General features: G+C 65.2%; 54 protein-coding genes, 1 tRNA gene and 2 pseudogenes (1 of these 57 running past the window's edge). 29 read left to right on the top strand and 28 right to left on the bottom strand.

Annotated features, from left to right (window positions below; translation table 11 throughout):
* Positions 1–65: 65 nt before the first annotated feature.
* Positions 66–698 carry an HdeD family acid-resistance protein gene (locus tag H7J73_RS12080; RefSeq protein ID WP_264067609.1) on the bottom strand — a complete coding sequence of 211 codons (633 nt, stop codon included), beginning with the start codon at positions 696–698 and terminating at the stop codon, positions 66–68.
* A gap of 210 nt (positions 699–908) precedes the next feature.
* Between H7J73_RS12080 and H7J73_RS12075 the strand changes: the two genes are divergently transcribed.
* From H7J73_RS12075 to H7J73_RS12065, 3 genes are read left to right on the top strand one after another with little or no spacing between them, the layout of a single operon-like run.
* Positions 909–1,832 (top strand): ABC transporter substrate-binding protein, encoded by a 924-nt coding sequence (locus H7J73_RS12075; protein ID WP_435405472.1) that lies wholly within the window; start codon positions 909–911, stop codon positions 1,830–1,832.
* A gap of 15 nt (positions 1,833–1,847) precedes the next feature.
* Positions 1,848–2,789: an amino acid ABC transporter permease gene (locus H7J73_RS12070; protein WP_264067607.1), complete on the top strand. Its 942-nt coding sequence runs from the start codon at positions 1,848–1,850 to the stop codon at positions 2,787–2,789.
* A 35-nt stretch (positions 2,790–2,824) separates the two neighbouring features.
* On the top strand, positions 2,825–3,577 hold the full coding sequence (locus H7J73_RS12065; RefSeq protein ID WP_264067909.1) for an amino acid ABC transporter ATP-binding protein: 753 nt from the start codon (positions 2,825–2,827) through the stop codon (positions 3,575–3,577).
* A 4-nt stretch (positions 3,578–3,581) separates the two neighbouring features.
* Here the strand turns inward: H7J73_RS12065 and H7J73_RS12060 are convergent, their stop codons facing one another.
* A complete protein-coding gene (locus tag H7J73_RS12060) occupies positions 3,582–4,844 on the bottom strand; it encodes an alpha/beta hydrolase fold domain-containing protein (RefSeq protein WP_435405471.1) in 1,263 nt (420 codons plus the stop codon).
* 17 nt (positions 4,845–4,861) lie between these two features.
* Between H7J73_RS12060 and macS the strand changes: the two genes are divergently transcribed.
* The gene (gene macS, locus H7J73_RS12055) at positions 4,862–6,031 is read left to right on the top strand and encodes a MacS family sensor histidine kinase (RefSeq protein ID WP_264067605.1); all 1,170 of its coding nucleotides are present in this window, start codon (positions 4,862–4,864) and stop codon (positions 6,029–6,031) included.
* A gap of 22 nt (positions 6,032–6,053) precedes the next feature.
* A complete protein-coding gene (locus tag H7J73_RS12050; protein ID WP_264067908.1) occupies positions 6,054–6,704 on the top strand; it encodes a response regulator in 651 nt (216 codons plus the stop codon).
* Between the two features lie 30 nt (positions 6,705–6,734).
* Here the strand turns inward: H7J73_RS12050 and H7J73_RS12045 are convergent, their stop codons facing one another.
* Genes H7J73_RS12045 through H7J73_RS11990 form a run of 12 tightly spaced genes read right to left on the bottom strand, consistent with a single transcriptional unit; the run spans position 6,735 to position 18,433 of the window.
* Positions 6,735–7,661, bottom strand: a complete 927-nt coding sequence (locus H7J73_RS12045) for an NAD(P)-dependent oxidoreductase (RefSeq protein ID WP_264067604.1) — start codon at positions 7,659–7,661, stop codon at positions 6,735–6,737.
* Positions 7,662–7,705: 44 nt separating this feature from the next.
* The gene (locus H7J73_RS12040; RefSeq protein ID WP_264067603.1) at positions 7,706–8,305 is read right to left on the bottom strand and encodes a glucose-6-phosphate isomerase; all 600 of its coding nucleotides are present in this window, start codon (positions 8,303–8,305) and stop codon (positions 7,706–7,708) included.
* Position 8,306: 1 nt separating this feature from the next.
* A complete protein-coding gene (locus H7J73_RS12035) occupies positions 8,307–9,266 on the bottom strand; it encodes a shikimate dehydrogenase family protein (protein ID WP_264067602.1) in 960 nt (319 codons plus the stop codon).
* 49 nt (positions 9,267–9,315) lie between these two features.
* Positions 9,316–10,815 carry a glycerol kinase GlpK gene (gene glpK / locus H7J73_RS12030; protein ID WP_264067601.1) on the bottom strand — a complete coding sequence of 500 codons (1,500 nt, stop codon included), beginning with the start codon at positions 10,813–10,815 and terminating at the stop codon, positions 9,316–9,318.
* Positions 10,808–11,902 (bottom strand): zinc-dependent dehydrogenase, encoded by a 1,095-nt coding sequence (locus tag H7J73_RS12025; protein ID WP_264067600.1) that lies wholly within the window; start codon positions 11,900–11,902, stop codon positions 10,808–10,810. Before H7J73_RS12025 ends, glpK begins: the two co-directional genes overlap by 8 nt.
* On the bottom strand, positions 11,899–12,990 hold the full coding sequence (locus H7J73_RS12020; protein ID WP_264067599.1) for a galactitol-1-phosphate 5-dehydrogenase: 1,092 nt from the start codon (positions 12,988–12,990) through the stop codon (positions 11,899–11,901). Before H7J73_RS12020 ends, H7J73_RS12025 begins: the two co-directional genes overlap by 4 nt.
* Before the next feature lie 4 nt (positions 12,991–12,994).
* A complete protein-coding gene (locus tag H7J73_RS12015; protein ID WP_264067598.1) occupies positions 12,995–13,846 on the bottom strand; it encodes an SDR family oxidoreductase in 852 nt (283 codons plus the stop codon).
* Between the two features lie 26 nt (positions 13,847–13,872).
* Positions 13,873–14,514 carry a bifunctional 4-hydroxy-2-oxoglutarate aldolase/2-dehydro-3-deoxy-phosphogluconate aldolase gene (eda, locus tag H7J73_RS12010; protein ID WP_264067596.1) on the bottom strand — a complete coding sequence of 214 codons (642 nt, stop codon included), beginning with the start codon at positions 14,512–14,514 and terminating at the stop codon, positions 13,873–13,875.
* On the bottom strand, positions 14,514–15,455 hold the full coding sequence (locus tag H7J73_RS12005; RefSeq protein ID WP_264067594.1) for an MBL fold metallo-hydrolase: 942 nt from the start codon (positions 15,453–15,455) through the stop codon (positions 14,514–14,516). Before H7J73_RS12005 ends, eda begins: the two co-directional genes overlap by 1 nt.
* Positions 15,452–16,282 carry an ATP-binding cassette domain-containing protein gene (locus H7J73_RS12000; protein ID WP_264067593.1) on the bottom strand — a complete coding sequence of 277 codons (831 nt, stop codon included), beginning with the start codon at positions 16,280–16,282 and terminating at the stop codon, positions 15,452–15,454. Before H7J73_RS12000 ends, H7J73_RS12005 begins: the two co-directional genes overlap by 4 nt.
* A complete protein-coding gene (locus tag H7J73_RS11995; protein ID WP_264067592.1) occupies positions 16,279–17,340 on the bottom strand; it encodes an ABC transporter permease in 1,062 nt (353 codons plus the stop codon). The genes H7J73_RS12000 and H7J73_RS11995 overlap by 4 nt, the downstream gene beginning before the upstream one ends.
* 31 nt (positions 17,341–17,371) lie before the next feature.
* Positions 17,372–18,433, bottom strand: a complete 1,062-nt coding sequence (locus tag H7J73_RS11990; RefSeq protein WP_264067591.1) for a substrate-binding domain-containing protein — start codon at positions 18,431–18,433, stop codon at positions 17,372–17,374.
* A 182-nt stretch (positions 18,434–18,615) separates the two neighbouring features.
* Between H7J73_RS11990 and H7J73_RS11985 the strand changes: the two genes are divergently transcribed.
* The 3 genes from H7J73_RS11985 to H7J73_RS11975 all read left to right on the top strand — a co-directional run bounded on the left by H7J73_RS11985 (position 18,616) and on the right by H7J73_RS11975 (position 22,109).
* The gene (locus H7J73_RS11985; protein ID WP_264067590.1) at positions 18,616–19,509 is read left to right on the top strand and encodes a MurR/RpiR family transcriptional regulator; all 894 of its coding nucleotides are present in this window, start codon (positions 18,616–18,618) and stop codon (positions 19,507–19,509) included.
* Positions 19,510–19,589: 80 nt separating this feature from the next.
* Positions 19,590–21,428: a DUF2339 domain-containing protein gene (locus tag H7J73_RS11980; protein WP_264067589.1), complete on the top strand. Its 1,839-nt coding sequence runs from the start codon at positions 19,590–19,592 to the stop codon at positions 21,426–21,428.
* A gap of 174 nt (positions 21,429–21,602) precedes the next feature.
* Positions 21,603–22,109 carry a Dps family protein gene (locus H7J73_RS11975; RefSeq protein WP_264067588.1) on the top strand — a complete coding sequence of 169 codons (507 nt, stop codon included), beginning with the start codon at positions 21,603–21,605 and terminating at the stop codon, positions 22,107–22,109.
* A 15-nt stretch (positions 22,110–22,124) separates the two neighbouring features.
* Here the strand turns inward: H7J73_RS11975 and H7J73_RS11970 are convergent.
* Both H7J73_RS11970 and H7J73_RS11965 read right to left on the bottom strand, forming a co-directional pair.
* A pseudogene (locus H7J73_RS11970) lies at positions 22,125–22,790 on the bottom strand (DUF222 domain-containing protein); the annotation flags it as partial.
* Complete coding sequence (locus tag H7J73_RS11965) at positions 22,769–23,026, bottom strand: hypothetical protein (protein ID WP_264067586.1); 258 nt, start codon at positions 23,024–23,026, stop codon at positions 22,769–22,771. The pseudogene H7J73_RS11970 and the gene H7J73_RS11965, both read right to left, overlap by 22 nt.
* Positions 23,027–23,226: 200 nt before the next feature.
* Between H7J73_RS11965 and H7J73_RS11960 the strand changes: the two genes are divergently transcribed.
* Both H7J73_RS11960 and H7J73_RS11955 read left to right on the top strand, forming a co-directional pair.
* On the top strand, positions 23,227–23,748 hold the full coding sequence (locus H7J73_RS11960) for a hypothetical protein (RefSeq protein WP_264067585.1): 522 nt from the start codon (positions 23,227–23,229) through the stop codon (positions 23,746–23,748).
* Positions 23,745–24,194, top strand: a complete 450-nt coding sequence (locus H7J73_RS11955; protein ID WP_264067584.1) for an RDD family protein — start codon at positions 23,745–23,747, stop codon at positions 24,192–24,194. The genes H7J73_RS11960 and H7J73_RS11955 overlap by 4 nt, the downstream gene beginning before the upstream one ends.
* Positions 24,195–24,200: 6 nt before the next feature.
* Here H7J73_RS11955 and speB read toward each other — a convergent pair whose 3' ends face one another.
* Together speB and H7J73_RS11945 are read right to left on the bottom strand one after the other, a co-directional pair.
* Positions 24,201–25,148 carry an agmatinase gene (gene speB / locus H7J73_RS11950; RefSeq protein WP_264067583.1) on the bottom strand — a complete coding sequence of 316 codons (948 nt, stop codon included), beginning with the start codon at positions 25,146–25,148 and terminating at the stop codon, positions 24,201–24,203.
* Positions 25,145–26,596: a purine-cytosine permease family protein gene (locus H7J73_RS11945; RefSeq protein ID WP_264067582.1), complete on the bottom strand. Its 1,452-nt coding sequence runs from the start codon at positions 26,594–26,596 to the stop codon at positions 25,145–25,147. The genes speB and H7J73_RS11945 overlap by 4 nt, the downstream gene beginning before the upstream one ends.
* Positions 26,597–26,741: 145 nt before the next feature.
* On the opposite strand from H7J73_RS11945, the gene H7J73_RS11940 reads away from it, so the two are divergent.
* Positions 26,742–28,217 (top strand): PucR family transcriptional regulator, encoded by a 1,476-nt coding sequence (locus H7J73_RS11940; protein ID WP_264067581.1) that lies wholly within the window; start codon positions 26,742–26,744, stop codon positions 28,215–28,217.
* Positions 28,218–28,232: 15 nt separating this feature from the next.
* On the top strand, positions 28,233–29,030 hold the full coding sequence (locus H7J73_RS11935; protein WP_264067580.1) for a nitrilase-related carbon-nitrogen hydrolase: 798 nt from the start codon (positions 28,233–28,235) through the stop codon (positions 29,028–29,030).
* On the opposite strand, the gene H7J73_RS11930 is transcribed toward H7J73_RS11935, so the two are convergent.
* Complete coding sequence (locus tag H7J73_RS11930) at positions 28,977–30,302, bottom strand: adenylate/guanylate cyclase domain-containing protein (protein ID WP_435405470.1); 1,326 nt, start codon at positions 30,300–30,302, stop codon at positions 28,977–28,979. The two genes, H7J73_RS11935 and H7J73_RS11930, sit on opposite strands and share 54 nt — an antisense overlap.
* Before the next feature lie 53 nt (positions 30,303–30,355).
* Positions 30,356–30,958: a TetR/AcrR family transcriptional regulator gene (locus H7J73_RS11925; protein WP_264067579.1), complete on the bottom strand. Its 603-nt coding sequence runs from the start codon at positions 30,956–30,958 to the stop codon at positions 30,356–30,358.
* A 90-nt stretch (positions 30,959–31,048) separates the two neighbouring features.
* Here H7J73_RS11925 and H7J73_RS11920 point away from each other — a divergent pair, with 90 nt between their 5' ends.
* The 4 genes from H7J73_RS11920 (at position 31,049) to H7J73_RS11905 (ending at position 34,930) form a co-directional block, all read left to right on the top strand.
* On the top strand, positions 31,049–32,053 hold the full coding sequence (locus H7J73_RS11920; protein WP_264067578.1) for an oxygenase MpaB family protein: 1,005 nt from the start codon (positions 31,049–31,051) through the stop codon (positions 32,051–32,053).
* Positions 32,054–32,139: 86 nt separating this feature from the next.
* Positions 32,140–33,939, top strand: coding sequence for a bifunctional serine/threonine-protein kinase/transporter substrate-binding domain-containing protein (locus tag H7J73_RS11915; RefSeq protein WP_264067577.1), 1,800 nt, complete (start codon positions 32,140–32,142; stop codon positions 33,937–33,939).
* Between the two features lie 256 nt (positions 33,940–34,195).
* Positions 34,196–34,510 carry a hypothetical protein gene (locus H7J73_RS11910; protein WP_264067576.1) on the top strand — a complete coding sequence of 105 codons (315 nt, stop codon included), beginning with the start codon at positions 34,196–34,198 and terminating at the stop codon, positions 34,508–34,510.
* A gap of 63 nt (positions 34,511–34,573) precedes the next feature.
* A complete protein-coding gene (locus H7J73_RS11905) occupies positions 34,574–34,930 on the top strand; it encodes a heme-binding protein (RefSeq protein ID WP_264067575.1) in 357 nt (118 codons plus the stop codon).
* Here the strand turns inward: H7J73_RS11905 and H7J73_RS11900 are convergent.
* Positions 34,931–35,007, bottom strand: a tRNA-Leu gene (locus H7J73_RS11900).
* 102 nt (positions 35,008–35,109) lie between these two features.
* On the opposite strand from H7J73_RS11900, the gene H7J73_RS11895 reads away from it, so the two are divergent.
* The 6 genes from H7J73_RS11895 to H7J73_RS11870 all read left to right on the top strand — a co-directional run bounded on the left by H7J73_RS11895 (position 35,110) and on the right by H7J73_RS11870 (position 41,137).
* Complete coding sequence (locus H7J73_RS11895) at positions 35,110–35,739, top strand: two-component system response regulator PdtaR (RefSeq protein WP_264067573.1); 630 nt, start codon at positions 35,110–35,112, stop codon at positions 35,737–35,739.
* Positions 35,740–35,967: 228 nt separating this feature from the next.
* Positions 35,968–37,179, top strand: coding sequence for a branched-chain amino acid ABC transporter substrate-binding protein (locus tag H7J73_RS11890; protein ID WP_264067572.1), 1,212 nt, complete (start codon positions 35,968–35,970; stop codon positions 37,177–37,179).
* An 83-nt stretch (positions 37,180–37,262) separates the two neighbouring features.
* A complete protein-coding gene (locus H7J73_RS11885; protein ID WP_264067569.1) occupies positions 37,263–38,300 on the top strand; it encodes a branched-chain amino acid ABC transporter permease in 1,038 nt (345 codons plus the stop codon).
* Entirely contained in the window at positions 38,297–39,514 is a 1,218-nt protein-coding gene (locus tag H7J73_RS11880; RefSeq protein ID WP_264067567.1) for a branched-chain amino acid ABC transporter permease, read from the top strand. Before H7J73_RS11885 ends, H7J73_RS11880 begins: the two co-directional genes overlap by 4 nt.
* Positions 39,511–40,383 carry an ABC transporter ATP-binding protein gene (locus tag H7J73_RS11875; protein WP_264067566.1) on the top strand — a complete coding sequence of 291 codons (873 nt, stop codon included), beginning with the start codon at positions 39,511–39,513 and terminating at the stop codon, positions 40,381–40,383. The genes H7J73_RS11880 and H7J73_RS11875 overlap by 4 nt, the downstream gene beginning before the upstream one ends.
* Positions 40,367–41,137: an ABC transporter ATP-binding protein gene (locus H7J73_RS11870; RefSeq protein WP_264067565.1), complete on the top strand. Its 771-nt coding sequence runs from the start codon at positions 40,367–40,369 to the stop codon at positions 41,135–41,137. Before H7J73_RS11875 ends, H7J73_RS11870 begins: the two co-directional genes overlap by 17 nt.
* A gap of 83 nt (positions 41,138–41,220) precedes the next feature.
* Here H7J73_RS11870 and H7J73_RS11865 read toward each other — a convergent pair whose 3' ends face one another.
* The 3 genes from H7J73_RS11865 to H7J73_RS11855 are packed head-to-tail and all read right to left on the bottom strand — an operon-like array spanning position 41,221 to position 43,137.
* A complete protein-coding gene (locus H7J73_RS11865) occupies positions 41,221–41,442 on the bottom strand; it encodes a DUF167 domain-containing protein (protein WP_264067906.1) in 222 nt (73 codons plus the stop codon).
* Positions 41,443–41,479: 37 nt separating this feature from the next.
* Entirely contained in the window at positions 41,480–42,688 is a 1,209-nt protein-coding gene (locus tag H7J73_RS11860; RefSeq protein ID WP_264067564.1) for a lipid-transfer protein, read from the bottom strand.
* A complete protein-coding gene (locus tag H7J73_RS11855; RefSeq protein ID WP_264067563.1) occupies positions 42,685–43,137 on the bottom strand; it encodes a Zn-ribbon domain-containing OB-fold protein in 453 nt (150 codons plus the stop codon). The genes H7J73_RS11860 and H7J73_RS11855 overlap by 4 nt, the downstream gene beginning before the upstream one ends.
* Positions 43,138–43,512: 375 nt before the next feature.
* On the opposite strand from H7J73_RS11855, the gene H7J73_RS11850 reads away from it, so the two are divergent.
* Entirely contained in the window at positions 43,513–43,935 is a 423-nt protein-coding gene (locus tag H7J73_RS11850; RefSeq protein WP_264067561.1) for a hypothetical protein, read from the top strand.
* A 98-nt stretch (positions 43,936–44,033) separates the two neighbouring features.
* Here the strand turns inward: H7J73_RS11850 and H7J73_RS11845 are convergent, their stop codons facing one another.
* Positions 44,034–45,200, bottom strand: a complete 1,167-nt coding sequence (locus tag H7J73_RS11845) for an FAD-dependent monooxygenase (protein WP_264067559.1) — start codon at positions 45,198–45,200, stop codon at positions 44,034–44,036.
* A 70-nt stretch (positions 45,201–45,270) separates the two neighbouring features.
* Here H7J73_RS11845 and H7J73_RS11840 point away from each other — a divergent pair, with 70 nt between their 5' ends.
* Positions 45,271–46,161 carry a LysR family transcriptional regulator gene (locus H7J73_RS11840; protein ID WP_264067558.1) on the top strand — a complete coding sequence of 297 codons (891 nt, stop codon included), beginning with the start codon at positions 45,271–45,273 and terminating at the stop codon, positions 46,159–46,161.
* Positions 46,162–46,170: 9 nt separating this feature from the next.
* A complete protein-coding gene (polA, locus tag H7J73_RS11835; protein WP_264067557.1) occupies positions 46,171–48,900 on the top strand; it encodes a DNA polymerase I in 2,730 nt (909 codons plus the stop codon).
* Here polA and H7J73_RS11830 read toward each other — a convergent pair.
* Positions 48,897–50,060 (bottom strand): PrsW family intramembrane metalloprotease, encoded by a 1,164-nt coding sequence (locus H7J73_RS11830; protein WP_264067905.1) that lies wholly within the window; start codon positions 50,058–50,060, stop codon positions 48,897–48,899. The genes polA and H7J73_RS11830 overlap by 4 nt on opposite strands.
* Before the next feature lie 199 nt (positions 50,061–50,259).
* Between H7J73_RS11830 and rpsA the strand changes: the two genes are divergently transcribed.
* Together rpsA and coaE are read left to right on the top strand one after the other, a co-directional pair.
* On the top strand, positions 50,260–51,705 hold the full coding sequence (gene rpsA / locus H7J73_RS11825; protein WP_264067556.1) for a 30S ribosomal protein S1: 1,446 nt from the start codon (positions 50,260–50,262) through the stop codon (positions 51,703–51,705).
* 92 nt (positions 51,706–51,797) lie between these two features.
* On the top strand, positions 51,798–53,024 hold the full coding sequence (coaE, locus tag H7J73_RS11820) for a dephospho-CoA kinase (RefSeq protein ID WP_264067554.1): 1,227 nt from the start codon (positions 51,798–51,800) through the stop codon (positions 53,022–53,024).
* On the opposite strand, the gene H7J73_RS11815 is transcribed toward coaE, so the two are convergent.
* Both H7J73_RS11815 and H7J73_RS11810 read right to left on the bottom strand, forming a co-directional pair.
* Positions 53,021–53,593: a hypothetical protein gene (locus tag H7J73_RS11815; protein ID WP_435405484.1), complete on the bottom strand. Its 573-nt coding sequence runs from the start codon at positions 53,591–53,593 to the stop codon at positions 53,021–53,023. The genes coaE and H7J73_RS11815 overlap by 4 nt on opposite strands.
* Positions 53,594–53,611: 18 nt before the next feature.
* Positions 53,612–54,112, bottom strand: coding sequence for a ribonuclease FAU-1 family protein (locus H7J73_RS11810; RefSeq protein ID WP_264067904.1), 501 nt, complete (start codon positions 54,110–54,112; stop codon positions 53,612–53,614).
* A 68-nt stretch (positions 54,113–54,180) separates the two neighbouring features.
* Here H7J73_RS11810 and uvrB point away from each other — a divergent pair, with 68 nt between their 5' ends.
* Positions 54,181–56,343, top strand: a complete 2,163-nt coding sequence (gene uvrB / locus H7J73_RS11805) for an excinuclease ABC subunit UvrB (protein WP_264067551.1) — start codon at positions 54,181–54,183, stop codon at positions 56,341–56,343.
* A gap of 53 nt (positions 56,344–56,396) precedes the next feature.
* A pseudogene (locus H7J73_RS11800) lies at positions 56,397–56,813 on the top strand (MFS transporter); it runs 998 nt beyond the window's last position.

The following is a 56,813-nucleotide window of genomic DNA, read 5'->3' as shown; positions in this document are numbered from 1 at the left end:
GTGTAGTAGGTCTGGCAGGCCCAGTCACTAGGGACTTTAGACCTCATCGGGATGACTTTTGGTCGCTACTCGATGGTGGTCGTCGGTGCGGAAGCCGCTGGCGCCGCGGGAGCAGGCTCCGCCGGATCCGGGGTGAGCGCCTCGGCGAGGTTCTTGCCGGCCTTTCGGATTCCGAACGATGCGACGACCTCGAAGACACCGATCACGACGAACCACGCGCCGACCACGATCGCCAGCGTCGTGACCGACTCGAACGGCGATGCCAGCATCACGATGCCGGCGGCCAGACTGATGACGCCGACGAAGATCTCCCACGCCCGGCCGGGCAGCGTCGGATCGCTGATCGCCGACACCGCCGTCGCGACACCGCGGAAGATGAAGCCGATACCGATCCAGATCGCCAGCAGCAGAATCGAGTCCGCCAGGCTCCGGAAGCACAGGACCGCAAGGATCAGCGATGCCGCACCGCTGATGAACAGCAACACGCGGCCGCCAGCCGAGACATGCAGTGCGAACGCGAAGAGCACCTGCGCGATCCCGGTGATGAGCAGATATGCGCCAAAGAAGATGGCACCGATGAGAATTGTCTTGCCGGGCCATGCCAGAACGGCAGCGCCGATAACGATGGCCAGTAGTCCCGACACCAGCGCCGACTTCCACAAGTGCGGCAACATGCTTGGAGTAGCAGTGGTTTCCATGCGCGCAGTGTGACACACCGCCGATGGGCATCGGGCGATTTGGCCGCCGGTGCGGTGGACGCGCGACCCACAGCCAGAACGCAGAATGTCCTGTGGTCCGCCGACGAGGTCGTTAATGTCTCGTTACCGGCAATGCGCGCTGGGTCCATGGTCGTTAACGTCAGCGCCTGAACAGACGGATGACGGCCCGATGCAGAAAGAAGAAACACCGTGGTAGCTGGAAGTCAAGACCGTCGAGTGGGGTCGCGCTGGTGGCGCGGCGCGGTAGTGGTCGCCGCCTGTAGCGCGCTCGCGCTGTCGGGCTGCACCAAGAACAGCGACACATCCGGTCCTACGACCTCGACGACGGCCGCGCAGGCCGCGAAGGTCGACGACATTGCGAACACCGTCCCTGAGGACATCAAGTCGTCGGGCAAGCTGATCGTCGGCGTCAACGTGCCTTACACGCCCAACGAGTTCAAGGATCCCAGCGGCAAGATCGTCGGCTTCGACGTGGATCTGATGAACGCGATCGCCTCCACCCTCGGCCTGACCGCCGATTACCGGGAAGCGGATTTCGCCAAGATCATCCCGGCGATAGAGGGCGGTACGTTCAACGTCGGCATGTCGTCGTTCACCGACACCAAAGAACGTGAGCAGACCGTCGACTTCGTCACCTACTTCTCGGCCGGTTCGCTGTGGGCCAGGCCGAAGGGTTCGGACATCGGCCCGGACAACGCCTGCGGCAAGAAGGTCGCGGTTCAGTCGACCACCACGCAGGAAGTCGACGAACTGCCGGCCAGGAGCAAGACGTGCACCGACGCCGGTAAGCCGGCCATCCAGATCCTGAAGTTCGACGGCCAGGATCAGGCCACCAACGCGGTCGTCCTGGGGCAGGCTGACGCGATGTCGGCGGATTCCCCGGTCACCCTGTATGCGATCAAGCAGAGTGACGGCAAGCTGGAGCAGGCCGGCGAGACCTTCGACTCGGCGCCCTACGGTTGGCCCGTGAAGAAGGGCTCGGCGTTGGCGGCATCGCTGCAGAAGGCGCTCGAGCATCTCATCGAGACCGGCGATTACAAGACGATCGCGAGCAACTGGGGCGTCGAGGCCGGCATGATCGACAAGCCGGTCATCAACGGCGCAACCAGCTGATCGCCGGATTGACCTATGAGTGTTGATGTTTCGCCGCCCCCCACCAGTCCAGCCGACGGTCCTGCCGCAATTGACGCGGTTCCACTGCGGCACCCATGGCGGTGGGTGGCGGCGATCGTCATCCTCATTCTGGCTGGGCTGTTCATCTACGGCGCCGCCACCAACGATGCCTACGGCTGGAAGTTCTTCGGCAAGTACATCCTCGACGAACGGATCGTCTCCGGCGTCTGGATCACGATCCAGCTGACTGTCTGGTCGATGATCCTGGCGATCGTGCTGGCCGTCATCCTCGCAGTCATGCGGTTGTCGCCGAATCCGGTCTTCCGGTCGGTGGCCTGGGTGTACCTCTGGGTCTTCCGCGGCACACCCGTGTTCGTCCAGCTGGTGTTCTGGGGCCTGATCCCGACGATCTACAAGAACATCCAGCTCGGCATCCCCTTTGGTCCCACGTTCTTTCACCTCGATATCCAGAACCTCTCGATGTACTTTCTGCTGGCGATCCTCGGCCTCGGTTTCAACGAGGCGGCCTACCTGGCCGAAATCATCAGGGCCGGCATCAGCTCGGTGCCCGAAGGGCAGTCCGAAGCCTCCACGGCGCTGGGTATGTCCTGGTTGCTGACGATGCGGCGCACCGTTTTGCCGCAGGCGATGCGGGTGATCATCCCGCCGACCGGCAACGAGTTCATCGGTCAGCTCAAGACCACGTCGCTGGCCGTCGCGGTGCCGTTCACGCTCGACCTGTTCGGCCGCCAGCGCGATATCGCCGCGGTGATCTTCCAGCCCATCCCGCTGCTGCTCGTTGCGGCCGCGTGGTACCTGCTGATCACCAGCATCCTGATGGTCGGCCAGTTCTACCTGGAGCGATACTTCTCCCGGGGTGCTTCGCGCAAGCTGACCGGTAAACAGCTCGAGGCGCTCGCCAAGGCGCAGGTACTGAGCGAAGGAGGAGGGGTATGACTCAGCTTCCCGACGCAACCGGTGCTGCCACGCCGATGGTCAAGGCCGAAAGCGTCTGCAAGAACTTCGGTGCGCTGCGGGTGCTCAAGGGTGTGACGCTGGAGATCGGCAAGGGCCAGGTGCTCGTTCTGGTCGGGCCGTCCGGCTCGGGAAAGTCCACGTTCCTGCGTTGCATCAACCACCTCGAGCAGGTCAACGCGGGACGGCTCTACGTCGACGGCGAGCTGATCGGCTACACCGAACGCGGCGGCAAGCTGCACGAGATGGCGCCGCGGGCGGCGGCCAAACAGCGCCGCGATATCGGGATGGTGTTCCAGCACTTCAACCTGTTCCCGCACCGCACCGCGCTGGCGAACATCATCGAAGCACCCATGCAGGTCAAGGGTGTCAAGAAGGCGGAAGCCGTCGAACGCGCGAAAGATCTACTCGAACAGGTCGGGCTCACCGACAAAGCGACCGCCTATCCCGCCCAGCTGTCCGGCGGTCAGCAGCAGCGGGTGGCGATCGCCCGGGCATTGGCGATGAACCCCAAACTGATGCTCTTCGACGAGCCCACCTCCGCATTGGATCCGGAACTCGTCGGCGAGGTGCTCGGCGTCATGAAGAAGCTCGCGAGCGAGGGCATGACGATGGTGGTGGTGACCCACGAGATGGGCTTCGCCCGTGAGGTCGCCGATCAGCTGGTTTTCATGGACGGCGGCGTCATCGTCGAGAGCGGTAATCCCCGTGAGGTGCTGGCCAACCCGCAGGAGGATCGCACCAAGCTGTTTCTGTCGAAGGTGATGTAGCTCCTCAGACAGCTGGTACCCGCGTTCGGGAGTACACCTGAGCGAGGAACTGTTCGACCGCGACGGCCGAGTGCGCCGCCCTCGGTGAGCCGAAGATGTCGAAAGCGTGCTGTGCGTAAGGCAATTCGGCGTACACCACGGGCTGGGTGCTCACCTCGCGCAACCGCCGCGCGAAACTGCGGCCCTGCTCGACGGGGATCAACGAATCGTTGGTGCCGTGCAAGATGAAGAACGGCGGGGCATCGGCGTTGACGTGGCTGATGCTCGACGCCGACTGGTAGGCATCAGGGAAGTCGCGACGCCGTTGTTTCAGGACGTATTTCGCGAGCATCGGCACCATCAGTGGGTGCATCGAGGTGTCTTTCCTGGTGAAGTCGTAGACGCCGTAGAACGGGACGGCCGCCTGCACGCTGGTGTCGACATCAGGGAAACCCGGCTGGAATTCGGCCATGTTCGGGGTCAACGCGGCCAGCGACGACAGGTGCCCGCCGGCCGAGCCGCCGGTGATGGCGATGAAGTCCGGGTCACCGCCGTACTCACTGATGTGTTCCTTGATCCAGGCGATCGCGCGTTTGACATCGACGATGTGATCAGGCCACGTCGCCCGCGGGCTGAGCCGGTAGTTGATCGACACGCACACCCAGCCGAGTTCGGCGAGATGACTCATCAACGGATGTGCCTGTCCACGTTTGCTTCCCAGCATCCAGGCGCCGCCGGGAACCTCGAGCAGCACGGGTGCGCGACCACCGCGGTCGAGATCGGGACGGCGCCAGATGTCGAGCAGGTTCTTCCTGCCGAACTCGCCGTAGGGGACATCACTGTCGTGGGCGTAATCGCGGTAGATCCGCAGCATGCGGACGACGCCGGGTCGCTTGGCCGTCGCACCCATCGGCGCGGGACGCTTCCAGAGGTCCCCACTGTCGGTGCGCCGGTCGGTGCCCAGCTCGGCGTCCAGGGCAGCAGTCAGCGGCTGATCGGCCTGCCGTCCTGCGCGGTAGAGTCCGAGCAGTCCCAGCCAGGACAGGGCCGATACCAGCCAGGCGATGCGACCCGTCCGGCGGCCCAGTCCGGGCGTCACCGCCGTGAGCGCCGCGGCCTCAGCCGCGATCATCTGCAAGGGCAGCTCCGAGGCGAACACCCCATAGGTGAAGGCGTACAACGACGGGTAACCCCGCTTTGACAGCGGCCGGTAGCCGTTGGCCGTGAGGGCAGCGCTGATCGCCGCGATGAACACGGCCGCGATGTGTTTCACACGCTTCACGCCCACCACCCTATGCTGAGCAGATGCCGGCTCGGCTCGATCCCACCTCGGATCCCAGCCAACCGTTGTGGCGCGCCGCGCAGGTGTTCCGCCTGCTCAGCTACCTCTACTCGATGGGTTTCCAGATCGTCAGCAATGACGAGCTGACCCGCCCGGCGCTGGGCTGGCTGCAGTTCGGGGTGCTGTCGGTGTGGACCCTGGTATGCGCCGCCGCGTATCTGCAGGGTTTCGGCCGCCGGGCGACCTGGGTGGTGGCCGAGCTGGTCGTGGTCGTGGCGCTGATGCTGTCGACGGCGCTCATCGCCTCCCCGCAATGGATCGCGGACAACCAGTCGCTGCCGACCACATTGTGGGCCACCAACGTCACCATCTCGGCGGCGATCCTGCGCGGTCCGGTGGCGGGCATGCTCGCCGGGGCGGCGGTGGTGGCCGCGTCGGCGGCGTTGAAGGGTTACGTCACTATCGATCTGGCCCGCAACGCGACCATCGTCATCGAGCTCGCCGTCGGGCTGGCGATCGGATTGGCGGCTCAGACCGCGCGTCGCGCGCACGCCGAATTGCAGCGTGCGGCACTGCTGACGGCCTCGGTGGCCGAGCGGGAACGCCTGGCGCGGCAGGTCCATGACGGCGTCATCCAAGTGCTCGCGCTGGTCTCCAAACGTGGCAGGGAAATCGGTGGTCCCACAACCGAATTGGCCGAGCTGGCCCGCGAACAGGAAAGCGCGTTGCGCCGGCTGGTCAGCGACAGCGGTGATGGCGGTGATGGCCGGGATGCGCATCCGGCGCTTGTCGATATCCGCTCCGGTCTGAGCAGGCAGGCCGGTGAGCGGGTGGTCGTCAGCGTCCCCGGTACCCCGGTGCTGCTGGACTTCGCGGTCGCCGCCGAACTGGAGGCGGCCGCCGTCAACGCCCTGGACAACGCACGGACCCATGCCGGCCCCGGCGCGACAGCGTATGTGCTGGTCGAAGATCTCGGCGAGGTGGTTACGGTCAGCATCCGCGACAACGGCGTAGGGATCGCGCCGGGACGTCTCGAACAGGCGCAGGCCGAGGGCCGGGTCGGGATCTCGAAGTCGATCGTCGGACGCTTGCAGGCACTGTCCGGCACCGCAACGCTGAGCACCGATCCCGACGGCGGCACCGAGTGGGAACTGACCGTACCCAGAGGCAGGAAGGGGAAGGCTCGTGGCTGAAGCCGGGCAGACGTGGAACGTGATGGTGGTCGACGATCACCCGATCTGGCGCGATGCGGTGGCCCGCGATCTCGCCGAGGACGGTTTCACGGTGGTGGCGACGGCCGACGGTGTCGCCTCGGCCCGCCGCCGGGCGGCGGTCGTCCAGCCCGATGTGGTCTTGATGGACATGCGACTCGGCGACGGCGACGGTGCGCAGGCCACCGCCGAAGTGCTGGCGGTGTCGCCGTCGAGTCGGGTGCTGGTGCTGTCGGCCTCTGGTGAGCGCGACGACGTGCTCGAAGCCGTTAAGGCAGGTGCCACCGGATACCTCGTCAAGAGCGCATCGCGAGCCGAACTCGCCGACGCTGTCCGTGCGACCGCGGCCGGGCGGGCGGTGTTCACCCCGGGCCTGGCAGGTTTGGTGCTTGGGGAGTATCGCCGCATCGCGCAGCGGCCGGAATCCGAGGCCGCCGCGCAGGTAGGACCGACGCCGACGCTGACCGACCGCGAGACCGAAGTGTTGCGTCACGTCGCCAAGGGACTGACCGCCAAACAGATCGCCGCGAAGCTGTCGGTCAGCCACCGCACCGTCGAAAACCATGTTCAGGCCACATTCCGCAAGCTGCAGGTGGCTAATCGCGTCGAATTGGCGCGCTACGCCATCGAACACGGTCTGGACCAGGAACCGTAGGCGCCCCGGCTGGCCGTGACGTCGGCGCTGTTACCTGCCGGCCGCTGCGGGTGCACACTGCAGCACCGACAGGATGGCATCGACCGCGCTTTCGCTCGCCCGCCCGACACTCTCCTGCGTGAAACCGCCGACGTGCGGAGTGGCGATCACCTTCTCGTGGCCTACCAGGCGCAGATCATTAGGTGGCTCAGTCGAGAATGCATCGACCGCATAGGCAGTCAGGTGGTCCTCGTTCAGCGCCGCCAGCACCGCATCCTCGTCGACGAGTTCGGCGCGTGCGGTGTTGATCAGGAGTGCCGCCTTCGGCATCCGGGCAAGACGCGCCGAGTCCAGTAGCGGCTTGTCGCCGGGTGGTGCATGCAGGGACAGCACATCCGCGGCGGCCAGAACCTGGTCGATGGTGGACCACCGGAATCGCGCGGGTGGAGTCCACCTCGGGTCGGGAAAGGCGTCATAACCGATGACGTTCATCCCGATACCTGCTGCCATCGTCGCCAGCCGCCGGCCGACCTGTCCCACCCCGATGATTCCCATCGTGCGCCCGGACAGCTCCACACCGGCTGAGCGTGACCAGTCGCCGGCTTTGAGTCGCGCGTCCGACCACGGGATACGTCGCACCCCGGCGAAGGCGAGGGCCAGCGCCAGTTCGGCCACCCCCTGCGAGTTGGCGCCGACGGCCGGCAGCACCTCGACTCCGAGCTCCCGTGCAGCAACCAGATCGATGTTGTTGACGCCGACTCCGTTTCGTGCGATCACCCGCAACTGCGGAGCGCTCCGTAGCACTTCGCCCGAAATCGGTTCCACGCCTGCCAGATACGCCACGCACGTCGGCAGTTCGGTGAGCAGCTCTTGGGTGGTCGGTGTACGAGCAGGGGCGGGAAACACCAACTCGAAGCCGTGCTGTTGGAGTCGTTCCAACGCCGGATGCCGACCCGTTGACAGTGAGCGCGGCGTCACCGCCACTCTCCCGGGAGGGAGCGTCGGTGCCGTCGCGCCGGGGGTCAGCCCGCCCATTTCGGGTTGTCCACGAACGTCGGCCGGCCCTCCACGTCGATGCAGAGCTTGCGAAAACCCTTCTGCTCGATGGTTCCGTAGTCGTGGCCCGCATGGCCGGGGAAGCCGAAGAAGGTGATCAGTGGTTCGGAGCTGCTCGTGTTGATACTGCGGTGCGCGTAGCGCCGCGGCACGTAGACGGCTTGGCCCGGCACGAACTGTGCCCACTGGACGTCGCCTTCCGGGTTCTCCATCAGCATGTAGCCCTCACCGGAAAGGCAGAAGTAGATCTCACCGGTGTCGAGCACCGTATGGAAGTGCCCCTTGGTCATGAAGTACTCGTCGCCGACCTTGCCGGGATAGACGATGCTCGTACCGTAGGCGACGTCACCCGAGGTCTGCGGGACGCCCATATCGTAGAACTCGTAGACCAGGACGTCTTCGCGTTCGATCCAGTCCTGCGCGGCCTGGGCGTCGGCGTACATGCTCGTCATCGCCGACAGTGTCCTGCGCAGCGGTTCACGTGCCGCGGACAGCCCGGTGCTCAGATCGAACGGAGTCACCGTGGCAGCAACTGTCGTGGCGGCGGCGGATGTGGTGGTGGTCATGTCAACCCTTCTCTGTGGTGGTGGTGGTGCGTGCAATATCGGCAAATGCATCGAATTCCGGTCCAGCCATGGGTATTTCGACGTCAAAGACGTCGCTGATGACCCGGGTCCAGCCGTGCAAGAAGTAAACCCAGCCGTCCTCGGCCCGTACTCCACGCGTGTCGCTTTGGGCGCGCGCCTGATCCAGGAACAGCAGATCGCCGCGATAATTGAAATCCCACGCGATGCTCTGCTGTGGGAAGACAGCGGCAGCGCCGAGCGGCGAGCCAGGGCGGTCCTTACCCAGGCCGGTGGCGTTCACGACGATCGAGCCGGGGGCCAGATCGGCGAGTTGGCGATCGTTGTCGGTAGCTGAGGCGGCGTGCACATAGTCGAACTTGAGCTCGGTGGCCAGCCGGTCGTGGATGGCACGCATCTCTTCCAGGCGCCCCGGGCGGCGGTTGGTCACCACGATCCGCGAAGGCGTGTCGTCACCGCGCTGCTGACGCCGGTGCAGGTACAGCGTCAGCGCCAATGCCGATCCGCCTGCGCCGAGCAGTAGAAGTTCGGCACCGTCGCGCCAGTAGTTTTCGGCGACGATGGCTTCCAGGGAAAGGCCGCTGGTGAGGGGATCCATCGCCTGGGCACGCAGTGTGGTGCCTCGCTTGGAGATGCTGCTCACCTCGCCGAGCAGCGCAGTGGCATCGCCCGCCTCATCGAACAGGTCGCGGGCAGCCTGGTAGAGGTTGAGCTTGTGAGTGGTGACCAGAGCACCTAGCGACAGCGGGTCGTTCTTGATGAACGACACCACCTTTCGGTAGGCCTCGGGTTCGGCGTCCAGTGGCAGATCGATTCCGGTGATGTGGGCGTCGATACCCAGATGTCGGGCCCAGGCGGGGAAGACTTTCATAATCGACGATGCGCCGGTGGTGACACCGACGAAGTACATCGTCGGTTTTTGGGCAGGAGGGGGTAGGGACATGTGGCTACTCCAGTGTTGTGACGACGAATGACGAAAGCTGACAGGCGAACTAGTGGTCTTCCCAGCTCCGCGCCCGGCTCACGGCCTTCTGCCAGCCGGCGTACATGGTAGAGCGGGTGGCCGTCGGCATCTGCGGGACGAAGGTGCGGTCGACATGGTAGGTGGTGGTGAGCTCGGCTCGGTCTTTCCAGTAGCCGGTGGCCAGCCCGGCCAGATAGGCGGCGCCGCGTGCGGTCGTCTCCACCACGGTGGGCCGCACGACGCCGATGTCGAGCAGGTCCGCTTGGAGTTGCATGAGGAAACTGTTGCGGGCCGCGCCGCCGTCGGCGCGGATCTCCCTGGCTTCGATACCGGAGTCGTTCTCCATCAAGGTGATGACATCGCAGATCTGGTAGCAGATGGCTTCGAGCGCTGCACGGATGATGTGATTTCGGTTGGCGCCCAACGTCAGACCGACGATGGCGCCACGTGCATACGGGTCCCAGTGCGGTGCCGCCAGGCCGACGAACGCCGGCACGAAGTACACGCCATTGGAATCGGGCACGCGCCTGGCGGCGAATTCGGTGTCGGCGGCGTCGTAGACGATCTTGAGCTCGTCGCGCAGCCATTGCACGGTCGCCCCCGACACGAAAATCAGTCCTTCCAAGGCATATTCGACTGTTCCGTCGAGACCCCAGGCGGGAATGGTCAGTAGCCCGGCGGTGGAACGTACCGGCACGTCACCGGTGTTCATCACCAAGCTGGCGCCCGTCCCGTAGGTCGTCTTGACCATGCCGGGTTCGAAACAGGCCTGCCCGAACAGCGCGGCATGCTGGTCGCCGATTGCGGAGGCGATGGGGATCTCGGCTTCGATGAAGATATCTCGACAGGTGTGGCCGTAGACCTCACTGCTCTGGCGGACCTCGGGCAGCATGTCTGGCGGGATGTTGAGCTCCTTGAGCATCCGGTCATCCCACGCGAGCCGATGGATGTCGAAAAGCATTGTGCGTGACGCGTTCGTGTAGTCGGTGACATGAACTGTGCCGCCGGTGAGATTCCAGATCAGCCAGCTGTCGACGGTGCCGAAGGCGAGTTCGCCCCGTTCGGCACGCCCGCGGACACCCGGGATGTTGTCGAGGATCCAGGCCAGCTTGGTGCCGGAGAAGTAGGCGTCGATCAGCAGTCCCGTGGTCGCGCGCACGTGCTCCTCGAGACCGTTGGCTTTCAGCCGGTCACAGAATGCTGCCGTCCTGCGGTCCTGCCACACAATGGCGTTCGTCACCGGTGCACCGGTGACGCGGTCCCAGACGATGGTGGTCTCGCGCTGATTGGTGACGCCGATGGCGGCGACATCACGTGCGGTGATCCCTGCTCGGGCGAGCGCCTCCTTGGCCACGGTCACCTGGGTGTTCCAGATATCGAGCGGGTTGTGCTCGACCCATCCTGGTCGGGGGTAGATCTGGGGGAACTCCTGGGCTGCCTCGACCACGACGTCTCCGTCGTGGTTGAACAGGATGGCGCGAATACTCGTGGTCCCCGCGTCGAGGGCCATGACAACGCTGTCACTCATCGACCCCGCCCTTTCTGTGTCGTTCACCGAGTCGAGCAGGTTCTTCCGGAAAGGTCACCATGGCTTTCATGCCTGCTCCAGAGGACGCGTGCTCCATCGCCTCGCCGATCTGCTCGATATCGAAAGTGCGGCTGATGAAACGACTCAGATCCACCCGGCCTTCGGTGACGAGCGCCAACGAGCGTTCGTAGTCGGAGTTGCTGCTCCCGGTGGTGCCGGTCAGCACCAGCCCTCGGTAGTGCACCCGGTTGGTGTCGATCTGGGCCCCAGCGCCGCGCCCGAGACCGGAGAAGAAGTTCAGGCGCCCGTGCGTGGCCAACAATGTGACTGCCTGGGTCTGCACGGCGGGGTCGGAGACACAGGTGAGCACGACATCGGCGCCACGTCCCGCGCTCTGTTCCATCACCACCTCTTCGAGATTCTCGCGGGAGGTCAGCACTGTCACGTCAGCACCTGCTTCGCGGGCGCGATCGAGGCGCTGAGGTGAGCGGTTGGCGACGATCACCTTCGCCGCCCCGGAGAGTTTCGCCAGCAGCGTGTGGAAAATGCCGATCGGTCCCGCGCCGACGATGACCACGATGTCGTCGCGCCCGACATCGAGGACATGCTGGCCCCGAAGGCAGCACGAGAACGGCTCGAGGAGCGCGGCGGTGGCGAAGGAGACGTTGTCAGGCAACCGAAAGACGTTGCCGCGCTGCAGCGCGTGGCCCGGTACCCGCAGGTACTCCTCGAACCCGCCGTCGATGGTGATACCGAACGCTTCGTAGTCGGGACACATGTTGTTCAGGCCCCTGCGGCAGAACCGGCAGTGTCCGCATCCGATGTTGGGGGTGATCGACACCCGATCTCCGGGGGCGAAGCCACGGGCCTGCGGGCCGACTTCGACCACCACGCCGGCGGTTTCGTGTCCGAGCACCCGGTGACGGCCGTCCGGTAACTTGAAATGGCCGTGTTCGGCGATGCGCAGATCGGTGCCGCAGATCGACGCGGCACGCACGGCGACCAGTAGCTCGTCGACCCCGATGTCGGGAACCGGGATGTCCTCGACCTTGACTACTCCCGGACCATGGAATACGGCGGCTTTCATGGCCGCCCTCCGCCGGCCGCATGCGCTCGCGCCTCGGCGCGGGCCTCCGGTGAGACGGCGAAGACGACCTTGTTCGACCAGATGCGTTTGCCGGCAATGTCGGCCATGAGTTCGGGAGCCTCCTCGAGACCGCGCACGTGGCTGATCAGTGGTGCGACTGCCAGTGAACCCCTGGCGATGTGTTCCACCACCATGTCCCATTCGCTGCGCCCGGATGGCATGATCCGCGAGTTCCATGTCCCGATGATCACCAGCTCGCGACGGATGAACGAGGAGATCAGGGACTGCGGGATGGTGACGTCACCCTTGAGGTCGCCAAGGAGAAGGATCTGCCCCTGCGGTGCGGCTGCTTCCAGGCACTGAAGGAAGGCCGAGGGGAATCCGCTCGCTTCGACGACGGCGTCGAGCCCGCGGCCACCGGTACGTTCTCCGGCCGCGGAGACAGCATCCTGTGTCGAGGCGTCGAGCACCTCGAACCCCAACTGCTCCATCAACTCCAGCTTGCGGCGGTCGACGTCGGCGACGAGCACCCTGGTCCAGCCCAGGATTCGGAGCCACTGGGCAGCCAGTGCCCCGATGGGTCCGGCGCCGACCACCATCACCGTGCCCGCCGCGGGGACCCGCAGCTTCTGCACTGCGTGCAGTGCGACAGCGGCGGGTTCGACCGTAGCGGCATGGGCCAGCGGCATGCTGGACGGTACCGGCACCAGGTTCGCCTCGGGGACCCACAGCATTTCGCACATCCCGCCGTCACGGCGCGAGCCGAAATAGTCGTAGGCATCGCTGAGCGCCCACTCACCGACGCGGGTCAGTGGGTCGTCGGACCGCGGTAACAGCGGGAAGACGGCCACTCGGTCACCCGGTGCGAACGTGCTGTCCTCGGGCGCCTTTTCTATCACCGCGGAGAATTCGTGTCCAAGGACCAGCGGGTAGTGGTAAGCGGTGTCGTGGGCGAACCGCAGAACATCGGAACCACACACTCCGACGCTGCCGACCCGCACCAGGACGGGCCGCTCCCCGAACGGCAGGGGATCGGGTAGGTCCTTGTACACCAGAACATCTTTCGACTCCAGAACGGCCGCTTTCATCGGGTCAGACCTCCATCCCGTACCGGTGAGCCTTGTGTGTCGGGTAGAGCGAGATGGTCGGTATGGTCACGTCAGGGGTGCGGGTGGCCACCCACAAGGTGGCCTCGGCGACGTTGGAGACGTCTATGCAGCTGGCGTAGATGCCCTCTGCCATCTCCTTCTCGTCGAGCCAGCCGTCGGTGTAGGCCGGGATGTCGTCGTCGTAGAGCCCTTTGTCGATAATCTCGGTCATCGGAGTGGCGACGTGCGACGGGTTGATCACCGTCACCCCGATGTTCTTGTCCTTGCCCTCCAGCAGGATGTTCTTGCTGAAGCCGAGCATGCCGTGTTTGGAGGCGCGGTAGGGGCTGTGCCCGGGCCCGGAGGCGATCCTGGTCGAGGACGAGCCCATGTTCATGATGCGTCCTCCGGTGGGCTGGGTGGACATGACGCGAAAGGCCTCGCGGCAGCTCAGGAAGACGGCCGTCAGATTGGGGCCCATGGTCTTGTTCCATTCCTCGAGTGTCACCTCGACGACCGGTGGAGACAGGGAATCACGGCCGGCACTGTTGACGACGAGGTCGACCGAGCCCCAGGTTTCTCGCGCGGAGGCAAAGAAGTTGACCACCGATGACTCGTCGGTCACATCTGCGACATGCGCTTCGGCGATCCAGCCGTGTGAAACGATCTCGTCGACAACAAGTTTCAGTCGCTCAGCGTCGTTGTCCACGACGAGCACCTTTGCCTGGTTTGCGGCGAACGTGCGGCTGACCGCTTCACCGATACCGGATGCGCCACCGGTGACGATGGCGACCTTGCCGGTAAGTGCTGAGCCTGATTCTGGAAGGTAGTTGGGCGCGAATGTCGGGGTACTCATTGTAATTTCCTCTCGCAGTTGGGATTTTATGAAATGGTGACGGTGCTGCCGATTGCCGCTGCTTGTGCAGCTCGCTCGGCGATGACCGAGAAGTCCCCGGCACTGATGTCGGCCGCCGGCGCAATCCACGTCCCACCGATCGCCGCGACGTTGGGTTGGGCCAGCCAACCCGGTGCGGTGTCCGCCGTGATACCACCGGTCGGCATGAAGGAGACCTCGCCGTAGGGTCCGCCCAGCGCCTTGAGCATGGCGAGGCCACCACTGGCGACTGCGGGAAAGAACTTGAGCAGAGCCAGTCCGTTGGCCAGACCCTGTTCGACGCCGGTGGGTGAATTCACCCCGGGGATGATCGGAATCTGTCGCCGACGGCAGTGGTCGACGACTGCTTGATTGAAGCCGGGCGTGACCACGAAGGCGGCGCCGGCCTCGATGGCGACGTCCACCATCGTCGGTGTCAGCACAGTGCCGGCACCGACGAGGACGTCGCGGCAGTGTCTCCGCAACTGCCGGATCGCAGCGGCAGCGGCAGCGGTGCGGAAGGTCACTTCCACGACGGGGAGTCCGCCGTGCTGTAGAGCCTCACCGAGACGGGGCGCCGCAGCGGAATCGTCGAGTTGGACCACGGGAACGACTCGAAGGTGCGACAGGTCGGTCAGGATGCCGGCCATCACCGTTCACCTGCTTTCCGGTTGGTTGGGACGATGTCGAATGCGGCGCCCACCGCGGGAACGGTCCAGGCCGGTCCGCCGCCGCCCTTGCGGAGTTCATCGATCACCGCGTCGGGTGCGACGGTGTTGAAGTCGAAGAGCCCGAAATGATGGCAGATGAACGCGGGAATGCCTGCGGTGCTGCATAACTCAACTGCTTCGGACAACTTGAAATTGCCGGGAACGCCGTTGGCCAGCCGATGGCGGTCTCGACCGTTGATCGGCAACAATGCCACATCGATATCCAGGGCCGCCAGGATGTCGATCTGTCCGGGGTAGGGCACACAGTCACCGGAGTGGTAGATGCGGGCCGTGCCGGTGTCGATGACATAGCCCAGGAAGTGGTGGGCGCCGTCGGCGTCCCGGGTCAATTCCTCGTGTGCCGCCGGGATCGCGGTTACGCTGAAGGATCCGAGCCGAACCCGCTGGCCCGCGTCGATACCGTTGAGCAGTTCAGCAGGAATATTGCGTTCGATGGCGATCGACGCCCGGGCCAGGGGAGTGACGAACTGCGGTCGGTTGGATTGCAGCAGTCCGCTGATCGTCCACGGATCCATGTGATCGGTGTGGGCATGGGTGTGGAGCACGGCGACAACGGAATTCAGATCCTCACCGGCGATCGGGGCGGCATGCAGGCGTTGATGCGGGAACACCGTCCCGGCGTATTTTGTCGCGAGACTGTCGGACAGATAGGGGTCGACGAGGAGGACCTGCTGGTCACGGCGGATGGCGAACCCGGCCTGACCCAACCACCACACCTGGGTGGTGTCGCCGCTGGCGGCGGTGCCGTTCATCAGATCGTCGATCGTGAGTGAACGCCTGTAACGCACGGAGAACGGCCCGTCACCCGGGCCCTGCGCGACAGTGTGCGGCACCAGCGTCGCGGCGCCCGACGTGCTCACTGCGCCCCGGCCGGGACCCGCACCGGGGCGTCGGAGGTGTGCTCCGCGCCGGGGGTGACCGCACCGGTCATCAGTGCCACCGCGTCGGGCATGCTCAGCTGCGATGTCGGTACGCAGGCGATACGACGTCCCAGACGCTGCACGTGGATTCGGTCGGCGACCTCGAAAACGCTCGGCATATCGTGGCTGATCAGGATTACGGGTATACCCCGGTCGCGGATCTGGGCGATCAGCTCAAGGACCTTTCCCGATTCCTTGACGCCCAGCGCGGCTGTCGGTTCGTCCATGATGATCACGCGGCTGCCGAAAGCGGCGGCTCTGGCCACCGCGACCGCCTGGCGCTGGCCGCCGGAGAGTGTCTCCACCGCTTGGCCCAGATTCTGGATGGTCGCGAGGCCGAGCTCCTCGAGCAGGATTCGAGAACGTTCCCGCATGGCCCGGCGATCGAGCAGGCGCAGGACGCTCCCGCGTACTCCTGGCTGTCGAATCTCTCTGCCCATGAACAGGTTTGCGCTGATATCGCGGGCCGGGGACACCGCAAGATGTTGATAGACGGTCTCGATGCCTGCGCTTCTCGCGTCGATCGGGGAGCGCATGGTCACCGCCGCGCCACCCACCCGGATGCTTCCTTCGTCGGGGACCAGTGCACCGGACAGGCACTTGATGAGTGTGGATTTGCCGGCGCCGTTGTCGCCGATGACGGCCAGCACCTCACCGGGGTGCAGAACCAGGTCGGCGCCAGAGAGTGCGGTGACGTGGCCATACCGTTTGACGAGGCCGCGGGCTTCGAGGGCGGGTGCATCGACTGTTGTTGCGGCGGTGTTCATCCCGCGACCTTTCTGGTCCACTGATCCAGTCCGACTGCGACGATCACGAGCACACCGGTGGTGAATGTCTGCCAGAGCACATCGACTCCGGCCAGGGTGAGTCCGTTGCTGAAGACACCGACGATGAGCGCTCCGATCAGGGTGCCGACGACGTGGCCACGACCACCGAAGAGACTCGTTCCGCCGATGACGACGGCGGTGATGCTGGTGAGGTTGGCGCCTTCGCCGGAGAACGGACTGATCGAGCCCACCCGCCCGATCAGGAACCAGCCGGCAGCCGCACACACCAGCCCTGCCACGGCATACACGCTGAGCAGCACCCGTGAAGTGCGAATCCCGCTGAGTCGTGCGCCTTCCGGGTTGTCACCCACCATGTAGACGTGTTCACCCCAGGCGGTCCGGCGTAACACGATTGCCGCGGCTATCACGGTGAGCAGCATCAGAATGCTGCCGTAGGTGATGCGTGCGCCCAACACGGTGAAGGTCTGGCCTGGCCACAGCAGCAGGCGGGGCAGATCCTGGCCGCGGATGGTTTGACTGTCGGAGAGCCAGATGGTCAGTGCCGTAAAGACGCTCAGCGTACCGAGAGTGGTGATGAATGGCGGGATCCGGAATCGCGCTACCAAGGCCCCGTTGACGAGTCCGCACACCAGGCCGGTGATCAGCGCCGCGCCCAGTGCGAGCACCGCGGGGATCCCGTGTTCGGTGGCCAGTTGACCCGCCACGACGGTGGTGAGGACCATGATCGCGGCCACCGACAGGTCGATGCCGGCGGTGAGCACGATCAGCGTCTGGGCGACTCCGAGCATTCCGACGATCTGGACCTGCTGGAGTATCAGCGACACGTTGCCGGGTTGCAGAAACGCCGGGCCCACTATCGCGGTGAAAGCTACGGTGGCGGCGACGAGCACGGCGGTGGGGCCGAGCAGTGGTCGGCTGTGCAGTCGGCGCTGGATCCGCGCGCCCAGTGGCGCCGGCGACGTGGCGGAAAGTGGCTCGCCAAGGCGTCGCTCGTCTGCCGGCGATGTGAGCGTCATCGGGCTGGCGTCAGGTGACATCGTCTTCCTCCTTGCGTGTCATGAGTAGCGTTCAGCCCCAGCAGTTGTGGAGTCCCCAGGCGGAATCTTTCGATTCCACACCTGGCATCGGTTGATCGGTGATCAGGGTGACGCCGGTATTGGTGAAATCCAGGCCCGGACTGTTCTCGGGTTTGGCTCCGCTGTCGAGGTACGCCTTGGCGGCCGAGAGCGCGTCGGTGGCCATCGTGATCGGGAACTGCATCGACGTCGCACCGATGACGCCCGCCTTGACGTTCTGCACGCCGGGGCAGCCCCCGTCGATGGAGACGATGGTCACCTGATCCTGCAGATTCGCGGCTTTGATCGCCTCGTACGCACCGGCCGCGGCGGGTTCGTTGATGGTGTAGATAAGATTGATTCCGTTGTCGCGCTGGAGGAGCTTCTCCATGGCTGTGCGGCCCCCCTCCTCGTTGGCGTCGGTGACCTCGTGGCCCACGATGCGACCGTCCTGTTCGTCACCGATCGCGCTCGCGTTCTTCACGTCGATCCCGAAGCCCTGGAGGAAGCCCTGATCGCGTTCGACGTCGACCGCTACATGTGCCGGGCTGAGATCCAACATCGCGATCCTTGGTTGCTTTCCGTCGAACTTCTTTGCCGCCCACTGTCCGACGAGGAGGCCGGCCTGGAAGTTGTCGGTGGCATAGGTGGCGTCCGCGGCGCTGGTCGGATTGGTCGGCGAATCCAGCACGGCCACGAACACACCGGCGTGGCGGGCACTTTCGATGGCGGGGATGATCGCTTCGGAGTCCGACGGCGCGATCAGAATCGCCTTGGCGCCTCGGGCCACCAGGTTCTCGATCGCCTGGACTTGAGAATCGTTGTCGCTCTGACTCTTTCCGGCAAGCGACTGGAGGTTGAAACCCAATTCCGCCGCCTTGGCCTGCGCCCCCTCGCGCATCTTGACATAGAACGGATTGTCGTCGGTCTTGGTGACCAGTCCGACGAGTACACCTGAGGCCTGGTTGCCTGCACCGCTGCTCCCGCAGGCGGTCATGCCGACCGCCAGACAGACAGCTCCCGCGGTGACGAGCGTGCGCCACAGCAGCACGGTGGGAAAAGAATTGCGGTGCACGGAAGACCTCCAACGCCGTTGATGGAAATTATTTCGACTCGATGGATCAAAGTGTGAGGGAAATTACTGCGATTGTCCAGAGGTGATGTGAAAGACATTTCTATCGACTATGGTCGGGAGGGCAATGTCGCTGGTAGGCAGGTAGATGCCGGCCCGAAGAGGTCTGCACAGGGAGGGGCACGATGGCGGTCCACGACGAGGTCAGCGTCCTGCAGCGCATTGCGAGCCGACTCCCGTACCTGCCCGATGCGCTGCGTCAGGTCGCCGACTACGTCCTGGCTCACCCCGAGGCGGTGCAGACCATGAGCATCACGACGCTGGCTGCGCAGGCGCGGGTCGCCGACTCGACGGTGTCGCGATTCGTCCGCGAGATCGGACTCGACGGCTACCAGTCTCTGCGGCTCGCCATGGCCGAGGCGGCGTTTGCGAACCGCGCCACCGGCAGTACTCGCACCCAGGGCTTCGTCTACGACGGCATAGCGCGAACGGACGGCCCCGAAGAGGTGGTGGCGAAGATTCGCTACAGCAGTGAGATGGCTCTGGCGCAGACGGCGGAGCGGCTCGACGTCGACGTGTTACGTAAGGGGGTCCAGGCGATCGGGCGCGCGTCGACGATCGTCTTCACCTGCATGGGCTCCTCGAGTATTGCGGCAGAAGAAGGGGTGATGCGCTTCACGCGAGCGGGCAAGAAATGCATGCTGTTTCGGGACCAGAGCATTCAGGCCATGGCCGCAACCATCCTTGGCGAGCAGGATGTGGTCATCGCGGTGAGTGACTCGGGCCGCTCGATGCCAGTGGTGGACATGGTTACCACGGCCCGTTCGCACGGAGCTGCCACCGTCGCCATCACCTCGGATCCGACCAGCCCGCTGGCGAAGGCATCGGAGGTGAGTCTGTTCACCTCGTCGGTCCCATCGGGTGGTGAGTTGTACGGCGAAGCCGTGACAAGCAAGTGGGGCCAGCTACTGGTGATGGATTCGCTCTATGCCGCATTCGCCGCAACGCACTTCGACGAGACCGTCGCACACCTGCAGGAAACCTACGCCGCGGGTATCCAGCGCTCTCGCGGATCGTGAACTGACACGACCTATCCAGATGGCGAAGTCAGGTAGTCCTACTCATCCCGTGGGCCGATTGCGGCGACACGATGGCAACCATGACCGAACCTCACCAGGCAGCGCTGCACCGGCTCTCGGAGGAATTCACCGCGATGTCGCGCCAGTTGGCTCGTGTCGCAACGCAACTCAGTGAGCTCGAGCGGACCATGCCTGCCGCCCCTGCGCAGCAGCCGTATCCCGGCCCGGTGTTCACACCACCGGCGGCCGCACCGCCGATGCACCACCCGCAGTACCAACCTCAGACGGCGCCACCGTCACCCCAACCGGCGCCGCCCGCCGCCTATCTGCCCCCTCGCGCCCCGGGCCCGCCCAAGCGTTCGCTCGCAGAGCGGATCAGCGCCGCGGGCGAGCGAGGTCTGATCGGTAAGCTCCTGGCCGTCGCCGGGGTGGCCGTCACCCTGATCGGTGTCGTACTGCTGGTGGTGCTGGCTGCACAGGCCGGCATCCTCCGTCCTGAGATCCGGGTCGGCGCCGGTGCAGTGCTGGCCGGAGGGCTGGTCGCGATCGCCGATCGGTTGAACCGCCGCGCTGGCGGACGCATCGGCGCGATTGCGTTGGCCGCCACCGGGATCGCCGCCGCGTATATCGACGTCATCGCCATCACCACGGTTTATCACTGGGTGGCCCCAGGAGTCAGTTTGATCATCGCCTCGGTCGTCGGTGGCGGTGGTCTGGTGTTGGCCCGGCACTGGGATTCCGAGCAGTTGGGGCTGCTGGTGCTCGTCCCGCTGCTCGTCCTGGCACCGATCGTCACCGGCGGCATCACGCTGACCCTGATCGCCTTCATGCTGGTGCTGTCCGCTGCGTCGCTGCCGGTACAACTCGGCAAAGACTGGGTCTGGATGCATGCCGCACGGACCACTGCGGTCACCCTGCCGCTGCTGCTGGCGCTGCTGATCAACCGCGTCGTGACCGGTGACGATCCGTGGCTGATCGGCGCGGCCTGCGGGATCGCCGCGGCACTGGCCATCGTCGGCGCCCTGATCCTGATGCCGTGGATCACCAGTCGCGTGGTGATGGCACTGGTCACCGTCGCCGGGGTGCTGCCCGCGCTCGCGGCGGGGGTCACCGGCGGACGTGTCCTCGCCGCGCTGCTGGCCGCCGCCGTCGCAGTCGCCATGCTCGCGATCGTCGTCACCGGTCGCATCCCCGGCGTCACCGGTGCGGTCCGCCAGATCTGGTCGGCACTGTCGGCGGTGTCGGCACTGATCGCGGTGACGGTCGCCTTCAACGGACTGGTTGCCGGGCCGGTCCTGCTGGCCATGGCGACGGTCGTCACCATTGCGGGTCGCGAACACCGCGTCGCCCGTTGGGCGGCAATCGGATTCGTGGTCGTCGGGGCAGCATTCTTCGTCGGTTCCGCCCCGCCGCGCTATCTGACAAATCCGACCGTGCTCCCTACCTCCGTCGCCGTCTCCACGCTGGCGGCCAGCCTGCTCATGATCGCGGTCGCCGTGGCGATCGCCTGGTCCTGGACTGCGGGGGAGGCGGACCTCGATGACGGGATCCGGCTGCTGTGGACCGGCGTCGTCGCGGTAACCGCCTACTGTGTCACCACATTCACCGTGACGGCCGGGGTGTTGATGGCCGGGTTGGACGGGGGATTCCTCGCCGGGCACATGGCGGCGACGATCGGCTGGATCGCGATCGCCGCGGGGCTGTTCGTCTATGCCCTGCGGGTCGCGCACCGCGACGCCCGCACGGCGCCAATTGCCGGCGGGCTGGCGTTGACCGCCGCCGCGATGGTCAAGCTGTTCCTGTTCGACCTCGGCACCCTCGACGGCATCTTCCGCGTCGTGGCGTTCATCGTCGTCGGACTGGCGTTGCTGGGAATGGGCTCCGGGTACGCCCGCAGCTTGGCGCAGCAGGACCGCTAGTTGTGATTGCCTAACCTGGCAAAGGCATACCTGGCCAATCGTGATCGACGAGACACCGGCGCCGGCATTATCTGGCTACCGGCGACGTTACGGTTAACGAGCAGCTAGAGGTTCCAAACTCACGAACCGGAGCCCGGCAGGTACCAAAGACGATTCGCACGGAAGGACATCACTATGAGTGCCACAGCAACCATCACCAGCAACCGACGCGAGGCCGACGAGGTCACCGGATTCGTCGCATCACCGGATTTTGTCGCCAACCTGCAGAAGGTGTTGGTCGACCTCATCGAACTCCACCTTCAGGGCAAGCAGGCGCACTGGAACGTCGTCGGAACCAACTTCCGCGACCTGCACCTGCAGCTCGACGAACTCGTCGACTTCGCCCGTGAAGGCAGCGACACCATCGCCGAGCGTATGCGTGCCCTGGACGCCGTCGCCGACGGCCGTTCGGATACCGTCGCCGCCACGACGTCGTTGCCGGCGTTCCCGGCCTTCGAGCACAACACCACCGAGGTGGTGGATCTGATCACCACCCGCATCTACGCAGCAGTCGACACCATGCGTGCCGTACACGACGCGGTCGACGCCGAAGACCCGAGCACCGCGGACATCCTGCATCAGCTGATCGACGGCCTAGAGAAGCTGGCCTGGATGATCAAGTCCGAGAACCGCAAGGTCTAACGGAGTCGTTCCAGACTAATCCGGTTCGCGGCGTTCCACATCGCCCGGAGGCTCCTCGGGTACGAGGAGCTCTCCGGGGTGGTGATAGGTGTTGACGCGGCCTTGGCCGGTGTCCAGATGTGGTGGTGGGATCCATTCGGTGCGGCCGTCTTTGCGTTTGTGGGTCCGTCAGCCGCCGGGTCCGACGAGCCGGTTATGCGGTCCACACGCCAGGGTGAGGTCGCTGATGTTGGTCAATCCGTCGTCAGCCCAGTCGCATTCGGCGTGATGCACCCCGGTCAAAAACCCGGGGACGGTGCAGCCGCGATCCTTGGCGTGCAACACAATCCGCTGATCCGGTGACGCAATGTGTTTCGTGCGGCCCAGATCCAGCACCCGCCCCTTCTGGTCGAAGATCACCAGGTAGTGGTGGGCGTGCGAGGCCAGTGGAACCACGTCGGTCATCGGCATCAGCGTCCCGCCGGAAGTCACGGCCGGTCCGGCCCCGGATTCTAGTTCCTTGAGCGTCGTGGACACCACGACCGTGACGGGCAGCCCGTGATGGCTACCCAACTCACCCGAGCACAGGGTGTTGCGGCCCATCGCCGTCAGTGGGTCATGCTGGCGTTGCGCGGGGGTGCAGCGATCACCCTTGACCTGCGCCTCACTCGCTTTTCCCTTCACGCACGGGGCGTCACCTCGGTGATGCTCTTGGCGCCCAACTCCCGCGCCGACCGGTCGCGCACCAGCTTGCCGACCAGCCGATGCCCCATCGCCGGTTGCCGCCGGGACGCAGTCTCCAACCGGGCCAACACTGCCACCACCTCGGGGCTGGTCAACCCGTCAAAAGAGAGTTCGACAAGCGAATCGACCGCAGCCTCCAGCCCCGACACGGCGGCGTGCACCATGTCGCGATCCGAAACCAGGGCCGAACTCATAGCACAAAACTAGTGGCAGCTACCGACAAGAATCCTCCACCTGAAACATAAGTGACAGAAGCGTTTTCACCTCAATGGCGCCGCCGTAGCCGGTATCCAGACAACGTCCGGGCCGGGGGCGCGTCGGCTGGGAACCCGCACGCTTGCGGGGAGCCGGGCCTGTCGGTACCCCGCTTGCGTTCAGGAACTACGATGCGGTGATGCCCAACCCGATCGGACTGCTACGGCATCCCCTGGTCACCGTCGCGGCGGGCGCCGGAGCCGTTGCGGCAGAGGGCGCATCCACCGTCTACCGCACCGCCACCCGGCTGCCGTTCGTCGGTGAGCGACTCACGCGCGGTGTCACTGCGCTCTCCCGCCGTGGCGACGCCGTCATCAACGCAGGGGTCGATCCGCTGCGGGCACTGCTCACCACGATTGCGGTTCAGATCGTCGGGCAGGTGCTGGCCGAACTGGACCTGACCGCACTCGTGCGGGACAACGTGGACGTCAATGCCATTGCCCGCGAAGTCGATATCGACGCCATCATCGACCGCATCGATCTCATCGGGCTGGCCGACGTGGTGATCGACGGTGTCGATCTGCCGGCGATCATCCGCCAGTCCACCACCTCGGTCACTGCCGAGGTGATGACCGACGTGCGGAGTCAGGGTGAGCGCGCCGACGATCTGGTCACGGGGATCGTCGACCGGATGCTGGGCCGAACCCGGGACGGCCTGTGACCGGGGCTGCCCCGCAGGCGGAGAGCACGCGCAACGCCGGGATCGTGAGCAGGGGAGTGGCAGCCGTCATCGACCTGCTCGTCGTCCTGGCCGTGATGGGGGCGGCGTACCTCGGGCTGATCCTGGCGACCCTTGCCTTCTCGCCCCGGGCATTCAGTTTTCCCGCACCGTCACTGGTTTTCTCGGCGTTCGGCCTGGGTGCGGTGGCTGTGCTCTATCTCGCCGGCTGCTGGCGAGTGTCGGGCTGCACCGCAGGTGCGGTGGTGATGGGCTTGCGGGTGGAGGGGCGCACGTCACCACGACTTCGGGTCACACTGTGTCTGGCCAGGGCGCTGGGCTGCGTACTGTTCCCGATCGGGCTGGCCTGGGTGGCCGTCGACGGTCAGCGAAGGTCGTTGCAGGACATCGTGATCGGCAGTCGAGTGGTATACAACCGCGCGCCCTGACCCGGCTCAGCGGTTGGCGGCCAGCACGGACAACAGTTCGTAGCCGACATGGGCCGCGGCGATACCGGTGATCTCGGCATGGTCATACGCCGGTGCCACCTCGACGATATCGGCGCCGACGACGTTGAGGCCCACCAGCCCCCGCAACGTGTTGAGCAGTTCCCGCGAGGTGATGCCGCCTGCCTCGGGGGTGCCGGTGCCCGGGGCGTGCGCCGGGTCGAGCACGTCGATGTCCACCGACACATACACCGGACCGCCGTCGAGGCGTTTGCGCATGCGCTCGACGATGCTCTTTACACCGTCGAATTCGTAATCGTCCGAGCGGATTACCTGGAAACCCAGTACGCCGTCGTCTTCGAGATCCTGCTTGCTGTACAGCGGGCCCCGGATCCCCATGTGCAGCGAGCGCTCCATGTCGATCAAGCCCTCTTCACTGGCCCGCCGGAACGGCGTCCCATGAGTGAAGGGCGCGCCGAAGTAGGTGTCCCAGGTGTCCAGATGAGCGTCGAAGTGCAGGACCGCGATCGGACCGAGGTCACGGGCCATGGACCGCAGGATGGGCAGCGCGATGGTGTGGTCACCGCCGATCGTCAGCACCGTCGAGCCGTCCTTGCGCAGGTCTGTGATCGAGGAGTCGATCGTGGTGATCGCATCCTCGATGTCGAAGGGATTGACGGCGATATCGCCGCAGTCGGCTACCTGCTGCGTCGAAAACGGTGCGACATTCAGCGCAGGGTTATAGGGGCGCAACAACTTCGATCCGGCGCGAACATGCGAGGGGCCGAACCGTGCCCCGGGCCGGTAGGACACGCCACTGTCGAACGGGATCCCGACGACGCTGACGTCCGCGGACGCCACCTGGTCGATCCTGGGCAGGCGGGCGAAGGTCGCCGGTTCGGTGTAGCGGGGATGACGGGAGGCGTCCGGTGGACCGAGAATCTCGTTGTCTGTCATCGCTTCTCCTCTTCGGTGATTGACGGTGCGGCATCGATGAGGGCCAATTCGTGAGTCACATCCAGGGACCTCGTCACCGCGATGTAGACGAGGCCGGACACCAGCAGGCCGATGATGAAGGCTATATCGACTTCGCCCATTGCTCTCGCGGCGGGCCCGACGAAGAACGGGAGATCCACGAAGGGGATCTCGGCGGCAACGCCCACGAGGAACGCGGTCAGCCCGCGCCACGACCAGGCGCCGTAGATTCCGTTGGGGGTGAACAGGTCTGCGATCACGTAGTGGCCACGGCGGACGAAGAAGTAGTCGGTGAGGTTCACCGCCGTCCACGGCGCCAGCAGGTAGAGCATGATCAGCAAGGTGGTGTTGAGTGCCGTCGTGGCATTGGTCAGCAGCAGGCCCATCACCAGCCACGCCGCCGCCAGCACCACGATGGTCACCACCCGCAGCGAGCGGGTCGGGTTCACCGACCGCAGCGAATCGAGTCCGGTTACCACCGTGAGCATTCCGCTGTAGGCGTTCAGCCCCATCGTGGCTACCAGGACCAGTGTCGAGACCACGGCCAAAATGGCGCCCAGCACGGGCACGACGGCGTTTCCGGTCTGGTTGATGCCCGCGAGCGCGTCGCTGGCCCCGAGATAGGTCGCCATCCAGGCGCCCAGCGGGATCAGCCAGGCGGGGGAGGCTGATGCGCCGACGAACACCGACGCGATGATCGCCGAAGGCTTGGTGCTCCTCGGGAGGTACCGGCTGTAGTCGGACACATAGGGCGCGTAGGTGATGTTGTAGGACGCAGCGACACTGAACTGCACCAGGAACGCCACCACGCTGAAGCCGCCGGCACCCACGCCCGGCGCGGTGGTCCCGACGACCCCGCCGAAGATCACACCGGCCGTCAACACGATCCACAGCGGCAGCGATATCCAGAACAGCACCCGAAATGTCTTGTGCAGCAAGTCATGACCGAAGATGGCGACCAGCGCCGCGATGAGGGTGATGACAACCGCGACGATCGTCGGGTTCCATCCGAATATCGACTGCAGCCCGGATTTGATGATCACGACGTCGACGACGTTGAATCCGACGAACGTGAACAGGGTGCCGATCAGGGGCAGCAACACGCCGCGATAGCCGAACTGGGCCCGCGACTGGATCATCTGCGGCAGCCCGAGCACCGGCCCCTGCGTGGCGTGGAACGCCATGAACAGGGTGCCGAACGCGATTCCGGCGATTCCGGCGACGATCGTCCACCACAGTGAGAGGCCCAGGCTCGGCCCGACGAACCCCAGCGCCAGGGTGAACGGCTGGAAATTGCCGACGAACCAGAACGGCCCCTGGTGGCTGACTTTGCCGTGGCGTTCGTCATCGGGCACGTAGTCGATGGAACGGCTCTCGATCATGGCGCTGCGACCGCCGGGGTCGACTGCCGGGCTGTCGGTCGTGTTCATGAGTCCTCCTGGTCAGCCCTGAACCGAGCCGGTGGGCCGCAAATGTGATGCCTCCCACAATGGAGTGACCACCCGTCCTCGGGATATAGCCGAATTGTTCATTTCATCTATTACCGTTGGGCAATATGTACAAGAGGCGTCACTGATGCTCACCGTCGCCGACGTCGCCGCCGCGTCCACGCTGGGGCTGTCGGTTGCCGCGGGAGCCGACGGGCTGCAGCGCGAGGTGACCTCGGCACACGTGTCAGAGTTGACCGCGCCCGGGGACTGGCTGCGCGGAGGCGAGCTCCTGATGACGGTCGGCCTGGTGCTGCCGATGGAGCTGGCCGAATGTCGTGCCTACGTCTCCGAATGCGCCCAGGCGGGTGTCGCCGCGCTGGCGCTCGGACTCGGACACGGCCTGCCGTACAAGTCGTGTCCCGAACCGCTGCGGATTGCGGCGCAGGAATGCAGTGTCCCTTTGCTGACCGTGCCGGATGAGACACCGTTCATCGCGATCACCAAATGGGTGTTCGCCGCCATCGCCGCCCAGGAGCGCGCGCACCTGCAGCGAGCGATGGAGATCAACCGCCGGCTCACTGCGGTCGCCACCAGTTCCGCGCCGCTGGCGGCACTGCTGCTGGCCTGGTCGGAGTCCAGCGCGACGCCGTGCGTCGTGTGCGACAGCACCGGCCGGCTCGTCGGCGCCACGCCGGTGACCCCGGCTGACGTCGTGCGGCGGGCGTTGCAGGCGGCGTCGGCGTGCCCGCCGGATCAGACCTCCTGGGCGATGGTCGGTGAATTCGAGGTACACACCGTCGGCGCCACCGTCCCGCTCGCGCGGATCATGCTCAGTGCCGACATGGATTCGACATCGCGCAGTTCGTCCACCGTGCTGGTCTCGTTGATCGCTCTGGACATCGAGCGGCGCGACCTGTCCGGCCGCGCCGAGCGTGAGCGTCGCTCGCAGGTGTTCACCCAGCTCTTGCGCCCGGGAATCAAGCGCGAGCGCGCTCAGCAGCTGGCGGCGGCGGTGGGTCTGGACGCGGCGTATTACCAGGTCGCCGTGGTGGCCGCCGACGACGTCGATGCGCTGGCCTTTCGGCTGCAGTCGGGATTGGAAAGCGCACTGCTGCGGGTGATCGGCGGCACGGTCGAGGTCGCCCATCCGGACCTGACGGCACTGATGGACGCCCTGCAGACGCATGCAGCGGGCCTTCCGTCGGGCATCGGTGCGCCGACGGCACCGGACACACTGGCGGTATCGGCGATGCAGGCCCGTTCGCTGGTGCCGGTCAGTGCGCGGCTGGGCCGAATCGTCACCGCCAGCGAGGGTGCGACGGTATCGCTGTTGCTGTCGCTCGGCAGTCCCGATGCGGTCCGTGGTTTTGCCGACGCGGTACTGGCTCCGATGGACCAGCTCGACCCCCGCGAGCGGCTCGAGCTGGTCCGCACCCTCGAGCAGTGGCTGCGGGTGAACGGTGCATGGGATCCCGCGGCGGCGCGACTATCCCTGCACCGCAACACCGTTCGCAACCGCATTGATCGGATCGCCCAATTGACGGGTCGGCGTCTCGACGACGGAGACGACCGGATGGAACTGTGGTTGGCGCTCAAGGCCCGCGCCGCACTGCCGCAATAGCGTTAACCTTCGAGGATGACCCGGATCGCCTGCTGTCAGATTTCGCCCGCCATTGCCGACCTGGCCGGCAACTCGGCCCTGATCGAAGATCAGATCACCGCGGCGGTCGCGGCGGGTGCCGACATCATCGTGCTACCGGAGTTGGTGACGTCGGGCTACATGTTGGCCGACGCGGACGAGGCACGATCCGTGGCGCTTACCCCGGACAGCCCCGAGTTCATCAAATGGGCTGCGGCAGCTGGTGATTCCGTGGTCATCGGTGGGTTCTGTGAAGTCGGCGAGGACGGTCGCCTCTACAACAGCGCAGCCGTCGTCGACGCCAATGGGGTGATCGCCACGTATCGAAAGACCCACCTATGGGATCGGGAGAAGCTGATCTTCACCCCGGGTGCCGCCCTGCCACCGGTGCTGAAGACCCGCCACGGCGTCATCGCGGTGATGGTCTGCTACGACCTGGAATTCCCCGAGCTGACCAGGCTGGCGGCTGTTCAGGGTGCGGAACTGATTGTCGCGCCGGTGAACTGGCCGCTGTTTCCGCGCCCGGAAGGCGAGCGCCCCGGCGAGGTCGTCACCGCGATGTCCACCGCCCGCGTCAACAAGATCGCGGTGGCGGCGTGTGACCGCAGCGGCGTCGAGCGTGGTCAGCGGTGGACCGCGGGCAGCGCCATCGTCGACCCGGACGGCTGGGTGGTGGCGACTGCGGGTCCCGACGCGGGGCTGGCAATCGCCGACATCGACCTCTCCGTCACCCACGACAAGTCATTGACCGAGCACGTCGACCTGCTTGCGGACCGGCGTCTGGACCTGTACTGACCCGCCGCCCTCGCGAGGGCCGACCAGGTACCAGGTGTGCATCACACCCTTGCCCTTGATCACGACATCCCCACGCTCTTCGAGGAAAAACTGGCTCTTGAGCCGTTGGTACACCGCGTCTGGCACCTGGATGCGGCCCTCCTGGTCCGTCGACTCCATGCGGGAGGCGACGTTGACCGCGTCGCCCCAGACGTCGTAGAAGAACCGCCGCGATCCGACCACCCCGGCGACCACCGGGCCTGCGGCGATACCGATCCGCATCGGCACCAGCCGGCCGGTGGGATCGCGCAGCGTCGCGGCCACCTCGGACATGTCGAGGGCGAGCGCAGCCAGTGCCTGAAGATGGTCGGGCCGTGCGATCGGCACGCCGCTGACCACCATGTAGGAGTCACCGCTGGTCTTGACCTTCTCCAGACCGTGTCGGTCGACCAACAGATCGAACGCGGTATACAGCTGATCCAGGAAAGCGACGAGATCACACGGCGCAGTGTCACTGGCGCGTTCGGTGAATCCCGCGATATCGGCGAAGAGGATTGACGCGTCGTCGTATCGGTCGGCGATCATCCGGTCTCGTGTCGGATCCTTGAGTCTGGTCGCGATGCTGGCCGGCAGCATGTTGCTCAGCAGCGTCTCCGAACGCTGGTACTCACCCTCCATGGCGACCTCGGCCCTGGCGGTCTCCCGCATCGCGAACCAGACGGTGGCGAAGGCCATCACACTCGCGGTGAGCACCGAGGTGATGAAGCCGATCGTGAGGGTCCAGGCCGGTTGCAGCCCGGTGTCACTGGGCACCATGACCTCGAGCACGATCACGAGCACCGCACCGACGCCGGCCAGGATGCCCGCCAGCGCGATGCGCTCGACACCGAGCACCAATACCAGGATCGATGCCGAGACCAGCAGGTAGAACTGCAGGCCGGAGCCGGTGCCGATCTGCCAGCAGATGAAGAACACCGAGGCGTAGGCGACGACGATGAACGCCAGTGGCGCGACGAGTTCGCCGAACTTCGCCAACAAGGGGATCAGCAGGAACACCACCCCGGTGGCGACGTTGCTCACCCCGATCGGCCATGTGCCGTAGCCGCCGAGGAGCTGCCAGATGCCGAAGCCACCGCTGACGACGGCCGCGATCCAGGTGGTGATCTTCAGGACCCGGTAGCGGCGCGCGGCGCTGTCGGCGTAGTGCTCGTTGCGGACCGGCACGCACGGTTGGGGGCGCCGGAACCGGCCCTCGGCCAATGCGGACGCAGTGGCTTTACGCCTGATCGCCACAGGTCAGAGCCTAAACCGGCGGGCCCTTCGATGTCGGGGTTTCACTCTCGGCGCTACCTGCCGAGGCCGACCATGCGCACCGCGTGGTCCACCACAGCGTCGAGATCTTTGCCAAGGTTGCCCGAAACCCATTGCTGCGCAAGCTCGGTCATGGCGCCGGTGTACATCGCCGCGGCGACGTACGTGGCAACGGGGTATTCGGCCGGATGAGTCTGTCCACGTTCGGTGAGCACCATCTGTCGCAGCGCATCCTGTGCCACCGTGCGTCGCGCTGTCAGCACCGGGTTGGCTCTCGCCTCGGTGAACAGCACGCGCCCCCGGCGCGGATCGGCGGAGCTGAACCCCAGCACGGCGCTGATGCCGGCCCGCGCCCGTTCCAAGTCGGTATCCCCGGCGCGGGAGATCGCCGCCTCCACCTCGGTGGCGAGTCCCGCCGCGACCGTGTCGTAGACGGCGCCGAGCAGTTCGTCGGTATCGGCGAAGCTCTCGTAGAAATACCGGGTGTTCAAGGCGCATTCCCGGCATACCGAACGGACCGAAACCGCGCCCTCGCCGCCGTCGCCGAACAGCCGGAAGGCCGCGCCGACGAGCAACGCGCGGCGCTCGATCCTGCGATTGGTCAGCGGAACCCCGGCCCACCTGGTCGGACTCGACATAGAACTAGCCTATCTCCCACAACTCTGGTGACAGGTGTAGCCAGAAATGTATTCTTAGGCGACGCGCACCCCGTATCCGAGGAGAGTCCCGTGCAGCTACCGCATCAGCTACTCCAACATCGATTGACCCGGTTCTACGACGACGAGGTCCGCAGCCGCTACTTCAGGGGACTCGATTTCGCGGGCCCGCAGGGGGACCCGGGCTGGTTCGGGCCCGGCAGTGCGGTGTGGCATGTGCACTCGCATATGCCGGCGCTGGTTTTCGGCCTGCAATGTGCCGCCTACCTTGAGCGCTTCGACCCCAGCATCTTCTGGATGGGGGTGGACCATTCGCGGATCGTGGCGCATGCCGAGGACGGCGAGCCCACCGGACTGGTCGACCCCGAAGGTGCCGCGGTTCGCCTCGGTCACTCAGTGTCCTTCTTCATCGCGACGGCCTACGGATCCACCGCCGATGCCGAGCGGGTCGCCAGGACCGTGCGCGCGATGCACCACACGGTCAAGGGTGTGCGGCCCGACGGGCTCGGTTATGACGCCGACGATGCCGACTGGTTGCGCTGGAACTACGCGACGGTGGTGTGGGGACTCGCGACGGCACACGAGTACTACCATCCAAATCCACTGCGGGGTAAGAAGATCGACCGATACTACGGCGAGTTTGTCAAGGTCGGCCACGCCCTCGGTGGCACCGACCTGCCGCACACCAAGGCCGAGACCCTGGAATGTCTGCATTCCTATCTCCCGAAGCTGGCCCTGACCTACGGCGCGGCGATGGCCACCGGCCCTAATCTGAGCGCTTCCGAATCCGGCCCGTTCGGCGCCGACTTCATCGACTGGGCGATCCGCGACACCCTGCCCAGTTGGGCCGCCGCGATGGTGATGCACCGTGCGCCGAATCCGATCGAACGCACCATTCGGCAGGCATCGGTGTGGGCGGTCATCAACGGCATCCACACCGCGATGGGTCCGCTCCCCGAGTTCCGGCTGGCGCAGAAACGGGTCTCCGGTCGCCGCGTCGGTGCGCCGAGCGCACCCGAATACGAATTGGGCAGCGACCCGGTCAGAAGCCGGGCGAAAGCCGAACAGATGGCCTGACCTGATCGCGTATCGGCGCACGTCGGCCCAGCCTGCTTTAGCATTCGACGTCAATATCAGGTTTCGGTGGCGCCGAGGAGCAGCCTTTGGAAGTCACGCGGTTCGGGCACTACGAGTTGCTGGAACTGCTGGGTCGGGGCGGGATGGGTCAGGTATTCCGGGCGCACGACACTGTCACCGATCGAGTGGTCGCGCTCAAAGTTCTGCCCGCCCATGTCGTAGGCGACCCCGTTTTCCAGGAACGGTTTCGACGGGAAGCGCACGCCGCGGCCGGTTTGAGCGATCCGCATGTCGTGCCCATCCACGGATACGGCGAAATCGACGGCCAGCTTTACCTGGACATGCGCTTGATCGACGGCGAGGATCTGGGCTCTGCGCTCGCCGCGGCCGGGGGACCGTTCCCTCCCGAGCGTGCAGTGAAGATCGTCGAGCAGGTGGCGTCTGCTTTGGAGTCGGCCCACTCGGTCGGCTTGGTGCACCGGGATGTGAAGCCGTCCAATATCTTTCTGGCCGCCAGAGACTTCGTGTACCTGATCGACTTCGGGATCGCGAGAACCACCAGCCAGACCGGGTTGACCAGTGCGGGCAGCACGCTGGGAACCATGGCCTATATGGCGCCGGAACGGTTCAAGACCGGCAGGAGCGATCCGCGCTCCGACATCTATGCACTGACCTGCGTGCTGCACGAATGCCTGACCGGCCGCCGGCCCTATACGGGCGAAAGCCTGGAACAGCAGCTGGCCGGCCACCTGATGACGCCACCACCGCTGCCATCGGCGGTAAACCCAGCTCTGCCAACGGGTTTCGATGCGGTAATCGCCAAGGGGATGGCAAAAAAGCCCGACGACCGTTACCAGTCCGCGCTGGAACTCGCCGACGCCGCCCGCGCCGTTCTGGGCGGGCCCAGCTCGCTGGGGAAGCGACGACCGCGCCACGCCCGCCCGCCGCGGCGGTTCCGCAACCTGGCCGTCGCCTGCGCCGGGCTCGCCCTGGTCCTGGTCGCCGGGTTCGTCGTCGTGCAGGTGCGCGACACCGGCGGGGACACCCCGGCCAGCGGATCGACCAAGCCCAGCGGATCGCCGACGACAACCACCGCCCCGCCCCCGTTCCTCAGCGATCCGAGCGCGATCGCCGCGACCGTGCCCGCGGCGATCAGGTCGGCGGGCAAGCTGGTCGTCGGCGTAAACGAGCCTTATGCGCCAGCGGAGTTCATGGATTCCGACGGAGCGATGGTCGGCTTCGACATCGACCTGATGGATGCGATCGCCCGCGTCCTGAATCTGCCGGTGGAGTACCGGGAGACAGCGTTCGAGAGCATCCTGCCGTCGGTGCAGGCGGGGGCCTACGACGTCGGCCTCTCATCGTTCACCGACACCAAGGAACGGGAGCAGACGGTCGACTTCGTGACGTACTTCCAAGCCGGAACGTTGTGGGCCCAGCGACCAGGTACGCCGGTGAACCCGAACAATGCCTGCGGCCGCAAGGTCGGAGTGAAATCGAGGACCATCCAGGACACCGAGGAACTGCCTACCAAGAACAAGGCCTGCCTGGCGGTCGGTGCGGCGCCGATCGACACCGTGGAGTTCTTCAGCCAGGACGAGGCCGTCGATGCGCTGGTCTCCGGAAAAGTCGACGCCATCTCGTCCGATTCACCGGTCACGGGTTACGCGATCAGCCAGAGCAAGGGCGCGCTGGAGGCAGCGGGGGAGATCTTCGACGCCGCGCCCTACGGATTGCCGGTCGCCAAGGGATCACCGTTGGCGGAGTCTCTGCGGCAAGCGGTCATGCTCGTGATCAAGAGCGGCGAGTACCGCACCATCATGGAGAAGTGGGGAGTCGAGGCCGGCATGATCACTGCCCCCGTCATCAACGGTGCTTACAACTGAAACGGAATTCAGGGGATTAGCCCCACAGGAAATGCTGCCGTTGAGATAGGCGATGCGGCCGCATTATTTTGCGTTTCCAGCCGAGCGTTTTCCGGCCAGATGGCGGATACCCTTGCGGTCCCACGCCGGCTGTGCACTCGTTGAAAAGAACCTGGGTTTACCTGCCAGAACACCGAAACCGCGCCGAATACCCGCCGCTCAGTGAGAATAGATTCCTGTCGGAGTGCCGAGACGGCGCCAGGGAAAGGGATTGTCCATGCGAGTCAGTAAATCGGGGATGGCGATACTTGCCGCAACAGCGTGCATGACGGTGGGTTTCGTGGCCGCGCCGATCGCCACCGCGGACACCTGTGACCCCGCGGTCACCATCTGCCAAGGCGGCGACGTAACACCCGCGCCCGAGTCGTCCTCGCCGGATTACTCCCCGCCGGTGGTGGCCTCCCCGGACGACGAATATCCGTTCGACGGCACCTGGTACTTCGATCCCGCGGGCGGTGGGACATCGTTGCAGCCGGTCCATCCGTCCGGCGGTGGCGGGGGAGGCGGCGGAGGCGGCGGCGGACACCATTAACGATCCGACCGAGCCGATTACGCAGCTTTTCCGTTGACCGCCAACACTTTAGGAGATTCAGCCATGTTGCAGTCCATTCGTAGCTCGCGCCGGGCAGTCGTCGGCGTGATCGGTGCCGGTGCGATGGCCGGTGCGCTACTCGTCGGCATCGCGCCGACCGCCCTCGCCGACCCACCACCGCCGGCGCCCGGGTGCTCGGCCGGGGATTTCGAACAGGTCACCGCCCAGGTAGCCGCCGCGACGTCGGTGTACATGTTCACCCACCCCGACGTGAACGCGTTCTTCTCCTCCCTCAAGGGGGTGCCGAAGGCGCAGGCCAAGAGCCAGATCGATGCCTACTACGCGAGCAACCCGCAGGCGCAGGCTGATCTCAGGGGCATCCGCCAGCCACTGAAGGACATGAAGGCGAACTGCCAGTAGTGGTGCCCTCGGTGAGACTCGAACTCACACTGCACGGGTTTTGAATCCGTTTCCTCTGCCAATTGGGATACGAGGGCTTGCGGGTAACCACCATAGAGGATGCCCCGCCGGACCCCGCACTCCGTGGTCCGGTAGCGCCCGAGGTCGCCCTTTGCCGCCCGCCGCGACACAATGGCGTCATGACTGGGCCAACGACAGACCCTGAGGCGACCACGACGCACCGCGTGCTGATCGCCGAGGACGAAGCTCTCATCCGTCTAGACCTCGCCGAGATGTTGCGCGAAGAGGGCTACGACGTTGTCGGCGAAGCCGGCGACGGGCAGGAAGCGGTCGAGCTGGCCGAGAAGCTGATGCCCGACCTGGTGATCATGGACCTGAAGATGCCGCGCCGCGACGGCATCGACGCGGCGTCGGAGATCGCCGCCAAGCGGATCGCGCCGGTTCTGGTCCTCACCGCATTCAGCCAGCGCGATCTCGTCGAGCGGGCCCGCGACGCCGGCGCCATGGCCTACCTGGTCAAACCCTTCTCGATCACCGATCTGATTCCGGCCATCGAACTCGCGGTCAGCCGGTTCAGCGAGATCTCGGCGTTGGAACACGAAGTTGCCACGCTGTCGGACCGGCTGGAGACCCGCAAGCTCGTCGAGCGCGCAAAGGGTTTGCTGCAGACAAAGCAGGGGATGAGCGAGCCCGAGGCGTTCAAGTGGATTCAGCGGGCCGCTATGGACCGCCGCACCACCATGAAGCGCGTAGCAGAAGTGGTCCTGGAGACTCTCGACACGCCGAAAGACCCTGCTCCATCGGAGTAGTGGGGCACGACGCGCGCGTTAATACTGCGTTTCCCAGCTGGTTGTTTTCTGTGAGATGACTGCGCTGACCGCGTTGTTTACTCGGGGGCGCCCATGACGGCGCGACCAGCGTTGGTCAACACCACGCGATTCGGCGATGCGTTGGCTATGTTTTGACCGAAGCCTCGACGGACCAGCCAGCTGGCTGTCCGGCCGATGCCGAGATGACCACTGACCCGGAGGTGAAACGTGCGCGGTCGCGCGACACGGAGTGCATTCGCTCTGAGTTCGGCAGCCCTGCTAGTCATGGGCATTGCCGGCTGCAACCAGTCCAAGCCCGAAGAAGGGGCGGCTCAAAGCGATCTGAAGATCGTCGAGCAGGTCCAGATCGATCAGAACGGTGCCGAGGTCAAGCCAGAAGCGGGCGCCGTGCCCGCCAACCCGGCGGGTGACGGAAAGGCCACCTGCCCTCCGCTGTCGCTGGCGATGGCCGGCGCACTGACCGGACCGGATGCCGCCCTCGGGATCAACATCAAGAATGGCGTGCAGTTGGCCATCGACCAGCACAATGCGGCCAACGCCGGGTGCCAGGTGCAGCTGAAGACCTTTGACACCGAAGGTGATCCGCAGAAGGCGACGCAGGTCGCCCCGCAGATCGTCGACGATGCCTTCACCATCGGCTTGGTCGGCCCGGCATTCTCGGGCGAGACCAAGGCCACCGGTCAGGTGTTCGACCAGGCCGGCCTGGTGGCCGCGACCGCGTCGGCCACCAACGTGACGCTGTCGGAAAACGGTTGGAAGACCTTCTTCCGCGGACTCGCCAACGACGGTGTCCAGGGTCCGTCGGTGGCGAACTATCTGAAGAACAACCTCGGCAACAAGAAGGTCTGCGTCGTCGACGACAGCACCGACTACGGCCTCGGTCTGGCCCAAGCGGTCCGGGAGACCCTCGGACCCGTGGCGGACTCCGCCTGCAACATCTCGGTGAAGAAGGGCGACAAGGACTTCTCCGCCGCGGTGAACCAGGTCAAGGGTGCGTCGCCGGATTCGGTGTTCTACAGCGGTTATTACGCCGAGGCGGCACCGTTTGTGCAGCAGCTGCGCGACGGCGGCTATACCGGCAAGTTCGTCAGCGCTGATGGCACCAAGGACCCCGAGTTCGTCAAGCAGGCCGGCGAAGCGTCCAAGGACGCGCTGCTGTCCTGCCCGTGCGGGCCGGCCACCGGTGATTTCGCCAAGCAGTACACCGAGAAGTTCGGTCAGGAGCCCGGCACCTACAGCACCGAGGGTTACGACCTCGGCACGATCATGCTGAAGGGCATCGACGCGGGCAAGATCACCCGCCCCGATCTGCTGGACTGGGTGAAGAACTACCAGGGCCAGGGTGTGGCACGTAAGTACCAGTGGACCGACACCGGTGAGCTCACCACCACTCTGATCTGGATGTACAAGGTTCAGTAGCACCGTCCGTGAGACGCGTCCGGGCCCGCCTGGCCCGGACGCGTTCTCGCTGAAGCTCGTTCTACGCGAGGAGCCGCCCCCGGATGATCCATGATTGCCTCGGCCAGTACGCCTGTCTCGCAGCCAACATCGGTTTCAACCTGGAAGGTCTGCGAAATAGCTTCTGGCAGTTAACAATCGACGGTCTATCCTGGGGCGCGATATACGCGCTGGTGGCAGTCGGCTACACGTTGGTGTTCGGTGTGCTGCGGTTGATCAACTTCGCCCACTCCGAAATCTTCATGCTCGGCATGTTCGGGGCTTACTTCTGCCTTGACATGATCCTCGGCTTCACCCCGAGCGGCGATGCCTACAGCAAAGGTGTGCTGCTGACCGTGCTGTATCTGGGCATCGCGATGTTGTTCGCGATGCTCGTCTCCGGATCCGCTGCTGTCGGACTGGAATTCGTCGCCTATCGGCCCTTGCGGAAGCGCAACGCGCGCCCGCTGACCTTCCTGATCACCGCGATCGGTATGTCGTTCGTGATCCAGGAGTTCGTGCACTTCATCCTGCCACAGCTGATCAAGGGTTATGGCGGCAACAATGCCCAGCAGCCGATCATCCTGGTGCAGCCCAAGACTCAGTTCACCATCCTCGGCGCGACCGTCACCAATGTGACGCTGGTGATCATCGCCGCGGCGCTGATCCTGGCCCTGATAACCGATGTGGTGATCAACCGCACCAAGTTCGGCCGCGGTATCCGCGCGGTCGCCCAGGATCCGACGACCGCGACACTGATGGGCGTCTCGCGGGAGCGGATCATCATGACCACCTTCCTGATCGGCGGTCTGCTCGCCGGCGCGGCTGCGCTGCTCTACACGCTCAAGGTGCCGCAGGGCATCATCTACTCCGGCGGCTTCCTGCTGGGCATCAAGGCGTTCTCCGCCGCCGTTCTCGGTGGCATCGGTAACCTGCGCGGTGCGCTGCTCGGTGGTCTGATCCTCGGCGTCATGGAGATGTACGGCCAGATCGTGTTCGGCACCCAGTGGCGCGACGTGGTGGCTTTCGTGCTGCTGGTCCTGGTGCTGTTGATCCGGCCGACCGGCATACTCGGCGAAAGCCTCGGGAAGGCACGAGCATGACGACGCCCGAAACATCGCCGGCACCATCGCCCGCCCCGAACAGGCACGCCAAGAAGCGCTCGGCCGCGGCACCTGGCGATGCGATTCGCGACTGGTGGGGGAACCTCGGACGGGTCCAGAAGTGGGCCTTCGGTGTCATCGGCTTCGCCGTGATGACGTTGTTGCCGATCTACACACCTGGGTTCATCGACACCCCCGGAGTCAGTTTCGACGGTGTGATGGCCCAATTCGCGATGATAGCCATCGTCGCCATCGGCCTGAACGTCGTCGTCGGGCAGGCCGGCCTGCTCGACCTGGGATACGTCGGCTTTTATGCCGTCGGCGCGTACACCGTCGCGCTGATCACCAGCCCACAGAGCCCATGGAACCAGATGGGCCCCCACGGTTTCTTCAGCAGCGACTGGGCCTGGTTGTCGTGTGTGCCGCTGGCGATCGCGTTCACTGCGCTGGCCGGGCTCATCCTCGGCTTTCCGACCCTGCGGTTGCGCGGCGACTACCTGGCCATCGTGACCCTCGGCTTCGGCGAGATCATCCGACTGCTGGCCGACAACCTCAACGACGTGACCAACGGCTCCCGCGGGCTCGGATCGATCGCCTTCCCGCGACTGGGGGAGAGCAAGGTCCACGACGGCTACTTCTCCGGCGCCAATGCGATGGGCAACGTCAACAACGGCACCTGGTGGTACTGGCTCGGTTTGATCTTCGTCGCCGTGATCCTGCTGATGGTCGGAAACCTCGAACGCAGCCGAGTCGGGCGTGCGTGGGTGGCGATCCGCGAAGACGAAGACGCCGCGGAGGTGATGGGCGTCAACACGTTTCGCTTCAAGTTGTGGGCATTCACGATCGGCGCCGGTATCGGTGGTCTGTCGGGTGCCCTCTATGCCGGCCAAGTTCAGTTCGTGGCCCCGACCAACTTCAACATCATCAACTCGATGCTGTTCCTGTCGGCCGTGGTGCTCGGCGGCCAAGGCAACAAGCTCGGCGTCATCTTCGGCGCGTTCATCATCGTCTACCTGCCGAACCGGCTGTTGGGCGTGCATCTGTTCGGGGTCAACCTCGGTGACCTGAAGTATCTGTTCTTCGGTCTGGCACTGGTCCTGCTGATGATCTTCCGCCCACAGGGCCTGTTCCCGGTGCGCCAGCAGTTACTCGCCTACGGCAAACGAGCGCGCTATCTGTTGCGCAGAGCCGACGATTCGAAGGCGGCCGCATGAACGAGGCCGTGCGCGCCGACACCCACGGCGACCCAGACACCCCGATCGACGAAAGCCTGGCCGCTCTGCACCGGGACGTGCACGCCTCCGAGGGTGAAACGCTCTTGGAAACCAGTGATCTCACCGTCAAGTTCGGCGGGCTGACCGCGCTCGACTCCGTCAGCTTCACCATCAAACGCGGCGAAATCCTCGGCCTGATCGGGCCCAACGGAGCCGGGAAGACCACCTGCTTCAACGCGATCACCGGGGTGTATCGGCCTACTTCGGGTTCGGTAACCTTCGACGGCGCGCCACTGGGCCGGATCAAACGCCACGAGATCACCCGCCGCGGCATCGCCCGCACCTTCCAGAACATCCGACTGTGGGGCGAGATGACGGCGTTGGAGAACGTCGTCGTCGGCACCGACGCCCGGCACAAGACCTCGGTGCCCGGCGCGGTGTTCCGCACCCCGCGGCATCGCCGGGAAGAGCACTCAGCCATCGAAAAAGCCGCTGCGCTTTTGCAATTCGTCGGCATCGCCCACCGCGGCGAAGAGAAGGCCAAAAACCTGCCCTACGGTGATCAGCGGCGGCTGGAAATCGCCCGGGCGCTGGCCACCGAACCGAAGCTACTGTGCCTGGACGAACCGGCGGCCGGTTTCAACCCGAGTGAGAAGGCCGCCCTGATCGAGCTGATCAAGGCCATCCGTGATGACGGCTACACCGTGTTGCTGATCGAGCACGACATGCGGTTGGTCATGGGGGTGACCGACCGGATCGTCGTGCTGGAATTCGGCCGCAAAATCGCCGACGGGCTCCCCGCCGAAATCCGCGACGACCCCAAGGTCATCGCCGCCTACCTGGGAGTGCCTGATGACGAACTCGACTGAGACCAACCCGGGACCCCCGGTGGGCGACGGGCGGCCGGTCCTTCTCGAAGTCCGCGATCTCGTCGTGCATTACGGCAGAATCGAAGCCCTGCACGGTGTTTCGTTGATCGTGCGGGAGGGTGAGCTGGTCACCCTGCTAGGCGCAAACGGCGCGGGCAAGACCACGCTGATGCGCGCGATCTCCGGTCTGCGGCCCGCGACCTCAGGGTCGGTGTGGTTCCAGGGGCAGGACGTCACCCGGGTCAAAGGGTACAGACGGGTCGGCGAAGGGCTTATCCAGGCTCCGGAGGGGCGCGGCGTCTTCCCCGGGATGACCGTTACCGAAAACCTCGAAATGGGCTGCTATGGAAGGAAGTTCCCGACCAAAGCCGAGCACCGCGAGAAGCTCGAGTGGGTATTCGAGACATTCCCGCGCCTGGCCGAGCGGCGCACCCAGGTCGGCGGCACGCTCTCCGGCGGCGAGCAGCAGATGCTGGCTATCGGTCGGGCGCTGATGGCCCGACCGGTTGTGTTGCTGCTCGACGAACCATCGATGGGGCTGGCGCCGATGGTGATCTCGCAGATCTTCAAGATCATCTCCGAGATCAACAAGCAAGGCACCACCGTGCTGCTGGTCGAACAGAATGCACAGCAGGCGCTGAGTCGGTCCGATCGGGCCTACATCCTGGAGACCGGAACCGTCACCCGCAGTGGGTCGGCCCGGGAATTGTTGGCCGACGACAGTATTCGCGCCGCCTATCTCGGCGTCGCCTGACTCGCACCTCTGCTCGAGCCCGCGAGTCCCTGCATGGCACGCCGCGCAATTCACGTAGTCTGCACACATTCGTCGGCAGCGCTTCAGTCGATTCGGAAGCGCTTCACCCGCGCAGCCGCACCGCCGATGAGACGCACGCGGCTGCGCGGGACGCCGAGATGCTCGGCAAGTAACCGGGTGGCAGCGACGTTCGCCTTCCCGTCGACAGCCCGCTCGCGGACATAGAGCGTCAGGCCGCCTGCATCATCGACCTCGACGAGGGGGCCTTTCCGGCTGCCGGGTTTGACGTTGACGGAGATGACGATGTGCTGAACCTAGGCACGAGTGCGAGGGCGAAGCCGCCTACCTCGCGACGATAACCGACGAGCCGTGGCCGAAGAGGCCCTGGTTGGCGGTGACGCCGACGGAGGCGCCCTCGACCTGACGTCCGATGGCCTGCCCCTTGAGCTGCCAATGAAGTTCGCAGACCTGGGCGATTGCCTGGGCGGGGATGGCTTCGCCGAAACTGGCCAGCCCGCCGGATGGATTGACCGGAATCCGGCCGCCGATAGTCGTGGCCCCGCTGCGCAGCAGAGCCTCGGCTTCGCCTTTCGCGCACAGACCCAGGTGCTCGTACCAGTCCAGCTCGAGTGCCGTCGATAGGTCGTAGACCTCGGCCAGGCTCAGGTCCTCGGGTCCGATACCGGCTTCGGCATAAGCGGCATCGAGGATCTGGTCTTTGAACACCCGCTCGGGCGCCGCGACGACCGCAGTGGAATCGGTGGCGATATCGGGCAATTCGGGCAGGTGCTGCGGGTAGCGAGGGGTCACGGTGGACACCGCGCGGACCGACGGTACGCCCTCGACGGAACCGAGATGCTTCTCGGTGAACGCCTTGCTGGCCACGATCAAGGCGGCTGCACCGTCGGACGTGGCGCAGATGTCGAGCAGGCGCAGTGGGTCGGAGACGACAGGACTGGCCAGCACGTCCTCGGCCGAGACTTCCTTGCGGAACCGGGCGTTGGGGTTCTGCAAGCCGTGCTGAGCGTTCTTGACTTTCACCTGGGCGAAGTCCTCGAGCGTGGCGCCGTAGAGGTCCATCCTGCGCCGCGCCAGTAGCGCGAAGTACACCGGGTTGGTGGCACCGATCAGGTGGAAGCGCTGCCAGTCGGGATCGTTCTTACGTTCCCCGCCGACGGGGGCGAAAAACCCTTTGGGGGTGGTGTCGGCGCCGATAACGAGCGCGACGTCACAGAAGCCGGCCAGGATCTGGGCGCGGGCGCTCTGCAGTGCTTGCGAGCCGGACGCGCACGCGGCATAGCTGGAACTGACGGGCACCCCGTTCCAGCCGAGTTTCTGGGCGAAGGTGCCACCGGCGACGAAGCCGGGATAGCCGTTGCGGATGGTGTCGGCACCGGCGACCAGCTGGATCTGGCGCCAGTCCAGGCCTGCTTCGGCGAGCGCGGCGCGGGCGGCGACGACGCCGTACTCGGTGAAGTCGCGGCCCCATTTGCCCCACGGGTGCATGCCCGCGCCGAGGATATACAGCGGCTCCGGAGTTCCAGTGCTCATTCCGCTATCTCCCATGCGTAGACGGTACGAACGAATCCGTCCTCGTCGGTGTAGAGCGGCATCGTGGTCAATTCCATCTCCATCCCGACCTTGAGGTCGGCGGCCAGCGTTCCCTCGACGACCTTGCCCAACACGATGATCCCCTCGGCAGCGAGTTCCACGGCGGCAACCGCGAATGGCTCGAACGGATCCGGGGACGGATACGGTGGGGGCGGGGCGTACTGGTTCTCGGTGTAGCTCCACAGAGTGCCGCGCCGGGATAGTGGCACCTGCTCGAGGTCGTCGCCGACACAGGCCGGATTGGGGCAGTTGGTGGCCCGCGGGGGGAACACGTAGGTCCCGCATTGCGTGCATTTACCTGCGATCAAATGGGTCTTACCGTCGTCACCGGTGGTGAACCACCCGTCGATAGCCGGTAGTTGTTGTTGCACATCCGAAGACCCAGGCACCGGCTCAGCTTAATGGATGACGACCCCGAAACTGAAACGTGTTGCAGTTTAGCTGGCTGCCGATGTCGACCAAGACAGAAGGCAGCGCTTCGGGTGTCGCCTCGCAGCCCCGGTCTGACGGTGGCCAGATCTAACCGCACCTCACTCGTAGTGCGCGCGAAAAGCGAGACATCGCAGGGCATTTCTGGTTAGCTCACTTCACGTTTCTATGCGAACTGGGTTTGCCGACTGGAATTCCCGCGGGGTAGGGAACAGGTCGTATGGTCGGCGAAAACGTCCCCACCGGACCGCGGGACCTGAGACGGGCCTTGGCTGTCCACGGCTGAAGCACATCTATGGGCTGTGGCTGGCTGCCACCGAGCTGGAGGAGAAAGTATGCGAGTAGTCGCGTTCGCGCCGTCGCTTAGCGCCGTTTACAACGATGCTGGCGGCGTCGACACGAAGGGCTTTCCTATGACCAGCTGCTATGTAAAGAGCTTTCCTTCGCAGCTCACCGTGCCGATGGTCGTGGCGTTTTACGCACTCGGCGGCGCCGATTACGACCCTGTCCGGTACATCGTGGCCACCTCGCCGGCGGGGGAGCGCGTCGGCAGCCTGGAGTTCGGTTGGCATTGGGACGACAACCCGCCCAACCCGGTGAAGTTTCGTGTCCTCGTCCAATACCTGCCGATGCGGGTTGAGGCCGCCGGCCCCTACAGCATTGGCCTCTATGACAGCCTCGATGCCACGGAGACCGACCACCTCTTTCCGCTACCGGTGTTGAAGACGGACCCGTACATCCGTACCCGCACTCAATAGCGCCCGGCATTAAGGCCGGATTCCGAAATGATCTGCTCCCAGTGGGTCTGCATGCGCGCGACCCTGGCGTTCGAATCCAATCACCAAGGCGCCCTTGGCTATCCGGTCAGCGATGAGCTGGCGTACCCATCTGCTTTAGTATCCCTCCGGTATTTCGCGGCGGCAGCAGCCAGGTCCTCCCGGCGCCGGCTGACTCCCGAGGCGTGCATCTCCCGGTTGGCCGCGACGATCTCGGCGGTCGCTGCTCGTCGGTTGTCCTCGTAGGTGCGTAGGCCTGGGCCGAAGTCACGGAGCAGTTCGTCGGCGAGCACCCGCGCATCGAGGATGGCCTGTGAACCCCCATTGGCCCCAACGGGATACATCGGATGGGCGGCATCGCCGAGCAGGGTGACGTTCCCGGTGCCCCACCATGGCAGCGCGTCCCGATCGACCATGGGGTACTCGAAGGCGACGCTGCTGGCGCGCACCATCGCGGCGGGGTCGAGCCAGTCCAGTTGCCAGCTGCTCACCCGCGCGGCCACCGCGTCGACGTCGGCGGCGACATTCCAACCCGCGTCACCGGGTAGCGGTCCGGGCGTCGATTCGGGAACCTGCAGAACCCAATTGGTGAGACCGCCGCCGATCGGGTAGGTGATGAGATCGACGCCGGCCGGCCCTTTGACGATGGCCATCGTCTGACCGTCGAGGAAGGGCTCGGCCGGTGTTGCACCACGGAACATCCGGACTCCCGACCACATCAGCTGATCGTTCTCGGGATGCAACTGGGCGCGGACCACGGAGTGGACACCGTCGGCCCCGATCAGTATGTGCGCAGCCATCTCACCGCGGGAGGTGTGCGCGGTGACGACACCGGGGGAGTCGTCGAACCCGCTGAGCCGGGTGCCGGTGAGTACCGCGTCAGGGCCCAACCGGTCGCGTACCGTCGCGAGCAGAAGCATGTGCAGTTCTCCGCGATGAACCGAGTACTGCGGGTAGGCATAGCCGCCGGCGATACCGCGCGGTTCCTGGAACAACAGGTCGCCTTCAGAACTGAAGAACGAAATCTTGGTTGGGGCTACCGCGATATCGGCCAGGGCCCGTCCCAGACCGAGCTCGTCGAGTTCACGGACCGCGTGGGGAAGCAGGTTGATCCCTACGCCGAGCGGGGTCAATTCGCGAGCGCCATCGATGACGGTGCTGGTGATGCCCCGCGCGTTGAGGGTCAGGGCTGCGGTCAGACCGCCGATCCCACCGCCGGCGATGAGTACCTCTGCTGTTTCGGTCATGACTCCAGCGTCGGTGACCAGGAATGATAAGTCCAATACCAATATTGGAATGAAACTATAGTGATCACTTATGGAACTGCGGCAGCTCGAGTACTTCGTCGCGGTCGCCGACGAAGCCAATTTCACCAGGGCGGCCGAGCGGATCCACGTCGTGCAACCAGCGGTCAGCGCCCAGATTGCACGGTTGGAACGTGAACTGGGCCAGCTGCTGGTGGACCGGACCCGTCGGCAGATCCGCTTGACCGCTGCCGGCGAGGCGATGCTGCCGTTCGCCAGGGCGGCGCTGCAGGCGGTGTCCGACGCCCGCCGCGCGGTACAGGAGCTGACGGATCTGGTGTACGGCACCGTGACGCTCGGCACGGTCACCTCGCACAACGTCGACACGCCCGCTCTGCTGGCCGACTTTCACGCCGACCACCCGAATGTCGAGATCACTTTGTGCACGGACACTTCTGACGCGCTGATCGACGGCGTCCGCAGCGGCCGCCTTGATGCGGCCGTCGTGTCGATCGGTTCCGACGAACGACCGGACGGACTCGACATCGAGATCGTCACCGACGAAGCGATCGACGCCGCGGTCGCGTCCGACGACGGGTGGGCTGACCGGCCGAGCGTCACCCTCGAGGAGCTCGGGCAGCGTCCGCTGATCGCGCTGCCGGTGGGATCCGGCATCCGGCATCAACTGGACTCGGCGTTCGCCGCCGCGGGCATCAGGGCGCGGGTCGCCTTCGAAGCCACTACGCCGCAGGCACTCGCGGACCTGGCCGAGCGCGGTCTCGGCGTGGCGATTGTGCCGAGCTCGGTAGCGCGCAACCGCACCGGCCTGCATCCGCTACCCATCGTGCCCGAGCTACGGGGGCGCCTGGTGCTCGCCTGGCGCTCGGCCGGACCGATCAGTCCGGCGGCTCGAGTCCTCGTCGAGAAGGCTCGGCGATTACTTCGTGTCGGGGCGGATGCATAGAGTAGGGCCGTGAGCCCAGCCAAGACCGTTCCCGGTAAGACGGCAGCAGCGAAGAAGACCGACGCCAAGCCCACATTGATGCTGCTGGACGGCAATTCGGTGGCCTTCCGCGCCTTTTACGCTTTGCCTGCCGAGAACTTCAAGACCCAGGGTGGCCTGACCACCAACGCGGTCTACGGCTTCACGGCGATGCTGATCAACCTGCTGCGCGACGAGGGCCCCACCCATGTCGCGGCGGCATTCGACGTCTCTCGGCAGACGTTCCGCAAGGAGAAGTACCCCGAGTACAAAGAGGGGCGGTCGGCCACCCCGGACGAATTCCGCGGTCAGATCGACATCACCAAGGAAGTGTTGGTCGCGTTGGGCATCACGGTGCTCGCCGAACCGGGATTCGAGGCTGACGACATCATCGCCACCCTGGCCACCCAGGCCCAGGCCGAGGGGTACCGGGTGCTCATCGTCACCGGTGACCGTGACGCTCTGCAGCTGGTCAGCGATGACGTCACCGTGCTTTACCCCCGCAAGGGGGTCAGCGAGCTGACTCGCTTCACCCCGGACGCAGTGCAGGAGAAGTACGGCCTCACGCCCACCCAGTACCCGGACTTCGCCGCACTGCGCGGCGACCCCAGTGACAATCTCCCCGGCATCCCCGGGGTCGGCGAGAAGACCGCGACCAAGTGGATCGCCGAGTACGGGTCGCTGCAGGCTCTGGTCGACGGCGTCGACGGCGTGAAAGGCAAGGTCGGCGACGCACTGCGGGCGCACCTGCCGTCGGTGGTGCTCAACCGCGAGCTCACCGAGCTGGTCAAAGACGTGCCACTGGCGCAGACCCCGGACACCCTGCGCATGCAACCGTGGGATCGTGACCACATCCACCGGCTGTTCGACGACCTGGAGTTCCGGGTGTTGCGGGACCGTCTGTTCGACACGCTGGCCTCCGCCGATCCGGAGGTTGACGAAGGTTTCGACGTGCGCGGGGGGGCGCTGGAGCCCGGCGTATTGTCGGCCTGGCTGGCTGAGCATACGGTCGGCGGCCGCTCCGGGCTGGCCGTGGTCGGCACCCACCTGGCGTTCGACGCCGATGCCACCGCGGTGGCCATCGTCGCTGCCGACGGCGAGGGCTGCTACCTCGACACCACGACGCTGAATTCCGACGACGAGAAGGCCCTGGCTGCCTGGCTTGCCGATCCTGGCTCGACCAAGGCGCTGCATGAAGCGAAGCTGGCCATCCACGACCTCGAGGGGCGCGGTTGGGCCCTGGACGGGGTCACCTCCGACACCGCGCTGGCGGCCTACCTGGTCCGGCCCGGTCAACGCAGTTTCGCTCTCGATGACCTGTCGCTGCGCTACCTGCGTCGAGAATTGCGTGCGGATAACCCTGAGCAGCAACAGCTTTCACTTCTCGACGACAGTGACGGCGTGGATGATCAGGCAGTCCAGACATTGATCCTGCGCGCCGGTGCGGTTGCCGATCTGGCCGAGGCGCTCGATGTCGAGCTGGCGCGGATCGACTCCTCCTCGTTACTGCAGAACATGGAACTGCCCGTCCAGCAGGCGCTCGCGGGCATGGAGACCGCAGGTATCGCCGTCGACATCGACAAGCTCACCACCTTGCAGTCACAGTTCGCCGGGCAGATCCGTGACGCTGCCGAGGCTGCCTACGCCGTCATCGGCAAGCAGATCAACCTCGGCTCGCCCAAACAGCTTCAGGTCGTGCTCTTCGACGAGCTAGAGATGCCGAAGACCAAACGCACCAAGACCGGCTACACCACCGATGCGGACGCCCTGCAGTCACTGTTTGAGAAAACCGGCCACCCGTTCCTGGAGCACATGCTGGTGCACCGCGACGTCACCCGGCTCAAGGTCACCGTCGACGGACTGCTGAACTCCGTGGCCAGCGACGGCCGTATCCACACCACCTTCAACCAGACCATCGCGGCCACTGGCAGGCTTTCTTCTACGGAACCCAACCTGCAGAACATACCGATCCGTACCGAGGCCGGCCGCGAGATCCGGGATGCATTCGTCGTCGGTAATGGCTACGTCGAGCTGATGACCGCGGATTACAGCCAGATCGAGATGCGCATCATGGCGCATCTGTCTAAAGACGAAGGCCTTATCGAAGCGTTCAACACCGGCGAAGATCTGCACTCGTTCGTCGCGTCGCGCGCATTCGGGGTGCCGATCGACGAGGTCACCGCGGAGCTGCGACGCCGCGTGAAGGCGATGTCGTACGGCCTGGCCTACGGACTGAGCGCCTACGGCCTGGCCTCGCAGCTCAAGATCTCCACCGAAGAGGCGAAGGTCCAGATGGACCAGTACTTCGCCAGGTTCGGCGGCATCCGCGACTACCTGCAGGCCGTCGTCGACCAGGCCCGTAAGGACGGATACACCTCAACCGTGCTCGGCAGGCGGCGTTACCTGCCCGAGCTCGACAGCAGTAACCGCAACGTCCGGGAAGCTGCCGAACGGGCTGCCCTCAACGCCCCTATCCAGGGCAGTGCCGCCGACATCATCAAGGTGGCGATGATCGACGTGGCCGCGGGTTTGCGGGAGGCAAAGTTGACCTCCCGGATTCTGCTGCAGGTGCACGACGAACTGCTCCTGGAGATCGCCGACGGCGAACGCGAACAGGTCGAAGCCTTGGTGCGCGACAAGATGGGCAGTGCGTACCCGTTGGATGTCCCGCTGGAGGTTTCGGTTGGTTACGGCCGCAGCTGGGACGCCGCCGCGCACTAGCTGGGGAGGCGGTATCCCGCCAGCCACTGCAAGGTCGGGTGGGCCGCCGCAGCGCGGATATCGCGCAATGCCTGTGTCTCCTCGGTGAGCAACGCGTACACCCGCTGGTCGCCGAAGCCGCGGTCGATGCGGTCGCGCACGAAGGCCAGCTCGACCACCTGAGCGGCGAAGCGTCGCACCACCGTCGCCGCTGGCTTCCCGCCGATCCGGCGGACGGTCGCGGCCGCGAGTTTGCGAGTGCGAATGGAACCCAGCCATGTCGCCTCGTTGGCGGTGATGAGGTTGGCCTGGACCATGCCCGGCAGTGTGGCGGCCACTATCTGCTGCTCCCGACGGCGGCTATGGACCGCGAGCCAGATGGCCAGCAGGAACACGGGCACCATCCAGGACAGATAGACCAAGAAGTAGGTCTCGACGCCGAACAACGCTGAGCCGTTCCACAGCGCGTGCATGATCACCGCACCCGCGTAGCCCAGCAGGATGCAGCCGGCTCTCGCCACGATGCCGCGCCGCTGCAGGGCGAAGTACACGCCGATTCCGGTCATGGTGGTGAATAGAGGGTGCGCGAACGGCCCCATGATCAACCTCATCGCGGCGACGAGCAGCGATTCGCCCAGCGATTCGCCGTTGGCGATGTAGGCGATGTTCTCCAGCCACGCGAAACCCGCGGCGGTGAGGCCTGCATAGACCAGACAGTCGGTCAGCGAGTTGAGTTCGTTGCGTCGACGGCCAGTCATCATCAGCACCAGGAACAACCCTTTGAGGGCTTCTTCGATGATCGGCGCACCGATCCCGGTGCTGACGAAGTTGTCGGTCGCGTCATCGCCGGTGGCCAGCGCTGACCCGAAGTAGAGCTCGAGAACGATCGAGATGACGACCGCCACCGACGCGCCCCAGACAAAGGCGAGGACGAGCAGCCGCGGCGGCTCCGGCTCCCAGCGGTCAAGCCAAAGATAGGCGAGGACGACGATCGTCATTGCGATGCTCGCCAGGAAGAATCCGACGGCGGTGCCCACCGGATTGGATGCCGTCAGCAGGATCACCACCAGGCCGGTGACGGTGCCCAACGCGATGACCACGCCCAGAGGTGCGCCGACTTTGCGGAGTTTCTTGGGCAGCGGCCCGATCGGGAAGCTGAAACCGGCGGTCGGGAGAGATATAGGTGAATTCCCCACGCCGCAGATTATCTGCGGATACCCAGGAATGCGGGAAGGTCAGGACCGGGTTTGTCCTGCGTGTACCCCGTCGAGTAACCTTGGGCCGTACTTGTGTGCTTGATCATGGGTACACACGAAATCTCCACAAATCTCGTCACCCACTTATCCCTACGATCAAACGTGTCCGGAGCAACCCAACAATATGCCAAGTCCCGTCGCAACCTCGCCGCAAGTAGCCGTCAACGATATCGGCTCGGCTGAGGACTTTCTCGCCGCCATCGACAAGACCATCAAATACTTCAACGATGGCGACATCGTCGAAGGGACCATCGTCAAGGTCGACCGCGACGAAGTCTTGCTCGACATCGGCTACAAAACTGAAGGGGTCATCCCTTCTCGCGAACTTTCGATCAAGCACGACGTCGACCCCAATGAGGTTGTGTCCGTCGGCGATGAGGTCGAAGCCCTGGTTCTCACTAAAGAGGACAAAGAAGGCCGCCTGATCCTGTCCAAGAAGCGTGCGCAGTACGAGCGCGCCTGGGGCACGATCGAGGAGCTCAAGGAAAAGGACGAGGCCGTCAAGGGCACCGTCATCGAGGTCGTCAAGGGCGGCCTCATCCTCGACATCGGTCTCCGCGGCTTCCTGCCTGCCTCGCTCGTCGAGATGCGTCGGGTGCGCGATCTTCAGCCGTACATCGGCAAGGAGATCGAAGCCAAGATCATCGAGCTGGACAAGAACCGCAACAACGTGGTGCTGAGCCGCCGCGCCTGGCTGGAGCAGACCCAGTCCGAGGTGCGCAGCGAGTTCCTCAACCAGCTCACCAAGGGCGCCATCCGCAAGGGTGTCGTTTCCTCGATCGTCAACTTCGGCGCCTTCGTCGATCTCGGCGGCGTCGACGGCCTGGTGCACGTTTCCGAGCTGTCGTGGAAGCACATCGACCACCCGTCCGAGGTTGTCCAGGTGGGCGACGAGGTCACCGTCGAGGTGCTCGACGTCGACATGGACCGCGAGCGGGTTTCACTGTCGCTCAAGGCAACTCAGGAAGACCCCTGGCGTCACTTCGCCCGCACGCATGCCATCGGGCAGATCGTGCCGGGCAAGGTCACCAAGCTGGTCCCGTTCGGTGCGTTCGTCCGCGTCGAAGAGGGGATCGAGGGCCTGGTGCATATCTCCGAGCTGGCCGAGCGCCACGTCGAGGTGCCGGATCAGGTTGTCGCAGTCGGTGACGACGCGATGGTCAAGGTCATCGACATCGACCTGGAGCGTCGTCGGATCTCGCTGAGCCTCAAGCAGGCCAACGAGGACTACACCGAGGAGTTCGACCCGTCGAAGTACGGCATGGCCGACAGCTACGACGAGGCGGGCAACTACATCTTCCCGGAGGGCTTCGACGCCGAGACCAACGAATGGTTGGAAGGCTTCGACAAGCAGCGCACGGAGTGGGAGGCCCGGTACGCCGAGGCCGAGCGCCGGCACAAGATGCACACCGCGCAGATGGAGAAGTTCGCTGCGGCGGAGGCCGAAGAGGCAGCTCGTCCCTCGACCTCCAGCAGCTCGTCTCGCTCGGAGGGTGAGTCCGCTGGCGGATCGCTCGCCAGCGATGCGCAACTCGCCGCTCTGCGGGAGAAGCTCGCCGGAAACGCGTAGTAGATCACGCTCATCTAATGTGGGCGCGCAACTGAAAACCGCGCAGGAAGTCCTCGGACTTCCTGCGCGGTTTTATTTCTGAGGGGCAGGCCATGCTGAGGATCGGATTGACCGGCGGTATCGGCGCTGGGAAATCGACTGTGTCATCGACGTTTTCGGAGCTGGGCGGCATCGTCGTCGACGGAGATGTCATCTCCCGTGAGGTCGTCGAACCCGGCACGGAGGGGCTGGCCATGCTGGTCGAGGCATTCGGTTCCGACATCCTGCTGCCCAGCGGGGCGTTGAATCGGCCGGCGTTGGCTGCCATCGCCTTCAGTGACGACGAGAAGCGAAAGACGCTCAACGGCATCGTGCACCCGCTGGTCGGGGCTCGCCGCGAAGAGCTGATCACTGCTGCCGCCGATGATGCCGTGATCGTCGAGGACATCCCACTGCTGGTCGAATCACAGATGGCGCCGTTCTTCCCGCTGGTGATCATCGTCAACGCCGACGTCGAGGTCCGGGTCAAGCGGCTCATCGAATATCGGGGGTTCAGCGAGGAAGACGCGCGGGCCCGCATTGCCGCCCAGGCCACCGTGGAGCAGCGCCAGGCAGTGGCCGATGTGTGGCTCGACAACTCCGGGGACGCCGACGATCTGGAACAACGGGCCCGCGCCCTATGGCAGGACCGCATCATTCCCTTCGCCCAGAACGTGCAAGACCGACAGCCGGCACAGGTGGCGCCGCACGTGGTTCCGTCGGATCCGTCGTGGCGGGATCAGGCCAGCCGCATCGTGGCGCGACTGAACACGGCATGTGGCCATCGAGCCCTGCGGATAGACCACATCGGGTCGACTGCGGTTCCTGGTTTGGACGCCAAGGACGTCATCGATATCCAGGTCACCGTCGATTCGCTCGATACCGCCGACGAGCTCAGCGAGGCCTTGCTGACTGCCGGCTACCCCCGGGTGGAGTCCGTCACCGGTGATATCGCCAAGCCCGATGGCCGTAGCTCGGTGCCGGGCTTCGACCGTGTGAACGATCCGTCGTTCTGGTGCAAGAGATTTCACGGATCGGCCGACCCGGGGCGGCCCACCAACCTGCACATCCGTGTCGACGGCTATCCGAACCAGCAGTTTGCGCTGCTGTTCGTCGACTGGCTCAAAGCCAATCCCGACGTGCAGCATGACTATCTGGCTCTCAAGCGAACGGCCGAAACACAGGCCCGCACCACCGCCGCCTACGCCGACGTCAAGGAACCGTGGCTCGTCGACGCCTACCAGAGGGCCTGGGCCTGGGCCGACGCCACGGACTGGTCGGCGGGTGGCACGCGGACCTAAGTGGCAGGCGGTGGCGGCGGGGCAGCGCCGGGAGGTGGTGCGTCGGCGGGCGGCGCCGGATTACCGTCAGCCGGAGGCGGCGCGCTGGGCACGCCGGCGACCGGCGCCTCGCACGTCAGCGCGCCGTAGTCGGGATCGTCCTTGACCGGTAGCGCCCGCGGGGAGATGAAGTCATCAGCCTGGGCGACCAGCGCATCGTTGATCAGGATCTCGCAGTGCAGGTTGGCCGAGTAGGGCCATTGGATCGAGACGCGCATGGTGGCGGTCGCCGATTGCGGCAGGACCGTCTGGGCTTCGAAAACTCGGCCGGGGATCATTGTCGGGTTGGCCGTCTGCTGTTGATTGCCTTCGGCTTCGTAAGTGATCGTCGCGCCGCGGGACACCCCGTCGATCCGCGCCCGGTAGGTGATGTTGGACAGCAGCCCCTGGTCGGGCGCGGGTTGCTGCGCCGGCTGGACCGTACTGGGAGACGGGTTTTCCGGATCGGCCGATGCAGTGGCCGGGGTGAGTAAAGCCCCAACGGTGAGCATCAACGCCGCAGCGGTCGCTGCACGTGTCATAGGCCCTATGTTCGCAGACACGATTTTCTATCGCCACGACAGGTCCATAGCGTTACTACGTAACCAGCTGACCAGGTCATACTCGTGCCTGGCCAAGCCGTCAACCGCAGCTGTCGCCGTGGCGATGGCCCGTTCCGCAGTTTCGGCGGAGATCAGGCCCATCTGGTGGGCTTCCAGAAGTTCGTCCACGTCGACGAGCTCGGTGCGCCGGCCCGAGTACACGACCAGATCCAGATACTGGTCGACGGTGTGCCAGAGCTGGCCGGTCACGGTGATTTCGGCGATGTCGAGGTAGAAGTCCTGGTCGCGCTCATGGCCGGGGTTCCAGTGGAAGATGTTCGCCCGCAGGCCCAGCGTCGGGAGCAGCCACGATTCCAGGTAGTGGAACTGGGCTCGGCCCGGGGTCGGCCTGGCCATGTACAAGCCCCAGGGCCGCTGGGTGTACACGTCGACGGCCCGCACGATTCCCTTGGGATCGGTATTCGTGTAGGCGGCGACGTCGAATGTCTCATGCTTGGGCGGGTGAATGATGCCAGCATAGGTCGGCCATCGCGGCCGATCTGAACTTGTCGGTGCCTCGGCCTACCCTGGTGAACATGGCTTTCGCTACCGAACATCCGGTGCTCGCACACTCGGAGCACCGCCCTGTCGAGGACATGGTCCGCTCCGACGGCCGCTTCCAGGTGGTCAGCGAGTATGAGCCGGCAGGGGACCAGCCTGCGGCCATCGAACAGCTAGAACGCCGGATCCGCGATGGGGAGCGCGATGTCGTGCTCCTTGGGGCCACCGGCACCGGCAAGTCGGCCACCACGGCCTGGCTGATCGAGAAGCTGCAGCGGCCCACACTGGTGATGGCTCCGAACAAGACGTTGGCCGCCCAGCTGGCCAACGAGCTGCGGGAGATGTTGCCGCACAACGCCGTCGAGTACTTCGTCTCGTACTACGACTATTACCAGCCTGAGGCGTATATCGCCCAGACCGATACTTACATCGAGAAAGACAGCTCGATCAACGACGATGTCGAACGGCTGCGTCACTCGGCCACGTCCAGTCTGTTGTCGCGGCGTGACGTCGTGGTGGTGGCCTCGGTGTCGTGCATCTACGGTCTTGGCACCCCGCAGTCGTATCTGGACCGCTCGGTGGAGCTTCAGGTCGGCACGGAAGTTCCACGGGATGCGCTGCTGCGGCTGTTGGTCGACGTGCAGTACACCCGCAATGACATGTCCTTCACCCGCGGCTCGTTTCGGGTCCGCGGCGACACGGTCGAGATCATCCCGTCGTACGAAGAGCTGGCGGTGCGCATCGAGTACTTCGGCGACGAGATCGAAGCGCTCTACTACATGCACCCCCTGACCGGTGACGTCGTCCGGAAGGTCGATTCGCTCCGCATCTTCCCGGCTACGCACTATGTCGCGGGGCCGGAACGGATGGCGATGGCCATCTCCAGTATCGAGCAGGAGTTGGAAGAGCGGCTGGCCGAGTTGGAAGGCCAGGGCAAGCTGTTGGAAGCGCAGCGCCTGCGGATGCGGACCAACTATGACGTCGAGATGATGAAGCAGGTCGGGTTCTGCTCGGGCATCGAGAATTACTCGCGTCATATCGACGGCAGAGCGGCTGGTTCGGCACCTGCCACGCTGATCGACTATTTCCCCGAAGACTTCCTCATGGTCATCGACGAGTCCCACGTCACCGTTCCGCAGATCGGTGGCATGTACGAAGGCGACATGTCCCGTAAGCGCAACCTGGTCGACTTCGGATTCCGGTTGCCGTCCGCGGTCGACAACCGCCCGCTGACCTGGGAAGAGTTCGCCGAGCGCATCGGGCAGACGGTCTACCTGTCGGCCACACCAGGACCCTATGAGCTCAGCCAGGCTGGTGGTGAGTTCGTCGAACAGGTCATCCGGCCGACCGGTCTGGTCGATCCGCAGGTCATCGTCAAACCGACCAAGGGGCAGATCGACGACCTGATCGGCGAGATCCGCGCCCGCGCGGAACGCGACGAGCGGGTGCTGGTCACCACGCTCACCAAGAAAATGGCCGAGGACCTCACCGACTATCTGCTGGAGACGGGAATCCGGGTCCGGTATCTGCACTCCGAAGTGGACACCCTGCGACGGGTGGAGCTGCTGCGGCAACTCCGGCTCGGTGAATACGACGTGCTGATCGGGATCAACCTGCTTCGGGAAGGTCTGGACCTTCCCGAAGTGTCACTGGTGTCGATTCTCGATGCCGACAAAGAGGGCTTCCTGCGGTCGGCTCGCAGTCTCATCCAGACCATCGGCCGGGCCGCTCGTAACGTCTCCGGTGAGGTTCATCTCTATGCCGACAAGATCACCGATTCGATGGCCCAGGCCATCGACGAGACCGAACGCCGCCGAGCCAAGCAGATCGCCTACAACGAAGCCCACGGTGTCGATCCACAGCCGCTGCGCAAGAAGATCGCCGACATCCTCGACCAGGTGTACCGCGAGGCCGACGACACCGAAGCCACCGTGGAAGTCGGTGGATCGGGCCGCAACTCGTCGCGTGGTCGCCGGGCTGCGGGCGAGCCGGGGCGCGCGGTCAGTGCCGGCGTGTTCGAAGGACGGGACCTGACAAACATGCCGCGCGCCGAGCTGGCTGACCTCATCAAGGATATGACCGCGCAGATGATGGCCGCCGCCCGCGACCTCCAGTTCGAGCTGGCGGGACGCATCCGCGACGAGATCGCTGACTTGAAGAAGGAGCTGCGTGGCATGGATGCGGCCGGGCTGAAGTAGCCCAAACGGAACTCGCTTGATCTCAACCATGGTTGAGCTCGTACGGTGATGCGGTGACCGAGACAGCCGCACCCGAGGCGGCATCATGGCGGGCGTTACTCGGCCCGAAACACCTGGGTGCCGCGACGGTTCTCGCGGGTGGCATCGCGCTGTATTCCACCAACGAGTTCCTGACGGTGAGCCTCCTGCCCAGCGCAGTCGCCGAAATCGGCGGAGAGCGGTTGTATGCGTGGGTGACGACGGTCTACCTCGTCGCGTCCGTAGTCACGGCGACGATGGTCAATCCGATCCTCGTGCGACTGGGGGCCCGCCGCTCCTATTTGCTGGCGCTGTCGGTGTTGCTGGCGGGCACCGTGGTGTGTGCGCTGGCGCCGAGCATGGGGATCATGTTGGCCGGTCGCGCCGTGCAGGGCGGTGCAGGCGGTCTGGTCGCGGGCCTCGGCTATGCGGTTATCAATTCCGCTCTACCC

It is taken from the genome of Mycolicibacterium komossense (assembly GCF_025822605.1).
Taxonomy (GTDB): domain Bacteria; phylum Actinomycetota; class Actinomycetes; order Mycobacteriales; family Mycobacteriaceae; genus Mycobacterium; species Mycobacterium komossense.
Note: the sequence above shows the minus strand (reverse complement) of the source record. Positions and strands in the feature narration are given on the sequence as shown.

Coding starts and splice junctions, on each gene's coding strand:
- H7J73_RS11975 (WP_264067588.1), top strand. CDS start 21,603: ATGAGTGCCACAGCAACCATCACCAGCAACCGACGCGAGGCCGACGAG.
- uvrB (WP_264067551.1), top strand. CDS start 54,181: ATGGCTTTCGCTACCGAACATCCGGTGCTCGCACACTCGGAGCACCGC.
- coaE (WP_264067554.1), top strand. CDS start 51,798: ATGCTGAGGATCGGATTGACCGGCGGTATCGGCGCTGGGAAATCGACT.
- H7J73_RS12050 (WP_264067908.1), top strand. CDS start 6,054: ATGGTGGTCGACGATCACCCGATCTGGCGCGATGCGGTGGCCCGCGAT.
- H7J73_RS11905 (WP_264067575.1), top strand. CDS start 34,574: ATGTTGCAGTCCATTCGTAGCTCGCGCCGGGCAGTCGTCGGCGTGATC.
- H7J73_RS12040 (WP_264067603.1), bottom strand. CDS start 8,305: ATGACCACCACCACATCCGCCGCCGCCACGACAGTTGCTGCCACGGTG.
- H7J73_RS11875 (WP_264067566.1), top strand. CDS start 39,511: ATGAACGAGGCCGTGCGCGCCGACACCCACGGCGACCCAGACACCCCG.
- H7J73_RS12015 (WP_264067598.1), bottom strand. CDS start 13,846: ATGAGTACCCCGACATTCGCGCCCAACTACCTTCCAGAATCAGGCTCA.
- H7J73_RS11860 (WP_264067564.1), bottom strand. CDS start 42,688: ATGAGCACTGGAACTCCGGAGCCGCTGTATATCCTCGGCGCGGGCATG.
- H7J73_RS11985 (WP_264067590.1), top strand. CDS start 18,616: ATGGCGGTCCACGACGAGGTCAGCGTCCTGCAGCGCATTGCGAGCCGA.
- speB (WP_264067583.1), bottom strand. CDS start 25,148: ATGACAGACAACGAGATTCTCGGTCCACCGGACGCCTCCCGTCATCCC.
- H7J73_RS11960 (WP_264067585.1), top strand. CDS start 23,227: ATGCCCAACCCGATCGGACTGCTACGGCATCCCCTGGTCACCGTCGCG.
- H7J73_RS12025 (WP_264067600.1), bottom strand. CDS start 11,902: ATGAAAGCCGCCGTATTCCATGGTCCGGGAGTAGTCAAGGTCGAGGAC.
- H7J73_RS12070 (WP_264067607.1), top strand. CDS start 1,848: ATGAGTGTTGATGTTTCGCCGCCCCCCACCAGTCCAGCCGACGGTCCT.
- H7J73_RS11965 (WP_264067586.1), bottom strand. CDS start 23,026: ATGAGTTCGGCCCTGGTTTCGGATCGCGACATGGTGCACGCCGCCGTG.
- H7J73_RS11940 (WP_264067581.1), top strand. CDS start 26,742: ATGCTCACCGTCGCCGACGTCGCCGCCGCGTCCACGCTGGGGCTGTCG.
- H7J73_RS11925 (WP_264067579.1), bottom strand. CDS start 30,958: ATGTCGAGTCCGACCAGGTGGGCCGGGGTTCCGCTGACCAATCGCAGG.
- H7J73_RS11840 (WP_264067558.1), top strand. CDS start 45,271: ATGGAACTGCGGCAGCTCGAGTACTTCGTCGCGGTCGCCGACGAAGCC.
- rpsA (WP_264067556.1), top strand. CDS start 50,260: ATGCCAAGTCCCGTCGCAACCTCGCCGCAAGTAGCCGTCAACGATATC.
- H7J73_RS12080 (WP_264067609.1), bottom strand. CDS start 698: ATGGAAACCACTGCTACTCCAAGCATGTTGCCGCACTTGTGGAAGTCG.
- H7J73_RS11870 (WP_264067565.1), top strand. CDS start 40,367: ATGACGAACTCGACTGAGACCAACCCGGGACCCCCGGTGGGCGACGGG.
- H7J73_RS11845 (WP_264067559.1), bottom strand. CDS start 45,200: ATGACCGAAACAGCAGAGGTACTCATCGCCGGCGGTGGGATCGGCGGT.
- H7J73_RS11995 (WP_264067592.1), bottom strand. CDS start 17,340: ATGTCACCTGACGCCAGCCCGATGACGCTCACATCGCCGGCAGACGAG.
- H7J73_RS11850 (WP_264067561.1), top strand. CDS start 43,513: ATGCGAGTAGTCGCGTTCGCGCCGTCGCTTAGCGCCGTTTACAACGAT.
- H7J73_RS12000 (WP_264067593.1), bottom strand. CDS start 16,282: ATGAACACCGCCGCAACAACAGTCGATGCACCCGCCCTCGAAGCCCGC.
- H7J73_RS11895 (WP_264067573.1), top strand. CDS start 35,110: ATGACTGGGCCAACGACAGACCCTGAGGCGACCACGACGCACCGCGTG.
- H7J73_RS12020 (WP_264067599.1), bottom strand. CDS start 12,990: ATGAAAGCGGCCGTTCTGGAGTCGAAAGATGTTCTGGTGTACAAGGAC.
- H7J73_RS11880 (WP_264067567.1), top strand. CDS start 38,297: ATGACGACGCCCGAAACATCGCCGGCACCATCGCCCGCCCCGAACAGG.
- H7J73_RS11935 (WP_264067580.1), top strand. CDS start 28,233: ATGACCCGGATCGCCTGCTGTCAGATTTCGCCCGCCATTGCCGACCTG.
- H7J73_RS11980 (WP_264067589.1), top strand. CDS start 19,590: ATGACCGAACCTCACCAGGCAGCGCTGCACCGGCTCTCGGAGGAATTC.
- eda (WP_264067596.1), bottom strand. CDS start 14,514: ATGGCCGGCATCCTGACCGACCTGTCGCACCTTCGAGTCGTTCCCGTG.
- H7J73_RS11945 (WP_264067582.1), bottom strand. CDS start 26,596: ATGAACACGACCGACAGCCCGGCAGTCGACCCCGGCGGTCGCAGCGCC.
- H7J73_RS12035 (WP_264067602.1), bottom strand. CDS start 9,266: ATGTCCCTACCCCCTCCTGCCCAAAAACCGACGATGTACTTCGTCGGT.
- H7J73_RS12065 (WP_264067909.1), top strand. CDS start 2,825: ATGGTCAAGGCCGAAAGCGTCTGCAAGAACTTCGGTGCGCTGCGGGTG.
- glpK (WP_264067601.1), bottom strand. CDS start 10,815: ATGAGTGACAGCGTTGTCATGGCCCTCGACGCGGGGACCACGAGTATT.
- H7J73_RS11885 (WP_264067569.1), top strand. CDS start 37,263: ATGATCCATGATTGCCTCGGCCAGTACGCCTGTCTCGCAGCCAACATC.
- H7J73_RS11910 (WP_264067576.1), top strand. CDS start 34,196: ATGCGAGTCAGTAAATCGGGGATGGCGATACTTGCCGCAACAGCGTGC.
- macS (WP_264067605.1), top strand. CDS start 4,862: ATGCCGGCTCGGCTCGATCCCACCTCGGATCCCAGCCAACCGTTGTGG.